We start from the raw sequence: 49,011 nt of genomic DNA, 5'->3' as shown, positions 1-49,011 counted from the left end.
CACCCACGCCTGGTTCAACCGTTTCCGTCGATTGCCCATCCGCTATGAGCGACGCGCAGACATCTACGAGGCCTTCACGAGCCTCGCCGCCAGCCTCATCACCCTCAACCAGATCAGACGGTTCTGTTAGGCGCTCTAAGTCCCTCGGGCGTCGAAGCTCCGGGTCGGGAATGGCCTCGGGGCGCCGTTCTGGGGCGGCGTCGGGCGACGCCCCGACCCCAGGTCGCGGGTTGCCGTCAGGCCGCGCCGGGCCGGACGATATTCAGCAGGCTGACGAGTTCCTCCGCCATCCTCTGTCGGCCGCCCGCATTGTAGTGCACGATGTCGGTGAAGACGCTGTCCGTGTGATCGAAGAACAAGTCGCTGAGATCATGGACGGTGAAGAATTTCCGCCGTCCGAATTTCCGCTCGTAATTTCCGACGACGGCCTTCAGCCTCGTGTATTGACGATCGAGATACTCGAGAAATTCGAGCGTGGCGAACGACCGTTCCTCTTCCGACAGCGCCGGTTTGCGCACCACCATCGGCTGCAGGACGAGGTGGATGGGAATGCCGATGCCCGTGGAGAGCCGGCCGATGCGGTCGACCGAGAGTTCGAAATTCCGCACCACCTCCCATTCCCAGGCGGCCTCCTTCCAGCACGTCACCAGCCGCAGGTTGCGCAGTCTCGAAAAGAGGATTTCCAACATCGCGCGTTGATCCACGATGCTCGCCGCGCGGGTGTCGGTGCCCTGCGAGAACAGGTCGTCGTGGATGGCTTCGATGGCGAACTGATTGTACGGCTGACCGGGGCGCGGGTCGAAGGTCCAGGGCTGGAAGATGTCCGTTCCGCCGGCGAGGATGACGATCGCGTCCGGCTCCAGATCGATGAGCTTCGTCGTGATCAGCATGATCGCCTGATTCAGGCAGTTGGAAATGGCGCCGAAATTGTAGACGTGCGCGCCCGCTCCGAGGCTCTGACGGAGCACGGTCTGGACGCGGCCGGGGACGGTATCGGCGGTGTCGAGGCCGTCGACCAGGGTGCTGTCGCCGACGATGAACACCCGGGCCGCCTCGGCCCTGCCCCGGGGGCCGACCGTCACGTCGTTGCGGTATCCCAGGCCGTCGTAGTGCCAGCCATTCTCGAAGATCTGGGACGACGGCTTCCCGGCGAAGGCGACGTAGGGCGCCGGATACCGGATCCGCGCGTCGAACGTCACGAGGTGCCTGAGCAGCTTCTGCTTCTCCGCGTCGATATCGGGCTCGGTCGTCATGAGGTTTCCATGGCTCTGCCGTCGAGAGCGCCGGCTGCGATGCGCTCACGCCTCCCGCGCGCCTTGCGTGGCACGCGCTTTGGAGCGTCAACCCATGGGCGGTAAAGGTCGCTCCCGCGCGGCCGTCGGGACGGCGATGCGCCGGAAGGGATCGGCGTGGGGGGATCGGGGCGGCGCGCGGGGCATCCGCGCCGATCGACGCCGCGTGCTGCAAGCCCCCGCGGGGAGACCGACGGCGACGGCCGCGCGCCGCGCGATCGGCGGGTCGCCGACGATGCGCCCGGATCGCCGGTCGATCCGGGGCGCGGGCCTCAGCCGTCGAGCCCGAGCATCAGCCCGAGATTCTGCACCGCCGCTCCGGAGGCGCCCTTGCCGAGATTGTCGAGGCGGGCCACCAGCACCGCCTGCCCGTGGTCGGAGGCGCCGAACACCCGCAGCTCCAGCCGGTCGGTGTCGTTGAGATCCTCCGGCTCGATCTTCTCGCGGTGCGCCCCCGTGCCGGCGCCCGGCACGACCTGCACCAGCGGCTGGCCGGCGTACCAGTCGCGCAGGGCGGCCTCCAGGTCATCGGCTGCGGGCCGGCCCGGCAGCGCGTCGAGGTGGAGCGGGATGCTCACCAGCATGCCCTGCCGGAAATTGCCCACGGACGGCACGAAGATCGGCCGCCGGGACAGCCCGCCGTAGCGCTGCAGCTCCGGCACGTGCTTGTGGGCGAAGCCGAGGCCGTAGAGCTGGAACGGCGGGGCCGTGCCCTGCTCGAAGGCCTCGATCATGCTCTTGCCGCCGCCGCTGTAGCCGCTGACCGCGTTGACGCTGATCGGGTGATCGGCCGGGATCAGCCCGCCCTCCACCAGGGGGCGCAGCAGCGCGATGCCGCCGGTCGGGTAGCAGCCCGGATTGGCCACCCGCCGGGCCCGGGCGATCGCGGCGCCCTGCGCCCGGGTCATCTCCGGGAAGCCGTAGGTCCAGCCTTCGGCCACGCGATGGGCGGTGCTGGCGTCGAGGACGCGCGGGCCGCCGCCGGGCAGGCTGTCGGCCAGCGCCACCGTCTCCTTGGCGGCCTCGTCGGGCAGACAGAGCACGACGAGATCGACCTCGGCGAGCAGCGCGCGCTTGGCCTGCGGATCCTTGCGGTGCTCGGGGGCGATGCTGCGCAGGGCGACCCGCCCGTCGCGCTCCAGGCGCTCGCGGATGCCGAGGCCGGTGGTGCCGGCCTCGCCGTCGATGAACACCGTGGGCTTCGTCGCGCCGTCGCCAGCCATCGTCCGTCTCGCTCTTCGATCCTCACGCGCCGCCCGACTCGGGCCCCACGGTCACCGATCAGGTGAGCGCGGTCCACCATCGTGTCAACGGCCGCGCCGCAGCCTGAAAATGCGAAAGGGCGGCCCCCGCAGGAACCGCCCTCTCCGTGACACCTCTGTGACCGGATCTCAGCGCTTCGAGAACTGGAAGCTGCGGCGGGCCTTCTTGCGGCCGTACTTCTTGCGCTCGACCACGCGGGCGTCGCGGGTAAGGAAGCCCTCGCGCTTGAGCGGCGCGCGCAGTTCCGGCTCGTAGTAGGTCAGGGCCTTCGAGAGGCCGTGGCGCACGGCGCCGGCCTGGCCCGAGAGACCGCCGCCGGCGACCGTGACGTTGATGTCGTACTGGTCGACGCGGCCGGCGATCTCCAGCGGCTGGCGCAGGATCATGCGCAGCACCGGACGGGCGAAATAGACCTCGACCGGACGCTTGTTGATCGTGACCGTGCCGTTGCCCGGCTTGATCCAGACGCGGGCGACCGCGTCCTTGCGCTTGCCGGTGGCGTAGGCCCGGCCCTGCGCGTCCAGCTTCTGGACGTGGATGGGGGCCTCGTTGGCGGGGTCGACCGCGCCGGTATTCGCCCGGTTGAGGTCGGCGAGGGACTGCAGGGTCGCCATGATCAAGCGCTCACGTTCTTGCGGTTGAGGGCGCCGACGTCGAGCGCCTGCGGCTGCTGGGCCTCGTGCGGGTGCGCGGCGCCCTTGTAGACGCGGAGGTTGCCGAGGATCTGACGGAAGAGCGGGCCACGGGGCAGCATGCGCTCGACGGCCTTCTCGACCACACGCTCGGGGAACCGGCCCTCGAGGATGAACTTGGCCGTGCGCTCCTTGATCCCGCCCGGATAGCCGGTGTGGTAGTAGTAGCGCTTCTGAACGTACTTGCGGCCGGTGAACTTCACCTTGTCCGCGTTGACGACGATGACGTGGTCGCCGCAATCGACGTGGGGCGTGTAGGCGGGCTTGTGCTTGCCGCGCAGGCGCATCGCCACGATCGACGCGAGCCGGCCCACCACGAGGCCCTCCGCGTCGATCACGATCCACTTCTTGTCGACCTCGGCGGGCTTCAGCGAGGTGGTCTTCATAGCCAAATCCCAGGGGTTCCGACGCGTCCGGCTCCGACAGGTCGGGGCCCTCCGGCATCGGGGTGCCGAAAAACGAGCCGCCGCGTGGGGTGCACGCGGCGGCGGTGCCGGGTGCATAGCCGGACCCGGATGGCGGGTCAACACGGAATCGCGAAATCGCGAAAAATCGCTCTTCTGCAATGACTTATGAGATGAGGTACTAGAGTACCGTCAACGGTCCCCGCGCCGGCCCCGCTCGGCGATGGTCAGCCGCTGGACGCCCCGGCCCGCCAGCACGGGCTTCCTGGCGCTGAGGATGCGGGAATTCACGCCGGTCCAGCCGATCTCCCCGGAGAGCCGCCCGTACTCGATCTTGGGGCAGCGGTTCATGATCACCGTGAGCCCGCGCGCCTCGGCCCGGGCGGCGGCCGCGTCGTCGCGCACGCCGAGCTGCATCCAGATGACCTTGGGCAGGGGCGAGAGGGCCAGCGCCTCGTCGACCAGGGGACCCGCGGCGGCCGAATTGCGAAAGATCTCGACCATGTCGATCGGCCGGTCGCCCAGCGTGGCCTGGACCTCGGCGAGCGAGGCCGCGGCCCGGCGCCCGAGGAGATCCTGGCCGGCGAGTCCGGGATTGACCGGGGTGACCGCGTAGCCCCGGTCGAGCAGATATTTCAGCACGATCCAGCTCGGGCGCGCCGGGTTCGCCGAGGCTCCGACCAGGGCGATCGTGCGCGTGGCGTTCAGGATCGCGCGGATCCGCGCGTCGGGGTAGCGTGCGTGCCGGTCATCGTCGCCCGTCTCGATCATGGCCTGTGTCTCATCCCGGGGTTCGTCGCAGGGCCGGACATCGCGGCGGTCACAGCCGCCAGACCTCGTAGCCGATCCCCTCGAAGTCGGCCCGGTCGTACAGCCCCTTCACGTCCACGATCAGGCCCCCGGGCTTCGCCCGCGCGGCGATCGCCGCCGGCCCGAGCCGGGCGTAGTCGCCGTGCGGGACGGCGATCACCACCGCGTCCGCGTCCCCCGGCAGGTCGGCCCAGTCGACGAGGTCGAGGCCATAGGCGGCCCGGGCCTCCGCTTTCCCGGCGCGGGGGTCGTGGACCGACACGGCGCAGCCGAATTCCCCGAGCTCCCGGATAAGATCGGCGACCTTGGAATTGCGCACATCCGAACAATTCTCCTTGAAGGTCAGGCCGAGCACGATGACCCGCGCGCTCCGGCCGCCGCCGCCCTGCCGGACGATGCGCTTGACCGTCCCGCGGGCGACGTGGGCGGCCATGCTGTCGTTGATGCGCCGCCCGGCCAGGATCACCTGCGGGTGGTGGCCGATCATCGCGGCCTTGTGGGTGAGGTAGTACGGGTCGACCCCGATGCAGTGGCCGCCGACGAGCCCCGGGCGGAACGGCAAAAAATTCCACTTGGTCCCGGCGGCTTCGAGCACCTCCAGCGTGTCGAGGCCGAGCTTGTCGAAGATCAGCGACAATTCGTTCATCAGGGCGATGTTCAGGTCGCGCTGGGTGTTCTCGATGACCTTGGCGGCCTCCGCCACCCGGATCGACGCGGTGGCGTGGATCCCCGCCTCGATGATCGATCCGTAGAGTGCGGTCAGCCGCGCCAGGGTCTCGGGGCCGTCGCCGGAGACGATCTTCACCACCCGGGCGAGGCTGTGCTCCCGGTCGCCCGGATTGATCCGCTCGGGTGAGTAGCCGACAAAGAAACCCGTCTTCCAGCGCAGGCCGGAGCACCGTTCCAGGACGGGGATGCAGATCTCCTCGGTGGCGCCGGGATAGACCGTCGATTCGAACACCACGGTCGCCCCGGGCCGCATGTGCTGCCCGACCAGCGCCGAGGCCCGGATCAGCAGATCGAAATCCGGGCGCTGGGCCGCGTCGACCGGGGTGGGGACCGTGACGATGATCACGTCGGCCGCCGCCAGCCGGGTCGGGTCGTCGGTGACCGCGAGGTGTTCGGCGGCCCGGAACGCCGCCGCGTCGATCTCGCCCGCGGGATCGCGCCCGGCGCGGTAGGCCGCCACCTTGTCGGCGGAGTGCTCGTAGCCGATCGTGGTCCGCGTCCGGCCGAAGGCCAGGGCGAGCGGGAGCCCGACATAGCCCAGGCCGACGATTGCAACGCTCTCCGCCACGCCGGATCCCTCAGCGGACGCGAAGGCGCCGATCACCGCGCCGCCCGCCGGGCGCGTATAGGGGCACCGCACCCCCGCGTCGATCCGAAACGCGCGGGGGACAGCGCGAGGCCCGACCTTCGCCGGACCGTCGATCCGGCCCGAAAGACCGGCGCTGATGCCTGCCGAGCCCGCTGGCGGCCCTTCCCCTCAGCCCTCCGCCTCGGTGGGATCGTCCCACTCGATTCGGCGGCGGCGGATGGCCGGGACGGAGGCGGCGATGCCGATCCGGACCGCCGTCCCCACGATGGCGATCACGGCGCAGACGAGGAGCACGGAATCGAGCACGGCATTTACAGCGGTTATCGGCCGGCGCGATGATGCCGGGCGGCGCGCTGACGGGCGCGCGTATTGTGGAGGCGCCGCATCTGCTCCTGGAGGACGAGGTCCTCGTGCAGCGAAGGGATCGCCGGTGCCGACGGAGGCGGGGCTTCCATACGGTCTTCGCCCTGGGGATAGACTGATTTCATCGCCGCCCTCCTCAGTAGTACATACGCATGAGCTTAGCCATTTAGCGATCGATTGCAACCCGGCCGGCGCGACGGGCCGATCGTGCGGCTCCGGCAGGCGGCGTATGGTTAACCGCCCGTCCCGGCCGCCGGCTCAAGATCCCGGGAGGATGCGACGGCCGGCCCCCGGTGCCTTCGCTGCAGTGCGGCGAGATCCGGCATGTCTCTCGCCGCGGTTTGCGAAATCTTAAGGGGTGTTGCGGGTCATCGATGGCCCGATAGCCCTGTCCTGTGCAGGAACGTCCGCGTTGCCGGGCCCGGCTCGACCGTCGACAATGCCCGGGCCGGCTGCCTCCGGGACGTATGGCGGCGCGATCCCGCTCGGGACCTGCGGATTGCGGTCACGTCGTTGGGATATGGGTTCGAAGCTTCGCCTGAACCCGAATTGCTAAGATCTATGCTGACCGTAGACCTTGTCGTTAATCGGTCGGTAACGAATTCATCCTATTGGCGGGACAGGGGCCGACCGATGGGGTCGGCTCCCTCTGTCGGGCGAGGCTCCGATGCTCTTCCTGGTCGTGGCAGCACTCGGCGGCGGCGTGGCGACGGCCGCCCTGCTGGGGCCCGTCAGTCCGCTCGCCGCCTTGATCACCGCACCGTTCGTGGCCAGCGCCGCGGCCGTGCTGGCCAGCTTCCTGATGGTGTGGCGCGGCAGCCGCGACGGTCAGGCCACGCCGACCCTGGACGCGCAGGCCGACGCGATGGTGGCGGCCCTTCGGACCTTGACCGATCAGGCCAATGCCGCCGCTCCGGCGCCGCAGGCCCCGGCGGACCGTCACAGGGTCGCCTGAGCCCCGTCTCGCCCGTGGGGCGATCCGTGGCGCTCAGGCCCCTCGCGGGGGTGCGGACGCCGTCCGTGTCCCGTGGCTCGGCATGCGCGCGCCCATGACCCTGACATAGGCCGCCCGCGCCATCAGCCGCTCGGCCAATGCGCTGCCCGGATGCCGGCACGCGAGCGTTCGGGCCGTATCCTCCATGGTCTCCGGCTCGATGCCCCACTGAAGCTGTTCTTCCGCGGAGACCAACAATCTCCAGAACGGGATGAATTCGTCCGACATTGGCACAGAATCCTGAGCGACTGACGTGTTGCCGGATTCATTGCAATTGGCGGGCATTATCATGGTGGCGCGTCTCGGACCGATGCAGAGCACCGCGCGTGCGACCAATCCCGGAAGAGGCCGGGAGCGGTGGATTGCCCTGAAGGCAGGTCTGGACGCGCGCGTGAAAGCCGTCGTCGCCGATGCCGAGCGGATGACGTCTCCGGTCTGACCCGCGGCGGGATCGATCAGTGCGCGACCGGCGCCGTCGCGCGCGCCGACACCCGCGGCGGCGTCGAAGGGCGGGGTGCGGGCGTTCCGCAGCCTCGGGGATTGGATCGACGCCTCCCGCACGCCCGAACCGCCGCGTTCCGTGCGAACACCCCGACGGTGGTCTCGGCGGCCGCAGCCCCCGAGAAGGCGGTCGGCCGTCGGCGATATCCCGGACGGGAGCCGTCGTCACGCCCGGTCATGGCATACCGCGGGGCGGATCAGGGTCACGTCCATTCAGCCCTCCAGGGCGACCGCGGTGCGGATCAGGTCGAGGTCGGTCCCGCGCCCCCCGATGATCGACAGCCCCAGCGGAGCGCCGTTGACCTGCGCGCCCGGCAGATTCACCTGCGGGACGCCGGTGAGGCCGCCGTGGCTCGTCAGGCACGCGATGCGCTCCCGCAGCGGGTGCAGCGCGCCGAGGGGCAGCCCGCGCCGGGGCGCCGGGAACGGGGTGGTCGGGAGGCACAGGATGGTGCCGGGGGGAAGCAGCCGCGCGAGGCGGGCCCGGGCCTCGATCCGCATCAGGCTGGCGGCGCTGCGCTCGGCATCGGTCATCGTCGCGCCCTGGATCAGGGACCGGGCGACCGAGAAGGCCAGGCGCGGGTTGCAGCTATCGAGCCAGGGCTCGAAGGTCTGCCAGGCCTCGCTGCTCTGCAGGACGCGCTGCGCCCGCTGCCACACGGACAGGCCCTGCAGCGCCAGCGTCACGTCGCGGCGATTGCCGATCAGCGCGGCCAGGCGGTCGATCTGCGGGGCCAGCGCCTCCTGGACCGCCGCGTCGGCGAAGCCGAGCGCGTCCGCGGCCACGAGCAGCGTGTGCGGCAGGTGGTCCGGCATCGCCTGGCCAAACAGGACCTCGCCGACCCGCGCGAAGGTGCGCGCGTCCCGGGCGAACCAGCCGCAGGTATCCGAACTCGGCGCCTGGACGCAGATCCCGGCGAAGTCGATCCGGCCGTGGGTCGGCCGGATCCCGTAGAGGCCGCAGAAGCTCGCCGGCACGCGCACGGAGCCGCCGGTATCCGTCCCCAACGCGAAGTCGCAGGCGCCCGCGGCCACCGCCGAGGCCGAGCCGCTCGACGAGCCGCCGGGCACCCGGTCCGGCGCCGCCGGGTTCAACGGCGTCCCGTCATGGGCGTTCTCGCCGAGGATCCCCAGGGAGACCTCGTCGGTCACCGTCTTGCCGACGACCGAGGCGCCGGCATCGAGCAGCACCTGCACCACGCCGGCGTGGCGGTCCGGCGTCGGGTAGACGCGCGGCCAGTCCGGATTGCCGCCCCCCGTGGGGAAGCCCGCGACGTCGATCAGGTCCTTGACGGCGAAGGCGAGGCCGGCGAGCGGTCCGGTCGCGGCGCCGGCGACGCGGGCCCGCGGCCCGGGCAGGAACGGGTCCGTGGAGAGGGGCTGCTCGGGCGTCATGCGGGGATCGGCTCCTGCCACTGGGCGCCGGGCACGGCGGCGAACAGCGCCCGGGTGTAGGGGTGCTTGGGCGCGAAGAAGATCTCGGCCGTGGGGGCGACCTCGACCACCTGGCCGGCCCGCATCACGGCGATCCGGTCGCAGACCTGCAGCGCGACCCGGAGATCGTGGGTCACGAACAGCATGCTGAGATGGAGCCGCGCCTTGATGTCGGCGAGCAGCGCCAGGACCTGCGCCTGCACGGAGACGTCCAGGGCCGAGACCGGCTCGTCGGCCACCAGGATCTCGGGCTTCATGGCGAGCGCCCGGGCGATGCCGATCCGCTGGCGCTGGCCGCCGCTGAACTCGTGCGGGTAGCGCTGCGCCGCCGCGGGGTCGAGGCCGACCAGCGCCAGCATCGCGCGCGCCTCGGCCCGCGCGGTCCCGGGCTCGGTGCCGTGGATGATCGGCCCCTCGGCGACGATGTCGATCACGCGCTGGCGCGGGTCGAGGGAGCCGTAGGGGTCCTGGAACACCATCTGCACGCGCCGCCGGTGCGGGCGCATCTGGCGGCGGCTCAGTTCGGCGACGCTGTGCCCGGCGAGGAGGATCTCCCCGCCGTCGACGGGCATCAGCCGGGTGATCGCCCGGGCGAGCGTGCTCTTGCCCGAGCCGCTCTCGCCGACGAGCCCCAGGGTCTCGCCCCGCCGCAGGGTGACGTCGACGCCGTCGAGGGCGCGGATGACGCGGCCCCCGAACAGGCCCCGGGCACCGTAGGTCTTCTCCACGTTCCGGGCCTCGACCACCAGGGGGGCGGTGCTGGCGGCCCGGCGCGGCGGCGGCGCCAGCTTCGGCACGGCGGCGATGAGGGCGCGCGTGTAGGGATGCTGCGGCGCCCCGAGCACCGCGGCCGCGGGCCCCTGCTCGACCAGGACGCCCTTCTGCAGCACCGCCACCGTGTCGGCGATGTCGGCCACGACGCCGAAATCGTGCGTGATGAACAGGACACTCGTGCCGTGCTCGCGCTGCAGGGCGCGGATCAGGTGGAGGATCTGCGCCTGCGTGGTGACGTCGAGCGCCGTGGTCGGCTCGTCGGCGATGAGCAGCCGCGGGTTTAGCGCCAGCGCCATGGCGATCATCGCCCGCTGGCGCTGGCCGCCCGAGAGCTGATGCGGGTAGGCGCGCAGCAGCCGGGCCGGGTCGGGCAAGTGGACGCTGTCGAGGAGCGCGAGGATGCGCGTCCGGCGGGCACCGCGCCCGAGCGGGGTGTGGATGCGCAGGACCTCGTCGATCTGGCGCCCGATCGTGTGGAGCGGGTTGAGCGCCGTCATGGGCTCCTGGAAGATCATCGCGATGCGCGCGCCCCGGACGCCGCGCATCCGCCGCGGCGTGATCGCCGCGAGATCATCGCCCTCGAACTGGATGCGGCCGCCGGCCACCCGGACGCGCGGCCCCGGCAGCAGCCCGAGGATCGCACGGGCCACCATCGACTTGCCCGATCCGCTCTCGCCGATCAGGCAGGTGACCGCGCCGGGGCGCAGGACCAGATCCAGATCGGTGACGGCGTGCGGCCGGTCCGCGCCGGGCGGCAGCGTGATCGTCAGCTTCTCGATCTCGAGGACGGCGTCGCTCATCGCTCTCGCAGCCTCGGGTTCAGGACCTCGTTCAGCCCGTCTCCGACGAGGTTGATGCCGAGGACGGTCAGCAGGATCGCGAGCCCGGGGAAGGTGCAGATCCACCACGCCGACCGGAGGACCGCGCGGCCCGAGCTGATGATCAGCCCCCAGCTCATCACGTTCGGATCGCCCAGGCCGAGGAAGGCGAGCCCCGCCTCGATCAGGATCGCCGTACCGATGAGCAGCGTCCCGACCGCGATGATCGCCGAGGTGCAGTTCGGCAGCATGTGGCGGAAGACGATGCGGGCGTCGCCCGCGCCCAGGCCGTCGCAGGCGAGGACGAATTCGCGGCCGCCGAGCGCCACGAACTCCCCGCGCACGAGACGGGCTATGCCGGGCCAGGAGACGGCCACGATGGCCACGACCTCGCTGCCGAGCGACGGCGAGAGGATCGCCACGATCAGGATCGCCAGCACGAAGGCGGGGATCGTCTGGAAGAACTCCGTCAGCCGCATCAGCGCGACCTCGACGCCGCCCCGGTAATAGCCGGCGAGCCCGCCGATCAGGGTCCCGAGCAGGATCGCAGCCCCGGTCGCGCTGAGGCCGATGATCAGGGAGGTGCGGGCGCCGTAGGCGATCTCGGCGGCCACGTCCCGCCCCAGCGTGTCGGTGCCGAACAGGAACGACCGGCCCGGCGGCTGGAGGGCCGGGCCGACGAGGCGGAACGGGTCGCCGGGATAGAGCAGCGGCGTGAGCGCCACGAGGACGACCAGTCCGACGAGAACCGCCGCCCCGGCGAGCGCCAGGCGGTTGCGCGCGAACCGCGCCAGGGCCGTGCGCATCGCTAGAGCTCCATCCGCGGATCGAGGCCGACATAGACGAGGTCGACGACGAGGTTGATCACCACCACGAGGCAGGCCGAGACGAAGAAGATGCCGAGGAGCAGGTTGAGGTCGCGCGACTGGAGGGCGTTGAACGCCAGGGTGCCGATCCCGGGCCAGCCGAAGACGGTCTCGACCACGATCGAGCCGCCGATCAGGTTGCCGGCCTGCACGCCCGCCATGGTGACCACCGGCAGCAGCGCGTTGCGCAGGACGTGCCCGGTCATCACCCGGGCCTCGGTCTGGCCCTTGGCGCGGGCGGTGGTGACGTAGTCCATGCCGATCTGCTCCAGCACGGAGGCGCGCATCACCCGGGCGTAGACGGCGAGGTAGAACAGCGCGAGGGCGACGGCCGGCATGACGAGGTGGCGGCCGACGTCCCAGACCTCGTCCCAGCCCTCGTTGTCGGCGCCGACCGTGTCGTAGCCGCTGGTGGGCAGCCAGCCGAGGCGGATGGCGAACACCACGATCATCATCAGCCCGAGCCAGAAGCCCGGGGTCGCGTAGGCCACGAGGCTGAGGAGGGAGATGATCCCGTCGCGCCAGGAATTGCGGCCCGTCGCGGCCACGAGGCCGAGGAGCGTCCCGATCAGCAACGCGGCCGCGAAGGCGGTCAGCATCAGCAGGCCGGTGGGCCAGAGCCGGTCGACGATCAGGCTCGCCACCGGGCTGTCGTTGCGGAACGAGTAGCCGAGATCGAGGTGGGCCATGTTCAGCAGGTAGACGCCGAACTGGGCCAGGAGCGGCCGGTCGAGGCCGAACTTGTGCCGCAGCTGCTCCATGTATTCGGGGCTCGCCGCCCCGCTCTCGCCGGCCAGTACGGAGGCCGCATCGCCGGGCGCGAGGTGGATCAGGAAGAAGTTGAGCACCACGATGCCCAGCACTACCGGGATCGCCAGCAGCAGCCGGTAGCCGAGGAAACGCGCGAGCCGCACGGGACTACGTGTCCATCCAGGCCCGCTCGAAGGCTTGCTGGGTTCCGAGGGGCCCGGTGGTGTGGTCCTTGAGGCGCCGGTTGAAGACGCTGACGTATTGCACGTCGATGAGCCAGATCATCGGGCTGTCCTCGGCCAGGATCTGCTGGACCGTCTTGTAGAGCGCGCCCCGCTTCTCCGGGTTCGGCTCGCGCGCGCCCTCGCCGAGCAGGCGGTCGACTTCGGGATTCGCGTAGAAGGTGTCGTTGACGAAGGTCACGCCCTTGCGGATCTGGCTGGTGAGGAACTGCTTGTTGAGCCCGTAGACCGGGTCGACGCCCTGGCTCAGGAACGGCTCGTTCAGGTCGTAATCGTAGTTCGTGTAGACCCGCCGCAGCCAAGTCGCGGTGTCCTCCGAGCGGAGCGTCACGTCGATGCCCACGATGGCCAGGGCCTGCTTCAGGTACTCGGCCTGCCGCAGCCACTGCTCGCCGAAGGAATTCACCTCCAGGTGCAGGGCAAAGCGGGTCCCGTCCGGGCCGCGCGGGGCGCCGGCCTCATCGAGCAGCCGGTTGGCGATGTCGAGCCGGTCCGGGACGTCGTACTGGCGCACGTCGTCGGTGTAGAGGCCGGCGGTCTTGAACTTGCGGCTGAGCGGTCCGGTGGCCGGCAGGCCGTAGCCGAACATCACGTCCCTGAGGATGACCTTGCGGTCGATGGCGTAGGCGATCGCCTGGCGCACCGCCTTTTTCTGGAGCTGCGGGTGCCGGCCGTTCAGCTCCAGGACGCTCTGGGCCGGCGTCATCTCGTAGCCCTTGGTGGTGAGGTCGAGGATCGGGTTGGTCTTCATCCGGGCGAGGTCCGCGTAGTTGACCGCGCTGTACCCGGCGAAATGCGCCTCACCCGCCTCCATCGCCGCCGAGCGGGTGGCCGCGTCCGGGATGAACCGGGCGACGATCCGGTTGAGATACGGCAGGCCCGGCTTCCAGTAGGCCGCGTTGCGGTCCAGGCGCACGGACTGGCCCCGCTCCCAGCTCACGAACTTGAACGGACCGGTCCCGATCGGCTTGTTGGCGCTGGGGTTCTGCAGGACGTCCGTACCCTCGAACACCGAGCGGCACAGGATCGGCAGGTCCCGCCCGGAGAGCGCCTTCATGATGTAGGGGGCCGGGTTGGCGAGCCGCAGGACCGCGGTCATCGGGTCCGGCGTGTCGACGGCGACCAGCTCCGCGAGCATGACCGGGGCGATCGGATTGTACTTCTTCAGGATCTCCATGAAGGAGTACTGCACGTCGGCGCTGGTGAACGGCTTGCCGTTGTGGAAGGTCACGCCCTCCTGAAGTGTGAAGGTGATGGTTCTGCCGTCGGGGGCGACGTCCCAGGCCTTGGCGAGGTTCGGCTGCGGATTCTGGTCCCAGTCGTAGGTGCACAGCCCCTCGTAGACCTGCGTGGCGATCGGCGGGATGTTGCCCGCCGACACCGCGTAATGGGCCAGGGTCGAGGGCTCGGGATGCACGATCATCACCATCGTGCCCCCACGCCTCGGCTCGGCGGCGCGCGCGCCGCTCGCGGCGGCCGCGAGCCCGAGGGGAAGCGCCAGCACCGTGCGGCGGGAGAGATCGGTCACGTTGAACGAAGGGGGCAAGCCGGAAGACTCCTCAGGCGTCCCACCGTTTTAGCAACACGCGTGCCACGCACGAGAAGACTTGACGGGTTCATTACGCCGACAGGTCAGAGTCTCTTCTTATCAGTTCCCGCCGGCCGCGCCGACAGAGCTGGCGAGATGTTCCAAAATTTCGCGCGCGATGTCCGATGACTTGGCGACGGCCTATCCTTAGGGGCGGCGCGTCGGCGGAGCGGACGCAGAGCCGCCTCGGAAGATCCTTCTTCCCGAGGCGGGTCCGCGGCGGGCGCGAAGCCGGAATCCCAGTCTTCGTCGGGGGCTCAGGGCGATCTTCGATGTGGAATTCGCGAAACAATGGCCTCGCTCATGCGCGAACGCTCACGGCCTGCTTCCCCGCAGGGGGCCGCATCCTCGATCGAGTCCCGCCGACGGTCCTCCGGCTCGGTCGGGCCGGGTGCGGACGGCCCGGGGCTCGGCAGGGCGTCCCTAGGCCCGGCCCATCGGTGCCGGCGGATCGTCCGAGCGGATGCGGCTAGCTCCGCTGTCCCAACCTCCGCGTGCCGAGGGCGAGGCCGAGCAGCGCGGCGGCACCGACGCCGGCCCAGACCAGCCCGGCGCTCATCGTCCCCGCCGACGGGACACCCTTGCGCGCCCGCCAGCCGCCATCGGCGCCCGTTCCCTGCGGGATCGGCTTCTCCAGCGCCCCGTGGGTCCGCGGCCCCGGGTCGGCACGGTCCAGGGCGAAGCGAAACCCGGCGCCCATCATGCGCTCGGTCAGCGCGGGCGCGAGCGCGTAGCCGGCCTGGGCGAGGCGGGCGGGCCAGCCGACCGCCGTCTCGTGGCGCGGGTGCCGGACCAGGCGCAGGTAGGTCGCGGCCACGTCCTCCGGCGCGTAGTAGAGGTGGCCCGGGTTCAGCGTCTTGCCCGTGACGTTGGCCCCGTGTTCGAGGCCGGGCGTGTCGACGATCGCCGGGAACACCCCGCACACGTGGATGTGCCGGTGGCGGGCGAGTTCCTGGCGCAGGCTCGCCGAGAAGCCGCGCAGGCCGAACTTGCTCGCGGTGTAGGCGGCCGCGAACGGCGTCGGCGCCCAGCCGCCCATCGAGATGGTGTTGATCAGCGTGCCGTGCCCCTGGCGCCGGAAGTGCGGCAGCACGGCGTAGGCACCGTGGATCGCGCCCATCAGGTTGATCTCGATCGTCTGCCGGTGCAGGGCGAGCGGCGCGTCCAGGAGCGGCCCGAACACGCCGGCCCCCGCGTTGTTGATCCAGACGTCGATGCCGCCGAAGGCCCGGCGCGCGCCCTCCGCCAGCGCGAAGACCGCGTCGGAATCGGTCACATCCGTCGGGATGGCGACGGCCGCGCCGCCCGCGTCTCGGATCTCCCGCACGATATCGTCGAGCACATCGGCACGGCGGGCCGCGAGGACGACGCGCGCGCCTCTGGCCGCGAAGGCGTAGGCGGCGGCCCGTCCGATGCCGCTCGACGCGCCGGTGATCACCACCGTCGATCCGCGTATCTGCGCCATGTCTCGCATCCCCGTCCATCGATCTCGGTCAGCGAACCGGGGCGGGACGGTCGTGTTCCTGCGGCAGAGTCACCGCCGGTCGTCGGGCGCGGCAGAGACGTCAGGGACCGCGCGGGCGGGGCGGCGCGTCGCCCTTGTGCATCGCCCCGACTTGACCGACCTTCGCGCCGCCGCCGTCGCGACGACGGAGGAGGGTCAGGGGCACCCGACATCCGCCGCCTCGACGGCACAGCCCGGCGTGGCGCGCGTGGGGCTCGGCCTCGGTCAGCGTGCGGGCCGGATCGGTCCTCGGATCCCTCCCCGACGGGAACCGGGCGCGCCCCGCCCGACTAGATCCCGGTCTGCCACGTTTCCCCGGAATCGCTGCCGATGCCGAACCCCGTCCAGTCGGCTGTCCGCGCCGCCCTCGAGGGCGGCGTCGCCCTGGTGGCGGCCTGCAACCGCCTGCGCCTGCCCGGAACGCAGAACCCCTTCGTGGTCGGCGTTCACGAACCGATGCGGGAAGAGCTGACGCTGCGGGACCTCGCCGTGACCGGGGCGATCCCGCCCGGGCTCGACGGCCTCTACCTCAAGATGGGGGCCAACCCCGTCCGCCCGGCGAGGCGGGGCCACGATTGGTTCCTCGGCGACGGCATGGTGCACGGTCTCGCGATCGAGGGCGGCAAAGCGCTGTGGTATCGCAACCGCTGGATCGGTTCGCGCACCGCGGCCGCCGCGCTGGGCCGTCCCGCCGCGTCCGGGCCGCGCCGGGGCGGCAACGACACCGTCAACACCAACGTGGTCGAGATCGGCGGCCGGATCTTCGCCGTGGTGGAGGCCGGCAGCTTTCCCGTCGAACTCGCGCAGGACCTGGAGGTGCAGCGCTACAACCCGTTCGATGGGACGCTCGCCGGGTCCTTCACCGGACACCCGCACCGCGACCCGCTGACCGGCGAGACCCACGCGATCGCCTATGACGGCCGCGTCTGGGACAGCGTCCGCCACGTCGTCGTCGCGCCGACCGGGCGGGTCGTGCGGGACGTGCCGGTGGCGGTCGCGCACGGCCCCTGCATCCACGACTGCGCGATCACGGCGCGCTTCGCGATCGGCCTGGATCTGCCCGTGACCTTCTCGCTGCGGGCCCTGCTCGCCGGTTACCGCTTCCCGTTCCGCTGGAACCCCGGCCACGGGGCCCGCGTGGGCCTCCTGCCCCGGCAGGGCGAAGGCGCCGACATCGTGTGGTGCGCCGTCGAACCGTGCTTCGTGTTCCACGCCGCCAACGCCTACGACGACGCGGATGGGCGGGTGATCCTCGACGTGGTCGCCTACGAGACGGTGTTCGCCTCGGCCGGGGGCGGGCTCGACAGGCCGGGCCGGCTCGAACGCTGGACGATCGACCCTGGCACGAAGCGGGTCGCGCGGCGGGTCCTCGACCCCGCGGCGCAGGAGTTCCCCCGCATCGACGAGCGGCGTCTCGGGCAGCGCCACCGGTACGTCTACACCGTCAGTGTCCCCGCCGACGGCAACACGCAGCTGGCCGGGGCGACAGAGCTCTACAAGCACGATCTGGAGACCGGTGGCCGCCGGGTGCACGCCTTCGGTGCCGACCGCGTCCCGGGGGAGTTCGTCTTCGTGCCGGCCCGCGCCGGGGCCGCAGAGGACGAAGGCTGGCTCGTCGGGTTCGTCATCGACACCGCGAACGACACGACCGACTTCGTCATCCTCGACGCCCGATCGTTCGAGGCCCCGCCCATCGCCCGCGTTCGCCTCGCGCACCGGATCCCGCCGGGCTTCCACGGCAACTGGTTCCCGACCCGCCCCCCGGCCTGACCGGCCATCCGTGGCGACCGGGGTCTTCGGCGAACGCGATCCCCCACGACCGCCCCGTCCGGACCGGCCGCCGGGCCCCTCAGGCCGCGGCGGTCCGGCCGATCACCGCCGTCATGGGGTCGCTGGCCCCTCCCTCCGGCTTCAGGACGCGCACGTCGAGATCGGCGAAGCCGGCGCGCTGGAGATACAGGCTGACGAGGCGCGCATGTCCCGCGCCGTCGAGGGCGTTCCAGATGGCCACCGCCTTGGTCGGGAAGCGGCGGTTCGAGAAGCTGATCACCACCGGGGCGCCCGGGCGCAGCACGCGGGCGATCTCGGACAGGACGGCGACCGGCTGCTGCAGGTACTGCACCGAGACGCAGACCAGGGCGGCATCCGCGCAGGCCGTGTCGAGGGGCAGGTGCGGGTCGGCGTTGAGGTCCTGCACGAAATGCCGGGTCAGGCGCGGGTTGGCGGCGAGTTCCGCGGCATTCAGGCCGTGACCGATGACGCCGGCGTAGGCGACCTCGTCCGGCAGGTGACTGACCCAACTCGACATCAGGTCGAGGACGACACCGCCCGCAGGGACGACCGTCCTGTAGATCTCGGTCACGGCCGCGATCGCGGCGGCGTCGATATGGGTGACGAAGCGCGGCTGGGCGTAGAACAGGGGATCGGGATCACGATCGTGCTTCGCGAAGGCCTCCCGCGGGAAGTCCGACAGATCCTGGGTCGTCATCGGTACCGCCTTCCTGTCCGATCCGGATATGCGCCGCCCGACGGCCTGGGATCCGCGCGGGGACCGCGTCGTCGAGGGCGCGCGGCGCGGCGATCCACAACGTCCTCCCGCCGGGCCGCGACAGGCGCCGCGCGGTCGCTCGTCGTCACCCGCGGCAACGCCCACAGGATATCCGGATCGTCCGGTTCACGGGGCGCCACGGCGTGCGACTTAATCGGCCGCCGACGAGAGCCCTCAGGACGGGGCGCCGGACTTGGAGCCCGGGGTATCACGCGAACGGTTGTTCCGTCAGCGAGCGCCGAAACCGGCCACGCCCCGCCAGGCGGGTCGAGGGCCTGTGCCGTCAGAGCCGATCCCGCTGACGCGGCGGCGGCCTGCGATCAAGGATTCGAGCGGAACAGCCCATCCGTAGCGAGGCCCAGATCGAGCGTCGCGCGCCCACCGGGCCCGATCCGACGTCAGTTGCTCAATTCGCCGCGGACCAGCTTGAGAAAGCCCAGCGCGGTGGACGAGAGCGGGTGCCCCGGGCTGCCCAGGACGGTGACCGTGTAGGTCACCGTCGGCCGCAGGCTGCGCGCGATGACCTGTCCCTTCAGGGCGCGCACGGTGACGGCCTCCGCGATGGTGAAGCCGAGGCCCGCGGCGACCATGGCGCAGGCGGCCGCCGCGTTCTGGGTCTCCGCGACGAGCCGGGGCGTGACGCCGTTGTTGGTGAAGAGTTCGTCGACCTGATCGCGCAGGCGATACTGGCGACCGAGCGAGATGTAGGGCTCATCGTGGAGCTCGGAGAGCGGAACGACCTTGTTGCGCGCCAGGCGATGACGGGGCGGCAGGACGACCAGCCCGGGCAGTTCGATCGGTGGGGCTGCCACGAGCGCGCTGCGGCCGACCGGCAGGGCAAAGCCGAGATCGGCATTGCCGGCCTGCACCAGATCATAGACCTCGCGCGAACTCGCCACCACGAGCGAGATCCGCACGGGCTGCACGTCGGTGGCGAATTGGGCCAGCAGCCGGGGGATGAGCGACAGCCCCATGAGCGGCATGGCCGCGACGCGCAATTCGCCGCTCCCGATTCCGCGCATGTCGTCGATGGTGCGATCCAGGCGGTCGGCGGCCGCGAACAGCGTCGCGACGGCGCCCTCCAGCTTCACGGCCTCCGGCGTCGGCTGGAGGTGGCGGCGCGAGCGGTCGAAGAGCGGCAGCCCGGTCTCGTCCTCCAGGCCGCGCAGCAGCTTCGTGACGGCCGGTTGCGAGAGATACATCCGCTGCGCCGCGCGGCTGACCGAGCCGCTCTGCATGACCGCGCGGAACGCTTCCAACTGGCGGAGCCGGCTCGGCGTCATCGAAAATCCCGCCTCTCGCTACCGTGAGGAATGAAACGGCAAAAATTATGAATTTGCCTCCCTCGTCAAGAGATCGCACGTTGATCAGCATTCGGGACTGATACGTGGCGGAAATGCTCAGAACAGGAGCGCCCTGCCCGCTTCTTGCTCACGAACAGCTTTCCGATTGCTCACGGGGGCAAAGCAATGCTGCGGCCGATACTGGGTCTTCTTACCGCGATGGCGGCCGCGCTCGCCGGGGCGGCATCCCCGGCCTCGGCCGAGCCGCGCCTCACCGTCGCCGGGTACGGCGGCAGCTACGAGCAGATCATGCGCACGAGCGTGATCCCGGCCTTCGAGCGCGAGAACGATGTCCGGATCGACTACCTGACCGGCAACTCCTCCGACAACCTCGCCCGGATGCAGGCGCAGCGCGGCAACCAGACGGTCGGTGTGGCGGTGCTCGACGACGGCCCGATGGTGCAGGCCGTGTCCCTCGGCCTGTGCCGGAAGCTCCCGGACGCGGTGCGCGACGCGGTCTACCCGATCGCCGTCCTGGGCGACGACCACGCCGTCGGCACCGGCTTCGGCTTCACGGGCATCGCCTACAACACGAAGCTGTTCAAGGAGCGCGGCTTCCAGGTGCCGACCTCCTGGATGGACCTCGCCCGGCCGGACTACCGGCAGCGGATCGCGATCCCCGGCATCGACAACACCTACGGCGTCCACACCCTGGCGATGATGGCCCGCATCCATGGCGGCAGCGACAGCGACATCGCCCCGGGGCTGAAGGTGATGCGCCAGCAGATCAACCCGAACGTGCTCGCCTACGAGAGCAGCCCCGGCAAGATGAGCGAGATGTTCCAGTCGGGGGAGATCTGGCTGGCCGTCTGGGGCTCGTCCCGGGTCGCGGCCATGCAGCAGGCCGGCTTTCCCCTGGCCATCGCCCGGCCGAAGGAGGGCGCCGTCGTCCTGATGACGGCGGGCTGCGCCATCACCGGCAGCCCGGAGCCGGCGCTCGCCGACAAGTTCCTGGCCTATCTCGTCTCGCCGAAGGTCCAGGAGACCTTCGCCACGCAGTACGGGGCGGGCCCGACCAACCGCGCCACCAAGCTGCCGCCGGAGGTCGCCGACCGCGTGATCTACGGCGAGGATCAGGTGCGATCGCTGATCGGCCTCGACTGGGACGTGGTCAACCGCAACCGCGCCGACTGGACCCGGCAATGGCAGCGGCAGGTCGAGCGCTGATGACCGCGCCCGCCTTCCTGACGCTCGACAGTCTCGGCAAGGATTACGGCACCGTCACCGCGGTCCGCGACGTCAGCCTCTCGGTCGCGCCCGGCGAGTTCCTCGGCCTGCTCGGGCCCTCCGGCTGCGGCAAGACCACGACGCTGCAGATGATCGCCGGCTTCGAGGCCCCGAGCCGCGGCCGCATCCTGATGGAGGGGCGCGACCTGACCGGCACGCCGCCGGCCCAGCGCGGCATCGGCCTCGTGTTCCAGTCCTACGCGCTGTTCCCGCACATGACGGCTGCGGAGAACGTCGCCTTCGGTCTGGAGATGCGCCGGGTGCCGAGGCCCGAGCGGGGCCGGCGGGTCGCCGAGGCGCTGGCGCAGGTCCGCCTCGGGCACCTCGCCGAGCGCTTCCCGCGCAACATGTCGGGCGGGCAGCAGCAGCGCGTCGCCCTGGCGCGGGCGCTGGTGGTCGAGCCGCGCCTGCTGCTCCTCGACGAGCCGCTCTCGAACCTCGACGCCAAGCTGCGTGAGGAGATGCAGGTCGAGCTGCGCGAATTGCAGCGCCGGATCGGCGTCACCACGGTGCTGGTCACCCACGATCAGGCCGAGGCCATGGCCCTGTGCGACCGGGTCGCGATCATGCAGGGCGGCCGGGTCGTCCAGATCGACGCCCCCTGGCAGGCCTACGACATCCCGGCCGACGCGTTCGTGGCCGACTTCCTCGGCCGCAGCAACCGGCTGCCGGCGCGGGCCGCCTCCGGCCACGCGGAGGCCGCGGGGCACCGCTTCTGCCTACCGCCGGAACTCGCCGACCGCCAGGGCGACATCCTCCTGACGATCCGGCCCGAGCGCCTGCGGATCCGCTGCGAGCGGGCGCCCGAGAGTCCGCCCGGCCTCGAGGGGCGCGTGCAGGCGCGGCTCTTCCTCGGCGGGTTCTGGCTCTACACGGTGGAGACGGCGCTGGGCGCCTTTGCGGTCATGGCGCAGAACACCGGCGCGACGCCCCTCGACGAGGGCGCCGCGGTGACGCTCGACTGGGACGCCCACAGCCTGCGGCGGCTGGAGCCGGCATGACCCGCCTCGACCGCCTCACCCCCGCGCTGCTGACGGCGCCCTCCGCCCTCGTCTATGCCGGGGCGCTGCTCGTGCCGCTGGCCGGCGTGCTGGCCCTGAGCCTGCACGGCTTCGACTTCGAGAAGGGCGTGCTGCCCGGCTGGGGGCTCGCCAATTACCAGGATCTCTTCACCGATCCGCTGTTCGGCGAGGCCCTGGCGCGGACCTTCCGCATCGCCGGGCTGACGACGCTGATCTGCCTCCTCGTCGGGGTGCCGGAGGCCTGGATCATCCACCGCATGGACCCGCGCTGGCGCGGGCCGATGCTCCTCGTCGTGGTCGGGCCGCTGCTGGTCTCGGTGGTGGTGCGCAACTTCGGCTGGATGGTGCTCCTCGGCACGAACGGCCTCGTGAACCAGGCGCTCACCGCCCTCCACGTGCCCGGGGCGCCCTTCCGGCTGATGTTCACGGAGGGCGCCGTGGTGGTCGGCCTCGTCCACGTGATGGTGCCGCTCGTGGTCCTGTCCGTCTGGGCGAGCCTCGGCCGGCTCGATCCGGTGCTGGAGCGCGCCGCCACCAGCCTCGGGGCCGGGCGGTTCACGGTGTTCACCCGGGTCGTGCTGCCCAACGTCATGCCGGGCGTCATGGCCGGCGCGCTGATGGTGTTCTGCCTCTCGGCCTCGGCCTTCGCGACCCCCGCCATGCTGGGGGGCAAGCGCCTGAAGGTCGTCTCCAGCATGACCTACAACGAGTTCCTCAACACCCTGAACTGGCCGCTCGGCGCCGCGCTCGCCACGGTGCTGATGGCGGCGATCCTCCTCGCCACGCTCCTCTGGACGCGGCTCGTCGAGAAGCGGGCGCTGCGGCGCCTCGGCGAGGTCGCGCAGGGAGGCCCGGCATGAGCCGCAACGGCCCCCTGGCGCTGGCCTTCCACGCCCTGTTCCTGGCCTTCATCCTGGCGCCGCTGCTGGTGGTGATCGCCGTGTCCTTCACCGGCCAGGGCTACCTCGCCCTGCCGTTCGACGGCCTGTCGCTGCGCTGGTGGCGGGCGATCGGCGACAACCCGCGCTTCCTGGAGAGCTTCTGGTACAGCACCCGCCTCGGCGTGACGGCCGCGACCCTCTCGGCCCTGATCGCGGTCCCGGCCGCCCTGGCGATCGCCCGCTGGCGCTTCCCCGGCCGGGGCACCCTGGTGGCGGTCCTCGCCTCGCCGCTGATGATCCCGCACGTGGTGCTCGGCGTCGCGCTGCTGCGCTTCTTCTCGGGGTTCGGCCTGTCGGGCAGCTTCGCCGGCCTCGTGGCGGCCCATGTCATCGTGATCACGCCCTACATGCTGCGCCTCGTCGGCGCCGGCCTGTCAGGTCTCGATCCGCGCATCGAGCGCGCCGCCGAGAGCCTCGGCGCCGACCGGCTCACGGTGTTCCGGCGCGTGACCCTGCCGCTGATCGCCCCCGGCCTCGCGGGCGGCTGGATCCTGGCCTTCGTCACCAGCTTCGACGAGCTGACGGTGAGCCTGTTCCTGGCCTCGCCCGCCGCCAACCCGCTGCCGGTGCAACTGTTCAACTACATCGACCAGATGACCGACCCGCTGGTCGCGTCGGTCTCGGCGGCGCTGATCGTCGTCACCGCCCTGGTCCTCTTAGGCCTCGATCGCTTCTACCCGATCGACCGCCTGCTCACCGGGGAGCGCCGCGCATGACCGCACAACAGATGCAGGACGCGATCGTGATCGGCGGCGGCCTCGTCGGCGCGGCCATCGCCTACGGGTTGCAGCGCCAGGGCCTGTCGACGGTGATGCTCGACGAGGGCGATGTCGCCCACCGGGCGAGCCGGGGCAATTTCGGGTTGGTCTGGGTCCAGTCGAAGGGCCTCGGCGCGCCGCACTATCAGCACTGGACCCACGCCTCGGCCCGGGCCTGGCCGGAACTGGCCGCCGATCTCCTCAAGACGACCGGCATCGGCGTCGGGCTGCATCAGCCGGGGGGGCTGCATTTCTGCTTCTCGGACGACGAGATGGCCCAGCGCGACGCGCTGATGGGCCAGCTGCGCCGGGAGGCCGGCAATGCCGGCTACGAATACCGCATGATCCCGGCCGCCGAGCTGCGCGACCTGGTGCCGGGTCTCGGGCCGCAGGTCGTGGGCGCCTCGTGGACGCCCTATGACGGCCACGCGAGCCCCCTGCATCTCCTGCGCGCGCTGCACGCGGCGTTCCAGGATCTGGGCGGCCTCTACCGGCCGAACGCCAAGGTCACGGCCGTCACGGCGGCCCCGCGCGACTTCACGGTCGAGATCGGGGCGGAGACCGTCCGTGCCCCGCGCCTCGTCCTGGCCTCCGGCCTCGGCAATGCCGAGCTCGCGCCCCTCGTCGGCCTGTCCGCCCCCCTGCGGCCGGAGCGCGGGCAGATCCTGGTCACGGAGCGCACCCGGCAGGTGCTCGCCCTGCCGACCCATGTCGTCCGCCAGACCGAGGAGGGTTCGCTGCTGCTGGGCGACAGCAAGGAGGACATGGGCTTCGACACCCTGACCCAGACCCCCGCGATCATGCGGGCCATCGCCCAACGCGCGGTCCAGACCTTCCCGTGGATCGCCGAGCTCAACATCGTCCGGGCCTGGGCGGCGCTGCGCGTCATGTCGCCGGACGGCAAGCCGATCTACGACGAATCCGAGCGCTACCCCGGCGCGACCATCGCCAACTGCCATTCGGGGGTGACGCTCGCCGGCGCGCATGCCGGCCTGCTCGCCCCGATGATCGCGGCCGGCGCGCTCACGCCGGACCTGTCCCCCTTCAGCGCGAGACGCTTCGATGTTCAGAAGGCGGCCTGAGGCCCGTCCGGCCCCCGGGGACCGGCTGGTGGAGGTCTTCGTCGCGGGCCGGCCGGTCCGCGTGCCGGAGGGCGCCTCCGCGGCCGCCGCGGTCCTGCTCGCCGGCCTGCCCGCGATCCGCACCACCCCGGTCGGTCGCGCGCCGCGCCTGCCCTACTGCATGATCGGCGCCTGCTTCGACTGCCTCGCCGAGATCGACGGCGTGGCCAACCGCCAGTCCTGCCTCGTGCCGGTCGCCCCGGGCATGCGGATCGAGCCGCAGCGCGGCGCCCGCGCGGCGCGGATCGAGGACGCCGCATGAGCCATGATCTCGCCATCGTGGGCGCCGGCCCGGCCGGCATGGCGGCCGCCATCGAGGCCGCCGCCCTCGGCCTCTCGGTCGCCGTGCTGGACGAGCAGCCCGCCCCCGGCGGCCAGGTCTTCCGGGCGGTGGAGGCCGCCTCCGGGGACCCGGCGCTCGCCGGCGAGTTCCTCGATTCCGGCGGTGCCCTGGCGGCGCGATTCCGCGCGGCCCGGGGGATCGACTACCGCCCGCGAACCACCCTCTGGCACCTCGACCCGGATGCCGGCCTGCTGTCCGTGGCCTCGGCCGGCGCCACCGCGGAGATCGAGGCACGGCGCGTCCTCCTCGCCACCGGCGCCCAGGAGCGGCCGGTGCCGATCCCCGGCTGGACGCTGCCGGGCGTCATGAGCGCGGGCGCCGCCCAGATCCTGCTCAAGACCGCCGGCGCGGTGCCCGAGGGATCCGTGGTGATCGCCGGGCAGGGGCCGCTCTGCTGGCTGCTGGCCGTGCAACTCCTGCGCGCCGGGGTCGAACGGCTGACATTGCTCGAGACCGGCGCCGGCGGCGCCCTCCGGGACGCCCTGCGGGCGGGCGGCCTCTGGACCGGCCGCAGGCTCCTGACGAAGGGCATCGCCCTGATGCGCGAGACCCGGGCGCGGGGCCTCACCGTGGTCCGCAACGTCCGCGACCTGCGGGCCGAGGGCGACGGCCGGGTCTCGACGGTGCGGTGGCGCCAGGGGGGCCGCGAGCAGGTGCTTCCCTGCGACACGCTCCTCCTGCACGAGGGGGTGATCCCGTCGACCCACATCACCCGGGCGCTGGGCCTCGACCACGATTGGGACGACCTGCAGCTCTGCTGGCGGCCGCGCCTCGATGCCTGGGGCGCCACCAGCCATCCGAACCTGGCCGTGGCGGGCGACGGCGGCGGCATCGGCGGCTGGGAGGCCGCCGCGGCGGGCGGACGGCTCGCCGCCCTCGACGCGGCCCTCCGCCTCGGCCGGCTGGACGCCGCCGCCCGCGACGCCCGTGCCGCGGAGCCCCGGCGCGCGCAGCGCGCGGCCCTGGCGCTCAGGCCCTTCCTCGACCGTCTCTACCGCCCCGCCGCGGGCATTCTCGCCCCCGCCGACGACACGGTCGTCTGCCGCTGCGAGGAGATCACGGCCGGGCAAATCCGCGGGGCCGCGCGCCTGGGCGCCGCCGGCCCGAACCAGGTCAAGGCGTATCTGCGCGCCGGCATGGGCCCCTGCCAGGGCCGCATGTGCGGCACCGTCGTCGCCGGGCTGATTGCCGAGACCCGCGGCGCCTCCATGGAGACGGTCGGCGCCCTGCGCCCGCGGGCGCCGTTCAAGCCGATGACGGTGGGTGAATTGGCCAACGGGCGGCCGGACGCGATGCCGGAGCTGACCGCGTGAGCGCCGCGGACACCCCCCGCGCGGTGATCGTGGGCGGCGGCCCGGCCGGTCGCGCCGCCCTGGCCGAACTGCCCGGCGCCGTCCTGATCGCCCGGCCCGACGCCACGGCCTGGCACGCCGAGCCCGGCCGTGTCTGGGTCGAGGGCGACGGGCGGGTCTGGGCGGAGCCGTTCGACGTCCTGCTCGTCTGCGCCGACGAGCCGCTGCTGCTCGCGGCGCTCGGCTGCGCAATCTCGGACGGCCGGGTGCGCACCGACGCGGACGGTCGGACCAGCGTGCCCGGCATTGGGGCGGCCGGCCGCGTCGCGGGCGCGGCGACGGCACGGGCCGCGGAGCGGCAGGCGGTCGCCGCGGCCCGCGCCCTGCGCGCCGGGCCCCCGATCCAGCCGTCGCCGCCGTCGGCCGCGGACCCCGCCGTGACGCGGCTCGATCCGGTCGCCCTCGCGGCGCTGCTCGAACGGCCCGCCGGACCCGGGCGGACCGGGGCCGCGCTCGCGCAGGGTGCGATCCTCGGCGCGGTGGTGCCGGCCCGGCCCGTCGGTCTCGCGGCCCTGGCCGGCCTCGCCGCGACCCTGCCGGAGCCGGTCCCGCCGCAGGGGGACGAAGGCGCGCTCGCATGACCGATCCCGACATCCTCGTCGTCGGCGGCGGCCTGCACGGCCTGTCCGCCGCCCTGTTCCTCGCCCGAGCCGGTCGACGCGTCCGCGTGCTGGAGGCCCGACGGGTCGCGGCCCAGGCCTCGGGATACTCGGCGGGCGGCGTGCGCACGCTGGGCCGCCACATCGCCGAGGTGCCGCTCGCCCTGGAGGCGGTCGCGCGCTGGCACCGGATCGCGGACCTCGTCGGCGACGGCTGCGGCTTCCATGCCGCCGGGCAGGTCCGGGTGGCCGAGAACCGGGCGGAACTCGCGCTCCTCTCCGAACGGGTCGCGCGCCTGCAGGCCGGGGGCTGGACGCACGAGGAACTGGCCGACGCCGCGACCGTGCGCCGGCTGCTCCCCGCGGTCGCCGAGCACGTCGTCGGCGGCATCGTCGCGCATCGCGACGGCTTCGCGGCCCCCCTGCGCACGACGCTCGCCTTCGGCCGCGCCGCGCGGGCCGCCGGAGCCGAGATCGTCGAGGAGGCGCGCGTCACCGCCGTGGAGCGCCGTGCCGGGCGCTGGCACCTGCGGACCCGCGGCGGCGCGGCGCACGCCGCGCCCCTCCTGGTCAACGCCGCGGGCGCCTGGGGCGGCCGCCTCGCCCGCGCGGCCGGGGAGCCGATCCCCCTCGGCTTCAACGCCTTCCAGATGCTGCTCACCGACGCGCGGCCGGCGTTCCTGGCACCGGTGGTCGGGGCGACCGGCCGGCCCCTGTCCTTCAAGCAGTCCGAGAGCGGCCACGTGATGATCGGCGGCGGCCACAAGGGGCACGCGGATCTCGACACGGGCGCGGTGCAACTCGACGTCCCGCGCCTCGCCTACTCGGCGCGCACGGCCCTCGACCTGTTCCCGATCCTGCGCGGCGCGCGGATCGTGCATGCCTGGGCCGGCATCGAGGGCGTCACGCCGGACGAACTGCCGGTCATCGGCCGATCCGCCGTGGCGGACGGCCTGGTGCACGCCTTCGGTTTCTCCGGGCACGGCTTCGCCCTGGCGCCCCTCGTCGGCGAGATCGTCGCCGGCCTGCTGCTCGACGGCGCCGCGCACCACCCCATCGCGGCGTTCGCACCGGCCCGCTTCGGCCAGCCGGGCGCCGTGCCCGAGACCCAGTCGGCGCTGCTCCAGCCCGCCGGTTAGAACCCCCGCAAACGGAAGGACACGTTTCGATGATCCAGCGCCATATCCGCACGCCGATCATGCACCGCGTGGTGGAGCACGGCGGCGTTCTCTACTTCGGCGGTATCGTGGCCGAGGATCGATCGGCCGCGATGAAGGGCCAGACCGAACAGATCCTGGCGCGGATCGACGCGCTGCTCGCCGAGATGGGCAGCGACAGGACCAAGATCCTGACGGCCACGCTCTACATCACCGACATGGCGCTCAAGAACGAGATGAACGCGGCCTGGACCGCGTGGTTCGCGCCCGAGATCCTGCCGAGCCGCTCCACCATCGGCGTCGCCGAACTCGGCCCGCAGGTCCTGATCGAGGCGGTCATCACCGCGGCCCGCTGAGCCGTTTGGACGGGTTCATCGGACCTGCGATGGCCGGTCCCGGCCGCCCGGCCGCCGGGCCGGCGCCCCGGATCAGCGGCGGGAACGGCCCCGTCGCCGATCCGCCAGCCCGCCAAACCCAAGCGGGCGACGGGAAGACCTCCCCCGTCGCCCGATCGAAACGTCTTCAGCCGTCGCCGAGATGTAAGCCTTTGATTTCCGTGTGCTTCGCGGCGGATCAGCCACGGGGCGAAAGGCTGGCGGAGGGAGCGTCTGCCAAATCCGATCATCCGATCAGATCCGAGAGGGACCAAAATCGGCCGATTCGCTATTGCCGACCAAGAGGATAGCAGGGCTTCGACGCAGACGCGCTAGTCCGATACGATCCCGTAAGATCTACTTGCAGCTGATGCGCAATGTGGTACAAAATGTGGGGTGAGCGAGTTAGGCGGACCCGGCAATGGGTGGCAAGGGGCGGCATCCCGAAAAGGCACTGACGACCGTCCAGGTGCGGGCGCTGAAGAGCCCCGGCCGCTACGCCGACGGCCACGGCCTCTACCTCGTCGTCGACCCTTCGGGCGCCAAACGCTGGCTCCTGCGCATCGTCGTGCAGGGGCACCGACGCGACATCGGCCTGGGCGGCGCCGGCCTCGTCAGCCTCGCCGAGGCCCGGGAGAAGGCCCTCACCTATCGTAAGACCGCCCGCGACGGCGGTGACCCCCTGGCTGAGCGGGCGAAGGCGCGAGCGACCATCCCGACCTTCGCTGAGGCGGCCGAACTCGTCCATGCCGAGCACAAGGCGACGTGGAAGAACCCGAAGCACGCCGCGCAGTGGATCACCACCCTACGCACCTACGCCAACCCGCACCTCGGCGCGAAGCGCGTCGACCTGATCGAGACCCCCGACGTGCTGCGGGCACTCTCGCCGATCTGGCTGACGAAGGGGGAGACGGCCCGGCGGGTGCGCCAGCGGATCGGGACGGTGCTGGACTGGGCGAAGGCGGCCGGTCACCGCAGCGGCGATAATCCGGTCGATGGTGTCGTGAAAGGCTTGCCGAAGCAGAGCGAGCATCAGGGGCACCATGCGGCCCAGCCTTATGCCGAGGTTCCAGCCTTTGTTGCCCGGTTGCGGGCCATGTCCGGACAGGGCGAAGTCGGTCGCATAGCCTTCGAATTCCTGATCCTCACGGCTGCTCGAACCAGCGAGGTCTTGGGCGCCAACTGGTCTGAGATCAATAAGGCAGAGGCGCTATGGACTGTCCCGGCGGCGCGGATGAAGGCCGGGCGGGAGCACCGGGTGCCGCTGAGCGAACGGGCGCGCGAGGTCTTAGCCCGAGCACGGGAGTTGGGAGGCGGCAGCGCGTTGGTGTTCCCTGGGCGCGCGGGCGACCGGCCGCTGTCAAACATGGTATTTTTGATGGCGTTGCGACGGATGGGGGCATCGATCACCGCCCACGGCTTCCGGTCGTCGTTCCGGGATTGGGCAGCCGAGGCAACCAACCTCCCGCGGGAGGTGGCCGAGATGGCGCTGGCCCACACGATCGAAAACCGCGTTGAAGCCGCCTACCGGCGCGGTGACCTGCTTGAGAAGCGACGCGAGCTGATGGAACTATGGGGGTCTTTCTGCGACGCGGAATACTTGAATGCCTCTTGAACCGCCCAGGTCCGTTTACGCGTACATCGGCAGCAATCCAGGCCCAGGAATCTTTGACGACGAAAGAGTAAGGCAATGTACTAAACTCGCATATCGTTCGATCTGCAAATTTTTGCGCTCGCCGCCACCCGGTCAGGTTGGCACGGATTGGCGAAATGTAAAGACGACGCTACGCCCAGCATTGCTAGAGATAGTCCGGCATTATTGGGCGGACTGGGATTATGACCATCGTCTCGATCGTGCAAAGATCCGAGCCGACGTCAAGGCGTTCAGGAAAGCAGCTGCATCGATGCTTTGTGCGCTACGAGCGTTCGAGCTAGATGCGCGACAGACGATCAATCATCAAGCCGTCCCACATCTGCGTCGGAGAGGAGACAATGAAGAAGATGCCCTCTTGCAACTGCGAGATATGACCCTGCTTGTGGGTCGGGCATCACTTCCAATCGCCCGGGAGCCAAACGTAAGAGTTGGTAGAACTAGTCTCAGGAATGCCTGCCACCGATCGAGCGATTTGTGGAAAGAGTTATTCGATGGAAAGTTCTCAAGGAACTTTGTTATTCTACCGAAAAAGAGCGATAAATCAAGTAATATTCATCTGCAAGACTTCGTAAAGCGGGAACATCAGTTTGTACATTTAATTGCATATTGTCTAGACAGTCAAACGACAGCTAACCAGGTGAGGAGCGCCTTGAGCGCCGTCGCTGAGCGGCGCCCAAAAAAATAGGATTTCCTCTGACAAGTTTGTTCTATGACAAATTTGCTTGCGAGACCGTGCTTCTGATTATTTATGGACACTCCACGGATAACCGAGGAGATCCAATGAATTACAATACTGATTTGCCGCAGTCAGGTTTTGTCACGCCAAAGTGGGTGCAGCGTCGATATTCGATTTCCAATTCGACGATGTACCTCTGGTTGGACCTCAAGTGGCTGCCCCCGCTTCACCCGATAGGGAGGCGCGCCAAGCGATTCCGCGTCGAAGAGTTGCGTGAGTTCGAGCAGCGCCGCACGCAGGGAGGCGCTCAATGAGCGTCCCTCACTCGCACCAAAACGTCCGCGTCCTTCACTCGCCGGACGATGTAAAGTCCGAAAAAATCGGACTTCAGCTTCTGCATGTAAACGATCAAACGGCAAAGGTGTGCACACCGCTTGAATTCTACGCTCAAGTTGGGGCGCAGCGCGGTGGAAATGTCGTCGATTGTCTCACAGCGAGCAGTGCGGCCCACCTGAATATGGAGGCGTCGCATCACGAGCTTGGTCGCGCGCTGCTTTTCATCGGCTGGGAACTCACCAAGCGGGTCGTCGAAAATGACAGTGAATGGAAGAATATCTCTGAATTGTCGAGGTGGAAACACCGGCACATCAAGCCCACACTGAACGATGACGAAGGATCTCGGAGTCACTTTATTGCGAATTTTATGTTTTCGAATGGGAGCAGGCGTGGCGATGATCTTGCGGCTAAAAAGGGACGGGCCGTCGAATACCTAATTCGAAAGAATCGCACGGAACAAGAAGTGTTGGCTCAGCTAGTTCAGCCCGGTGGCATCGATCGCATCTACAAGATGGCCGTGACGGAATATCCTCGATCAGCTCGGCGGCGGAGAAGTGACGGAAAGACAGCGAGACCGATGCGGATAGTCGCCGTGTGCAGAAAATCTAGCAACGCAAGACGTAGTTTGTCTGACGATCAGAACATAGCGCAGCCGATCCAACTGAATGCACTGGACAGCGATCCCTTCGATTTGATCGATCCTATCGTATTTGCTCCCGGCGTGAATGAGCGTGCTGCATTTCTTGAGATGAATAGGGGCGACAAGCTTCTTGTGATGATCGAATGCACTGAACGCGACGGGGATCGTGTGGAGCTAGGCGCGAGCATCATTCGTCCCGTCTGCGAAGCAGAGTGATGCTGTGATCACCTCTAACGCGAGGGGGGGGCGACCTCCCTCGCGCGCTAATACCCCACCCGATTGAAGTCCCTACGACTAAAGAGGCAGAAACTATCATGACTAAGTACAGCACGTCTAGACAGCAGCCTAATCGTCATGGCTACCGCACTGCTTCCTCCAAGAGAAAATCTGCGAGTCGGCCGCGGTCGAGCAAGGTCGCGCGGGTAACTTCGGCCTCCGCCTTCGCCGAGTCCTCTTCTGAGGGATCATTTGATAGCCTCGCGCGCGCGGCGATGACCTACGCGAAGCGCGGCTTTCCCGTTCTTCCGCTCCACGCGATCCGTAACAAGGTCTGCACCTGTTCGGAGGGCGCCGCCTGCAAGCGACCGGGGAAGCACCCAATACTCGCGGGTGGCTACAAAGTAGCAACGATCAACGAGAATGAGGTCAGGCAGATCTGGTGCGATAATCCTGACGCCAACATAGGTATCGCCATGGGTCAGGCTTCTGGGCTCGTCGCGATCGATGTCGATCCTCGCAACGGCGGGGGAGCCACCTTCCGGCAGCTCAGTGCCGAGCTAGGCCGACTTCCGCGTACGGTTCGCATGCGAACCGGAGGTGGCGGGAGCCATCGTGTCTACCGTTGCCCGGATACCCCTACGAAAACGAAACACGGGGCTGCCGGCATCGACTTCCAGGCGGACGGGTCGTTCATTGTGGTCCCGCCAAGCCTGCACGCCTCGGGCCGCCGTTACCGCTACCGAGAGGGACGCGATCCGCTCTCGATAGACGTAGCACCCCTCCCGAGGGCGTGGCTCGACCGCCTACAGGGCGGCACATCATCCGAACCGGAGCCAGAGACTAGCGCATCAGAACGCTTGATTCCCGAGGGCGAGCGCAACACCCGCCTCACCAAGCAGGCCGGCGCAATCCGCCGCGCAGGGGCGTCTGAGGCAGGGCTGCTGGCCGCCCTCAAGGCCGAGAACGCCGCATGCTGCCGGCCGCCGCTCGACGACCAAGAGATCGCTGGGATCGTAGCCAGCGTGCTGCGGTACCCGGTCGGGCCGATGGACGGCGACCAGGCTGAGGCTGTCATGCAAGCAGTCCTCGACCAGCACTTTGCCGGCGGCGCTCACCTGCTCCGGGCCTTCGACGGGCGCTTCTGGTGGTACGATGGCCGATGTTGGGCACCCCTGAGTGAGAAAGTGCTCGAGGGCCGCATTCTCACGACGATCCAAGGACTCCCCCTTCGTCCGAAGGGGCAAACCGCGCCGCTGATTGGCCAGGTTGTCAGGCTGATTGGGGCGAAGGTCGCGGCGGATGGTGACGTGCTGCGGTTCATGGCCCCCCCTCTGCCGGTCATCAATTGCCGCAACGGCGAGCTCTGGATCAAGGACAATGGGCGGCCCGAGCTTCGCCCTCATCGAGCCGACTCTTTCCTGAGGCACTGTCTCGATGTTGACTATGACCCGCTGGCGGTCAGCGCCGACTACGACGACGCGATCAAGGGGATCTTCGCCAAGGCGAGTGACCCGGCCGCGATGGTGCGGCTATGGCACGAACTCATGGGCTATATGCTGCAACCCGGGCGGCCGATCCCCCTCATTACGCTGGGCTGGGGTGGCGGTAATAACGGCAAGACTAAGCTTGTCGAGACGTTCGTGCGGTTAGTCGGACGCGAGTTGATTGTGGCCATGCCGATCGGGGACATCGACAAGAGCCGGTTCACCGGTGGCAACCTTCTTGGCAAGCTCGCGATCATCGACGACGACGTGAAGGCTGGCACCCGTTTACCCGACGGGCAACTGAAGCGCCTGAGCGAGGAGAAGACGATCACGGGCGAGAACAAATTCGGGCCGCCGTTCACCTTCACGGTGCGGACTGCCATTCTGATGCTCTTCAACCCCCCGCCCACGCTCGCCGACCTCTCGCACGGCATGCAACGGCGCCTGATCGTGGTGCCTTTCGCTCGGAAGTTCTCTGATCAAGAGGCCAACTCGAAGCTATTCCCGCAGATCTGGGCCGAGGAGATGCCGGGCGTGCTCAACCGCTACCTCGACGGGCTGCGGCAGGTGATACGTCGGGGCTGGCGTTTCGAACCGCCCGCGGACTCCCTGGATGCCAAGGCGGAGCTGCTGAAGGCCGCCAATCCCGTCCCGGCCTTCCTGGCCGAGCGATGCGAGGAGGCCGGGAGCGCCTACGTCCAGGCGCTGTACAAAGCCTACCGGGACTGGGCCCATGCGGCCGGGATCACGATCGCTCAGCAGCGCCTCGGGTTCCAGCGCAACCTTGAGAGCCTCGGCTACAAGGTCGGGCGCGGCAATCAGGGGCCGAAGATCCAGGGGCTGCGTCTGCGTTCCTGACCCCCTCGTTCCGCCGGCCAAGCCATGTTGTTTGTGTTTTTGGTCGGCGGTGACGAAAGTGAAGCTTCAGCCATCAACCCATGACATGACTAGCTATTACACCAAATTATCAAACAAAAAATTTACTCGGCTGTTAAAAATTACTATCACTTTCATCACTACGGACTGAGATCATCGAGAATGGGGTTGGCCGCCTATTTTGGGATTGTGACCAAGAAAAATAACCCCTGTTACGGAGGCGGTTTCAAAGATCGCGGCCTCAAGCGAGCTGACGTAGGATCTCCGCCAATCGGCGCATTGGCAACATGGCTGATAACGAGGAACTCGCCGTCGCCTATGATTAGCCCACGCTTGTCAGCGAATGAGCGCCGCCCCAAGCCCCGATCGACGCAGATGCGGGGCTTCCGTCATGCTTATGGCGCAACCCGAGTTCTCGTAGGAGTTCGACCCCGATTGTGACCGACCGGCTTGCCCCTAATCTGATGCCGGGGTCGACAACAGCGGCATTTCCGAGCCCCGCATCCGCGTCGATCGGGGCTTGGGGCGGCAGATCGAATTTTGCTGCACCACCCTGACCTGAGGCATGACATTAGGTTTCGAGCACTTTCCTAGTCGAGGTGCTTGGCCTCCAGGGACTTCTCAATCTGGTACCCGATGCGCTTGCTCAGCATCTCTGCCGTCCCTCACCCTGAGGCCGGGACCGAGGAGGTCGTGACGATTAGGTCCTTTGTCGACTTGACGGCCGTGCGAGCGCGGGAGGACGGTCCGGGTAAGGTTCGAAATGAACCGCGTCCGGGAGGACCCAAGATGCCAACCACACGTCGCGAAGTGTTGGGCGCGGGCGCATCCCTCGCGTTGGGTGCCCTACCAACAATCTCCACCGCCCAGATCGTCGGTCGCGGGGCGAGCGCGCAGCCGGACTGGGACGCAGGTGAGGTCGACCACCTCCTACCGACGAGCAGCCACGACCGCATCCTGATCAAGGCATCCTTCCGCCAGTCCCTCGATGGCACCCCGGCAATGCTGGTCGGCGATCGGCGCATCCCCGGTCAGCGCACTGACACCCGCGGCGCCTTCTGGCAGTTCCAGGCCGACGACCTAAGGCCAGGCACCGAGCACCAGCTCGCGCTGATCGGCGGGGATGGCCGGGCCTTGTGCCAGCCTTGGACCCTCACCACGATGCCAGCACCTGACGACCGGCCCGAAAAGCTGCGGCTGCTGGTCTATTCCTGCGCCGGCGGCCATGACCTGTTCGCGAAGGCCGGCACCGGCTTCGAGTTCCTATCGGCTGCGGTCCGTCAGCGCCTCCTGCGTCGCGGCTTGTCGTTCGCCCCCGACGCGCTGATCGCCAACGGCGACCACGTCTACTGGGACCTGCTCGCCCCCCGCGCCGCGCCCAAGCTCGGCGCCAACCCGGCCGCGCTCGCCTATGCCCGGTTCGACCGGTCGGCCCCACTCCTCGGCGGCGGCAACGAGGCCGCGTTGCTCAAGGCCGCCGGCGAGCAGATCACGCCGCTCTACGGCACGCTGTGCCGCTCGACGCCTGTGTTTTTCCTGCAGGATGATCACGACCACTTCGACAACGACGAGGCGACCGACGCCGCCGTCACTTTCCCACCCGACACCTTTATGCTGGAGGCCGCCCGGGCCACGCAGCGGCTGTGGTATCCCGAGTTCCTACCCGATCCGAACCGACCCGCCGGGTTGCCCGGTGCCGACCGACCCGACCGACCGTCCTCGCGACCATCGGGTTTATCCGAGAGCTTCGGGACACTACGCTATGGGCGATTGGCCGAGGTCCTACTCTACGACGTGCGTCGCACCTTGACGCTGGCCGGTCCGACGGCGGTGTTCGTGGCGCCCGAGGTCGAGGGTTGGCTGAAGGCCCGCGCGGCGGCCCGAGAAGTCTCGCACGTGGTCAGCGTGCCCTCGAACCCGCCGGGCTGGAGCGCGGGGAAGTGGGGTGAGTGGTATCCCGATCTTTTGGGGCCGGACGGGAAGCTGTCGGTGGCCAAGCCCAAGCCCTACTGGCAATCCGGCTGGCTAGCCCAACACGACCGGCTGATGCAGTCGCTGGCCGCGATGCCCGAGCGGATCCCGCTGGTGGTGAGCGGCGACCTGCACGCGATCGGCGAGGGCAACATGCGGCGCAGCGGCCAGCTTGATTTCTCGGCCAAGCCGGTCGTCGCGGTCCTGCCTGGCCCGCTCGGCACGAGCACGGGCGGCTGGCCTTCGGAGTTCCGCGGGGTCGGGGCGCTACCTCCGAACCACCTCGACATGGAGGAAACCCTAAAACCGATCGAAGAGAACGGCTTCATGATCATGGACTTCACGCCCGAGACGGTCACCTTGCGCTACTTCAAATGGAATCCGAAAACGGATCCGATCGAGGCGATCGATACGCTGCAGCCGTTTAAGACGACCGAACTGCGCCGCGCGTGATTGCTGTTCCTCTCGGAATATGAGCGGGCTGGGGGCTTCACCTGGCGGCTGACCACCGACCAGCATCCTACTGCGCTTCGATAATATGGAGCGGCTTGATCGAACTTCTGAGAAGAGTGGAAATCGGAGGTTAGCCCAACACTTAGAAGCGGACCTTCGGCTTTGCGCCCATTGCTGCCGTACAACTGGCCCGACTTGCAGCCCGATAGCTGCCATAGTGATGATGTAGACACTCATCGATTGGGATTGGCAGCGCGTGGTACGTCTCAACGAAATTCGAGCCGGTGAAATTGCCGTCGCGGAGCCCCAGCAATTCGATGCCGGGCTGATCTACATCGGTCGTGTTCATACGCCTTGGACAGACCGCCTCGCTTGCCCGCGACAGGGACGCTCGGATGGCCCCCTCTGCCGAATAGAGCTTTTCGAGCCGTGGGTTGCTGCCCTGGACGGGCTTGAGGCCTACGCTCGAATCGAAGTGCTGTATTGGCTCGACGCCTCCCGTCGCGACCTCGTGCGCCAGAGCCCAGCCGACGATGGGACGACACGTGGCACTTTCGCTCTGCGCTCGCCTGTTCGGCCGAACCCCATCGGGACATCGGTCGCCACGCTCATCGGCATCGCGGGTAACATCCTGACCGTCAGGGGCCTCGATTGCCTGGACGGGACACCGCTCCTTGACCTTAAGCCAGATCGGTCCCTCTTCACACCGATCGCCCCGCCGCAGCATGGCGATTTCCAAACCGACGACTGACGTCTTGGCCGCAGGCACGAAATGCGTTTGCCAGGGATGATCCGAACAGCTGATCGGTTATATCCATATGGATATAGCGCCGTTTAAGCCGTCCGGAGCCCTCCTTGACCGACTTCCTTCTCCCTTCGCCGATGCGTTTCCTCCGACACGCGGCACTCCTCGGATGCCTAACCCTAGGCATGACGAGCGGCGCCTGGGCGGAACCCGTGCGGGTCTACGCGGCCGGCAGCCTTGTCGCCGCGCTCAAGGACGTGATCGCCGCCTCGGGCCTGCCCGCGGAGGCGGTAGCCGCGCCGACCTTCGGGCCGGCCGGCCTGCTACGCCAGCGAATCGAGGCTGGCGAGAAGGTGGACCTCTACTTGTCGGCCGATTTCGCCGGCCCACGCCGCCTCGCCGCTGCGGGCAAAGCCCAAAACGTCGTGCCGTTCGCCCGCAACAGGTTGTGTGTGTACGCCCGCGCTGACCTCGGCCTGACGTCCGACAACCTCCTCGACCGCCTTCTCAATCCCGACCTACGGCTCGCGACTTCGACACCCGGCGCCGATCCCGGCGGCGACTACGCCTTCGCTGTGTTCGACCGGGCTGATGCCGAACATCCCGGCGCCAAAGCCGTGCTGGAGAAGAAGGCGTTGAAACTGCTCGGCTCGCCCAACACGATGGTGCCTGTCGCGGGCCGTAGCCCCGCCGCTACGGTCTTCCTCGGAAACAACGCCGATGCGCTGCTTTACTACTGCAGTGGCCAAAGCGGTACGATGAAGGAGGCGCCTGGCCTCAGCCTCGTGCAACTCCCACCCAGCCTGTCGGTGCCGGCGACCTACGCCATGGCGCTGATCTCCGACAACCCGGACGCGGCGCGTCTCGCCCTGTTCCTCGTCTCCGAGAAGGGGCAGGCGATCCTCGCCCGCCACGAACTCAGGCCGATCAGCGGGCCGTGAGGCAGTCGGGACAGGCAGCCGACGCGGCTACTCCGCCGGGTGCAGATCGAGCTTGATCTGCGGGCTCGGCGCGCGGCCGATCTCGATCGTCACCGAGCCGGCGTCGAGTGCGAAACGCAAGCTCTTGCGGACCTCCGGGCAGCCGGCCTTACCGCTGATGCGCTCGGGCTTGAGCGTCGTGCGCCCATCCTGACTGACGTCGATCCAGGCATCCTCCGACAGCGTCAGTTGATAGGTGCCGGCGGATGGCACCGTGGCCGTGATGAAGCCAGCGAACGTCCCCGGCTTCGCGGTCCTTTCGGATTGAACCGGCAGTGTTACTTCTGCCGCCGGCTTCAATGACACCTGCGCGGCCCCCTTCCCGCCCGGCAGAGCCGATCCAGATGCGAGCTCGGCCAAGTCGGGTGACGTGAACGCAGCACGATCCCGCGCCACCGACCATGCGAAGCTCGCGCAGGCCGGTGGATCCTCAGCCGCCGCCGGACCGATGCAGCAGACCGCTAATGCGACGGTGAGAAGGACGCGGGATCCAGGCTTCATCAGTCGACGGCAACCATGACGTCGGACGCCTTGATCACGGCGTAGGCAGAACCGCCGACCGTGAGATTGAGACTGTCGACGGCCTCGTTGGTCACGGCGGCGGTGACGACCTGGCCCGGCATGATCTCGATCTTGACGTGCGCCGTGGTGGCGCCCTTCTCGATCGCGGTCACGGTGCCCTTGATGATGTTGCGTGCGCTGATCTTCACGGTGTCCGCCTTCCTGGCCCTTTTCGGGCTACTGGTTCTTGCCACCATCGATGACGCTGAAGCCCTGAGCCTCGAAGAACGGCTTGGCCGCAGCGCTACGGAGATAGTCCAGGAAGCGCTTCGCCCCGTCGCCCTTCGCGTCCGCGGTGACGGCGAACGGGTACACCACCGGGGGGTGGCTGTCCGCCGGAAACACCCCCACGACCTTCACGCCGGGATCCGATTTCGCATCGCTCTCGTAGACGACGCCGAGCGGCGCCTCGCCGCGCGAGACCAGAGCCAAGGCCGCTCGAACGTTGTCGCTCAGAGCCAAACGGGGTTGGATGCTCCCCCACAGGCCGAGCTTCTCGAAAGCGGTTTTCGCGTACTTGCCGATCGGCACCGAGTTGACCTCGCCGGTGGCCAGCCGTCCATCGTGGCCGAGCGCCTTGGCGAAGCCCTCCGGCGTGAAAGCGACCGTGCTTTCCTTGGCGTCGCGCGGCGCGATCAGGACGAGCCGGTTGCCGAGCAGGCTCACCCGCGTGTCCGGACGGATGAGGTTCTTCTTAGCGAGATAGTCCATCCATTCGAGGTCGGCTGAGGCGAACAGGTCGGCCGGCGCTCCAGCTTCGATCTGCCGGGCGAGCGCGGACGACGCCGCGTAGCTCGATCGGACATCAATCCCCGACTGCGCCCTGAACGCCTTGCCGGCATCATCGAGGGCATTCTTAAGGCTGGCTGCCGCAAACACCGTCGTGGTCTCGGCCGCTTGTGCCGCGCCTGCGGCGAGGAGCAGGGCGGCGATCAGGCTGGATCGGATCAGGCGGTGCATGCGGAGGCGGTTCCTGTTCAGGTGCGGGGATGGTGCGTCGACGATATGGTTCAAGCCGCCTTCGGCAGCGAGGCCATGTCGATGACGAAGCGGTACTTCACGTCGCTCTTCAACATGCGCGTGTAGGCCGTCTCGATCTGATCGATCGGGATCATCTCGATATCGGCGGTGATGCCGTGCTCGCCGCAGAAATCGAGCATCTCCTGGGTCTCCGCGATGCCACCGATCAGCGAGCCCGCGAAGTTGCGCCGGCGCCAGATCACGCTGAATACCTCCACCGGCAGCGGCTTCTCGGGGGCGCCGACTTGCACGAGCGTGCAGTCTCGCTTGAGCAGGGCGAGGTAGGCGTTGATGTCGTGCTCGGCCGCCACCGTGTCAACGATCAGGTCGAAGCTCTCGGCCTGCGCCGCCATGGCGTCGGGGTCCTTCGAGATCACGACCTCGTCCGCCCCGAGCCGCTTGGCGTCGGCCTCCTTGCCCGGCGAGGTGGTGAACAGGACGACACGGGCACCCATCGCGTGCGCGAGCTTCACGCCCATGTGGCCGAGGCCGCCTAGGCCGACGATGCCGACCTTCTTGCCGGGCCCGGCACCCCAGCGCTTGAGCGGCGAGTAGGTGGTAATGCCCGCGCACAGCAGCGGTGCGACGCCAGCGAGGTCGAGACCCTGCGGCACGCGCAGAACGAAGTGTCGCTCGACCATGATGTGGCTGGAGTAGCCGCCGAACGTGTTGGCACCGGTGCCCTGCTCGGGGCCATTGTAGGTCGCGGTGAAGCCGGGCTGGCAATACTGCTCCAGACCCTCCCGGCAGCTCTCGCATTCCCGGCAGGAGTCGACCATGCAGCCGACCGCGGCGAGGTCGCCCGCTTTCAGGTCCGATACCTCATCTCCGACACGGGTGACTCGCCCGACGATCTCGTGGCCGGGCACGCAGGGATAGAGGGTGTTTTGCCACTCGTTGCGGACCTGATGCAGATCCGAGTGGCAGACGCCGCAGTACAGGATCTCGATCTCGACGTCGGTGGGACCCGGCTCACGGCGCTCGAAGCGGAAGGGGGCGAGCGGTGTCTCGGCAGTCTGAGCGGCGTAGCCGGTGCACTGGAACATGCTCTCTCCTGATCGCGCGGGATCGACGGGCCTGGCGTTGAAGGCTCCCGAGGCCTCGTCCATCGAAGCGCTATATACGATCATACATAACCGCGGGTAGTGCTGGCCGGGACCCCGACATGCGTTCCGGAGGATGAAGACGTGCAGGCGACGAGCCCATTGAAGGGCGGTGGCGCCGCCCTGGTCGAGATCGGGACGGCGCTGGACCGGATGGCGGCTGTGTTACGTCCGGGGGGTACTGCGAGCGTCCTCCTCGACGACGCGCTCGGCCGTGTGGCGGCCGCCGACCTGCCCGCACGGCTCGACGCGCCGCCGTTCGCAGTCGCGGCGATGGACGGTTACGCCCTGCGCTGGATGGATACAGCGGCACCCTTGCAGTGTGTCGAGACCATCAAGGCCGGTGATCGCGCCCAGCTTCCGATCCTGCCCGGCACCTGCCACCGGATCTTCACCGGAGCGCCTGTACCACCGGGGGCCGATACCATCGTCGTCCAGGAACTCATCGCGGAGGTCGACGGGCGCGTCGTCGTCCTGCCGGGCGCCGAGCCGCATCGCCATATCCGGGCTGCAGGGAGCAACTTCAAGGCGGGACAGCCGGTCGTCTCGTCAGGACATCGGCTGAACGCGCGCGACATCGGGCTGCTGGCTGCGTCTGGATACTTGCACGCCCCCGTTCGTCAGCGGCCCCGTGTCGCCGTCCTTTCCACGGGCGACGAGCTGTCCGAGGCTCTGACGCCCGGCGGCGGTGCCCAGATCATCGACGCCAACCGGCCGGCCCTGCGAGTCCTGATCCGCGCTTGGGGCGGCGTCCCGCACGATCTTGGGATCGTTCGCGATGACCCGGATGCCCTCGCCCGCGTTCTCACGAGCCTGGATGCCGACCTTCTCGTTACGACGGGCGGCGCGTCCGTCGGCGCCTTCGACTTCGTAGGCCCGACGCTTGGACGGCTGCCTTTCGAGGCCGCCTTCCAAAAGGTCCGGATGCGACCGGGCAAGGCGACGTTGTTCGGAACCCTTGGATCACTCCCGATCCTCGGCCTGCCCGGCAATGCCTGCGCTGCGATGACCGCCGCGCTCGTGTTTCTCAGGCCTGCTCTGTCGTTGCTCAGCGGCGCTGGCCGCCGGAATACGGAGCATGAGCGGGCGATCCTCGCCGCCCCTATCGCGGCCGTTGGGCCACGTACGACCTTCCTGCGCGGTCGTCTCGACCGAGAGGCCTGCGGCAGCCTCCTCTTCACCGTCCTGCCCTCGCAGGACAACGCGATGCTGTCGGGCTTGGCGGCCGCCGACGCCGTGGCCGTAAGGCCGCCGGACGCGCCCGCGGCACAGACCGGCGACAGCGTCGAGATCATCCGGTTCGACACCGCCGCCGGCTTCTGATGATGCTGCCACCGACCCCTTGCGGATGCGGGGTCGGCAGACACCTTAGAGCGCGCCGAGGCGCGTCGTGATCGCCTTCGTCTCCAGGTAGTTCGACAGCACCGCCTGACCCATCTCACGGCCCCAGCCGGACTGCTTGTAGCCGCCGAACGGCAGCGCCGCGTCGAAGACGTGGTAGCAGTTTACCCATACCGTGCCCGCCCGAAGCCGGTGGGCGATCTGCTGGGCGCGGCCGGTATCCTTGCCCCAGACGCCGGCGGCGAGCCCGTAGACCGTGTTGTTGGCCTCGGCGATCAATGCGTCGTCGACCTCGTCGAAGGGCGTGGCGACCAGCACCGGCCCGAAGATCTCCTCGCGCACCACCTTCATGCCGGGGTTGGTGTCGGTCAGGATCGTCGGCGGGACGAAGTAGCCTTTGCCGGAGGGCACAGCATTGCCGCACGAGATCGCCGTCGCACCCTCGGTACGGCCGGCTTCGAGGAAGCCGTTCACCCGCTCGTACTGCACGGAGGAGACGAGCGGTCCCATCTCGGTGCCGTCGTCGAGCCCGTGGCCGAGCTTGATTTTGCCGGCCTCGGCCGCGATGCCCTCCACCACCTTGTCGAAGATCGAGCGATGCACGAACAGGCGCGAGCCGGCGTTGCAGCACTGGCCATGATTGAAGAAGATCGCCGCGTTGGCGCCCGGGATCGCCAGCGACAGGTCGGCATCGGGCAGGATGATGTTCGGCGACTTGCCGCCGAGCTCTAGCGACATGCGCTTCAGGTCACCAGCAGCCGCCTTGACGATCAGCTTGCCGACCTCGGTAGAGCCGGTGAACGCGACCTTGTTCACGTCCGGATGGCCGGCGAGCGCCGCGCCCGCGGTCTCACCGAAGCCTGCGATGATGTTGACGACGCCGTCCGGTAGTCCGGCCTCCTGCATGAGCTCGCCGAGGCGCAGCGCCGAGAGGGGCGTCTCCTCTGCGATTTTCAGGACGACCGTGCAGCCAGTGGTAAGCGCAGGCGCCAGCTTCCAAGCCGCCATCAGCAGGGGGAAGTTCCACGGGATGATCTGGCCGACGACGCCAATCGGCTCCGGCCGCGTCACCGAGAAGAAATCCAAGCCTGGCGCTGCGAGCGCCGAGATCGGGATCGACTTGCCCTCGATCTTGGTGGCCCAGCCGGACATGTAGTGGAACATGTCGGCCGAGAGAGTGACGTCCGCAGCCTTAGCGTCCGCCTTGGGCTTGCCGTTGTCGATGGCCTCCAGCGCGGCCAACTCGTCGGCATGCTCCAGGATTAGGTCGCCGATCCGGTGCAGCAGGCGGCCGCGGGCGGAGGGCGTCATCCTCGACCAGGGGCCGCTCTCGAAGGCCCGGCGGGCCGCCTTCACGGCGGCATCGACATCGGCCTTGTCACCCTCGGCGACCTTGGCGATGACCTCGCCGGTCGCGGGATCGGTGACGTCGAAGGTCTTGCCGGACTGGGCGGGTACCCACTTGCCGTCGATGAGAAGCGTACGGTCCTTAGATAACCAGTCGCGGATCGCGGGCGGGATGGTCGGCGAGAGGGCCGGAATGTCGGCACGGACGTTCATGGCTCGTTATCTCCCTGTTACCATCGCATATCGGGGCAGAGGCCAGCCATGAGTCTCGGACGGCATGCATCCACGCGATGTATCCAACAGGATATAGCGAATGAACGCACGAGCAACCGTGCTCGCGCATAGGAGCGGCGCGCGCAGATGGCCGTGACGCGGTGGAACCGAGGGATGCGGTAATGGCCCGGTTGAGCATTCGGATCGACTTGGCGCCCGACATCCGTATCGGACCGGGCAAGGTGCAGCTCCTAGAGATGGTGGCGGAGCACGGCTCGATTTCGGCGGCCGGACGAGCCCTTGGCATGTCATATCGACGGGCGTGGATGCTGATCGAGGAGATGAACTCCGGCTTCGGCCAGCCCGTGGTAGAGTCGCAGATCGGCGGGAAAGCTGGCGGGGGCGCGCGGCTGTCTGCCCTCGGGACAGATCTCGTCGCCCACTACCGTGCCATTGAGCAGGCAGCCGAGCGGGTGGCGTCACCCTTCCTGGCGCGGATCGCCCCGGCCGTGCGCAGGGAGACCTGACAGGCGGATCCGGACCGGAACTGTCTCTTTCCCGTCGAGCCGCCCCAAGGCTGGCCAAGCCCCCGAGTTGATCGGTATATTTCTCCGACTATAACGTGCACGCAGTCTGGATAGCCCGGTGTGCGCTCGGATGGTCGTCGATCGCACCGGGCAGCCCCCGCCGGAAGGAGGGCCATATGCCGCTCGTGACGCGGGTATCGGGCGAGGCGAGCTCGGACGGCAGACGTGTGCGCCTGCAGATCGTCGTCGACGATGACGAGGTGAACGAGATCGTCCTCGCCCGCGACGACGTGCAGCCCATCGTCGCGCTGCTGATTACCCTGGGCCGCCAAGCTCTGAGCCTGAGTGGATCGGATCAGGAGCCTTGCGTCACGACGACCCGGCCGTTTCCTGTTGATCTGATAACACTGGGCGGGGACGGGCGCGGTGATCCGGTCCTCGTCTTTAACGTCGGGGCCACGGCGTTAGCCTTCAACTTCGCGCACGATCAGCTCGCAGAAATTGGACGTACGCTTCTGACCGCCAGTGCCCGGCCGACCGAGCCTTGCAACTAACCCCGGACGGACTCGCCCGCATATCGTGACGCGGGTCCCCCTTTGCAGACCTGACAAGTTTAGGCAGAGTGCTATATACGAATGAATATAGCGCTCTGGGAGACGCTGGTGCCTCCATTCGCTCACCTCGACGGTCCTGCACTGCGGACCCTCTCGTCGGCCGGGCACCCGCCGTTCGTGCCGCCTCAAGTCGCCGATCCCGCGGACAAGCCGCGTGACCGCATCTGGGAACTGGCTGAGACCCTGCACTGCTCGATCGTCGGTACCTGCCTGACCAATGCCGAGGCCCGCGCGATCCTTGCCAAGCTCGGTCGGCCGGACGCACGAACCATCACCGAGCACCGATTGCACGGCGAGATCGTCCAGATCGCTGGGAGGAAGGACGGTGGTGGTCGGCTGCTACAAAAGGCACTGGACCGGCGTCACGCGCGGGATATCGACCGCTTTGCCGAGGCCCGTACGGCCGAGGCCGTGCGAGCGCTTTGGAAAGCCTCTGTCGAGCGTGGCGAGATCCCGGGCGCCTACTGGGCAGCGATTACGCATCCGGCGACCGATTGGGCTCTGGTGCAGGACGTCTTTGGCGAGGTGCACATGCTCTCGCATCTCGTTGGGCAGTCGAACCGAGCCGACATCTGCCGCCTGCGCCAGCTGGAAGCCGATCTGGCCGAGCGAGACGAGCGAATTGCCGCCCTGGAACGCCGTGCTCTCGATCTGATGGAGCAGCGCGACGGCTTGAACATGCGCCAACGTACCATTGAGGCAGAGCAGGCGCTTTCCCGAGTTGCTGCCGCGCGGCCATTGGAAGCTGATGTCACGGCTATAAAGGCGCTGACCGCGCAACTGCAGCGCGAGCGCGCCCACGCGGACGCCCTCGAAGAGAGGGTTGCCGTGCTGATGCACGCAGCGGGCAAGCTAAGTGCCGACTTGCAGGCGGAGGCTGAGCGTCGTCGGGCGGTCGAGTCGGAGCTGGGCGCGGTCGAGGCCATCTTGGCTGCAGCTGACGAACCTACCGGCACCGGGACATCGTCCAGCTTCGCGGATATGGACGCCCCCCTGGCGGGCCGGATTCTACTCTACGTCGGAGGGCGTCCGCGCCAGGTGGCACGGCTGCGCCAATTCGCTGAGGCGCGCGGCGGGCGGCTCCTGAGCCACGACGGCGGCATCGAAGACAGCATGGCGTTGCTGCCTGGCCTCGTCAGCCGCAGCGAGCTGGTGCTGTTCCCGGTCGAATGCGTCAGCCACGAGGCGACGGGGGTGTTGAAGCGAGTCTGCGAAACGAGTGGCAGGCCGTTCAGGCCAGTGCGCAGCGCCAGCCTTGCGAGCTTCGTCCACGCGGTCGGGAACGCCGAGCCTCACGCCGACCGCTTCTAAGGCTTGGGCTCGCTTGCGGCTTACCTAGCCGCGGATGCAAGCGGTCGCGCGTCAGCACCCGCGAGCGATGCTTGTGAGCAGGCGCCGCCGCCATCTGATTGCAGCACCGTCCCGACGTCAGGCCGCCTCCATCGTCGTCGCGTCGGCTTCGGCCCGCATCCACACGGCCGTGTCGTGGAAGACCGCGCCCCCCGACGGGAGAGCAGCCTCGTCCGAGGTCAGCACGTTTATGCCGTGCTCCGGCACCTCGAAGGCGTCGGCGGGCCAGATGCTCTCCACCACCACGGTGCCCGGCCGCTGTCCCGGCATATGACGGGCGTGCAGGACCACCTCGCCACGATCGTTACCGAGGCGGGTGAGCGCCCCGTCAGCAATTCCGAAGCGCAGGCCATCCTCCGGGGCGATCAGCACCTGCGGGCGCCCCTCGCGCTTGCGGGCGTTCGGCGTCTCCGTGAAGGTCGAGTTCAGGAACTGCCGGGCCGGGGCGGTGACGAGGCGCAGGGGGCGATCGCCGGTCGCCCCGTCGATCAGCGGCAGCCAATCCGGCAGCGGGGACAGCCGGCCCTCCGTATCCCCCAGCGCCCGCCAATCGGCCCGAAAGCGGAACCGGCAGTCTGGATGGGCGAACCCATCGAGGAAGTGGGCGGATCGGAACGGCAACTGGACGTCCAGCCAACGCCGCTCCGCCAGCTCGGCGGCGGACGGATAGCCGGAGGCGCGCAGCGTGGCATCCGCCAGCTCCAGGGCAGTCATCGCGAAGGTCGGGTGGTCGAGGCCGAAACGCCGCGCCAATGTGCACACGAGGTCGTGGTTGGAGATCGCCTCGCCGGGCGGGTCGATCGCCGCCAGTCCGATCTGGATGTGGCTATGGCCCATCGCTTGGTAGATGTCGTCGTGCTCTAGGAACATCGTCGCCGGTAGCACGATGTCCGCGTAGCGGGCCGTCTCGGTCATGAACTGCTCGTGCACGACGGTGAACAGGTCCTCGCGCATCAGCCCCCCGCGGACCCGGTTGCTGTCTGGACAGACTGAGGCGGGATTGCCGCTCTGCACAAGCAGAGCATAGATGCCGGGGCCGCCGTGCAGCGCATCCGCATCGCCGGCCAGGACGCTGGCGATGCGGCTCATGTCGAGTTCCCGGATCGCGGGGTCCCGGAGCGACGTGCCCTCGATCAGCGACTTGTCCCAGGCGAAGATGCCCTTGTTGGTGAACAGCGCGCCGCCGCCCTCGTACCGCCACTTGCCGGTGACGGTGGGCAGACATGTCACCGCGTGCATCGCCGCGGCGCCCCCCCGCCCGCGGGTGAAGCCGTAGCCGCAGCGGATATAGGCCCGGGGCGTACCGTTGTAGAGCGCCGCGAACGCCTCGATCTCCGCGACGGTCAACCCGGTGATCTCGGCCGCCCAGGCGGGCCCACGCGTCGTCAGATGCGCTTCGAGCGCCTCAGGATCGTCGGCGTAGTCCGCCATGTAGGCTCGGTCGGCATGGCCGTCCCGGAAGGCGCAGTGCATCACCGCGCAGGCGAGCGCCGCGTCTGTCCCGGGCCGGACGGCGAGATGAAGGTCAGCCGCCGCCGCGGTGCCGGTGCGGTACGGGTCGATCACGACGAGCTTCGCGCCGCGCTCCTTTCGGGCGCGGGTGACGTGGGTCATGACGTTCACCTGCGTGGACACCGGGTTGGTACCCCAGAGCACGTTCAGATCAGCGACCGCCATCTCCCGGCTGTCCGAGCCCGAGATTCGGCCGCAGCCCGCGGTCCAGCCGGCACCGGCGATCATGGAGCAGATCGTCCCCTTGCGGCCGGACCAGCGCAGGGCGTGACGCAGCCGGAAGATGCCGTCGCGCTGTACGAGGCCCATCGTACCCCCGGAGCTGTAGGCCCAGGCGGCCTCGCTGCCGTAGCGTTCGGTCGCCGCGCCGAAGCCAGCCACGACGCGGTCGAGCGCCTCGTCCCAGCCAATCCGGCGGAACGTCCCGCTGCCTTTCCCGCCGCTGCGCAGGAGCGGGTAGAGCACGCGGTCCGGATGGTGGATCCGCTCGGCGTAGCGGGCAACCTTGTTGCAGATCACCCCGCCCGTGTACGGGTTGTCGGCCCCGCGCACCGCTCCGATCCGCGCCTCATCCAGAATCTCGACGTCCAGCGCGCAAGTGCTGGGGCAGTCATGCGGGCAGACAGAGGAGCGGATCTCGGACATCAGCGCGACTCTTGCTCAGGCAGCGCGGACGACCGTAGCCGTGCTGCGCGGGGATGGCGAGTGGGAGCAGTTCCCGTGCCTGCCGGGCGCCATGCGTACAGCGACGGAGCCCATGTCTGCTGTTGCTGCTGATCCTCTCCGAAGCAGGCCAGCTGCTTTCGGCCAGTTTCGGTCGCGTTGGCCAGCGCCTCTGAACGGCTGGGTTGGGTGGGAAACGGCCCGTCCGCTTTCGGGCGGCACATGGGCCGAAGCCGACATGCCGTCCCAACCCTTTCTCACATCACAGGCTTGCCGAGTGGATCGAAGAACTGCCTGGGCTTGCCACCATCATGGCCAAACCGGTGAG

General features: G+C 69.0%; 46 protein-coding genes and 2 pseudogenes. 26 read left to right on the top strand and 22 right to left on the bottom strand.

The genetic code is table 11. The annotated features are described in order from the left end of the window. Positions 1 to 130 (top strand): annotated as a pseudogene (locus tag MKK69_RS26060) (IS5/IS1182 family transposase); the annotation flags it as partial. A 106-nt stretch (positions 131 to 236) separates the two neighbouring features. Here MKK69_RS26060 and MKK69_RS26055 read toward each other — a convergent pair. The 7 genes from MKK69_RS26055 to MKK69_RS26025 form a co-directional block, all read right to left on the bottom strand. Beyond that, on the bottom strand, positions 237 to 1,253 hold the full coding sequence (locus MKK69_RS26055; protein WP_243972773.1) for an SGNH/GDSL hydrolase family protein: 1,017 nt from the start codon (positions 1,251 to 1,253) through the stop codon (positions 237 to 239). Between the two features lie 311 nt (positions 1,254 to 1,564). After that, positions 1,565 to 2,515, bottom strand: a complete 951-nt coding sequence (gene argC / locus MKK69_RS26050; protein WP_243972772.1) for an N-acetyl-gamma-glutamyl-phosphate reductase — start codon at positions 2,513 to 2,515, stop codon at positions 1,565 to 1,567. 168 nt (positions 2,516 to 2,683) lie between these two features. Next, positions 2,684 to 3,169, bottom strand: coding sequence for a 30S ribosomal protein S9 (gene rpsI / locus MKK69_RS26045; protein WP_243972771.1), 486 nt, complete (start codon positions 3,167 to 3,169; stop codon positions 2,684 to 2,686). A 2-nt stretch (positions 3,170 to 3,171) separates the two neighbouring features. Next, positions 3,172 to 3,633, bottom strand: coding sequence for a 50S ribosomal protein L13 (rplM, locus tag MKK69_RS26040; protein WP_243972770.1), 462 nt, complete (start codon positions 3,631 to 3,633; stop codon positions 3,172 to 3,174). Positions 3,634 to 3,843: 210 nt separating this feature from the next. After that, positions 3,844 to 4,422, bottom strand: coding sequence for a CoA-binding protein (locus tag MKK69_RS26035; RefSeq protein WP_243972769.1), 579 nt, complete (start codon positions 4,420 to 4,422; stop codon positions 3,844 to 3,846). Positions 4,423 to 4,471: 49 nt separating this feature from the next. Then, positions 4,472 to 5,758 carry a nucleotide sugar dehydrogenase gene (locus MKK69_RS26030; protein WP_243972767.1) on the bottom strand — a complete coding sequence of 429 codons (1,287 nt, stop codon included), beginning with the start codon at positions 5,756 to 5,758 and terminating at the stop codon, positions 4,472 to 4,474. 189 nt (positions 5,759 to 5,947) lie between these two features. Beyond that, complete coding sequence (locus MKK69_RS26025) at positions 5,948 to 6,085, bottom strand: hypothetical protein (RefSeq protein ID WP_243972764.1); 138 nt, start codon at positions 6,083 to 6,085, stop codon at positions 5,948 to 5,950. Between the two features lie 724 nt (positions 6,086 to 6,809). On the opposite strand from MKK69_RS26025, the gene MKK69_RS26020 reads away from it, so the two are divergent. Beyond that, a complete protein-coding gene (locus tag MKK69_RS26020) occupies positions 6,810 to 7,097 on the top strand; it encodes a hypothetical protein (RefSeq protein WP_243972762.1) in 288 nt (95 codons plus the stop codon). A gap of 33 nt (positions 7,098 to 7,130) precedes the next feature. On the opposite strand, the gene MKK69_RS26015 is transcribed toward MKK69_RS26020, so the two are convergent. Beyond that, entirely contained in the window at positions 7,131 to 7,364 is a 234-nt protein-coding gene (locus MKK69_RS26015; RefSeq protein WP_243972761.1) for a hypothetical protein, read from the bottom strand. Positions 7,365 to 7,389: 25 nt separating this feature from the next. On the opposite strand from MKK69_RS26015, the gene MKK69_RS26010 reads away from it, so the two are divergent. Then, positions 7,390 to 7,575 carry a hypothetical protein gene (locus MKK69_RS26010; RefSeq protein WP_243972759.1) on the top strand — a complete coding sequence of 62 codons (186 nt, stop codon included), beginning with the start codon at positions 7,390 to 7,392 and terminating at the stop codon, positions 7,573 to 7,575. Positions 7,576 to 7,850: 275 nt separating this feature from the next. On the opposite strand, the gene MKK69_RS26005 is transcribed toward MKK69_RS26010, so the two are convergent. The 6 genes from MKK69_RS26005 to MKK69_RS25980 all read right to left on the bottom strand — a co-directional run bounded on the left by MKK69_RS26005 (position 7,851) and on the right by MKK69_RS25980 (position 15,574). Then, positions 7,851 to 9,032 carry an amidase gene (locus MKK69_RS26005; RefSeq protein ID WP_243972757.1) on the bottom strand — a complete coding sequence of 394 codons (1,182 nt, stop codon included), beginning with the start codon at positions 9,030 to 9,032 and terminating at the stop codon, positions 7,851 to 7,853. Next, entirely contained in the window at positions 9,029 to 10,645 is a 1,617-nt protein-coding gene (locus MKK69_RS26000; RefSeq protein WP_243972755.1) for an ABC transporter ATP-binding protein, read from the bottom strand. Before MKK69_RS26000 ends, MKK69_RS26005 begins: the two co-directional genes overlap by 4 nt. Continuing rightward, positions 10,642 to 11,469 (bottom strand): ABC transporter permease, encoded by an 828-nt coding sequence (locus tag MKK69_RS25995; RefSeq protein WP_243972752.1) that lies wholly within the window; start codon positions 11,467 to 11,469, stop codon positions 10,642 to 10,644. The genes MKK69_RS26000 and MKK69_RS25995 overlap by 4 nt, the downstream gene beginning before the upstream one ends. Before the next feature lie 2 nt (positions 11,470 to 11,471). Beyond that, positions 11,472 to 12,443: an ABC transporter permease gene (locus tag MKK69_RS25990; RefSeq protein ID WP_243972750.1), complete on the bottom strand. Its 972-nt coding sequence runs from the start codon at positions 12,441 to 12,443 to the stop codon at positions 11,472 to 11,474. Between the two features lie 4 nt (positions 12,444 to 12,447). After that, positions 12,448 to 14,067, bottom strand: a complete 1,620-nt coding sequence (locus tag MKK69_RS25985) for an ABC transporter substrate-binding protein (RefSeq protein WP_243972748.1) — start codon at positions 14,065 to 14,067, stop codon at positions 12,448 to 12,450. Positions 14,068 to 14,578: 511 nt separating this feature from the next. Beyond that, positions 14,579 to 15,574 (bottom strand): SDR family oxidoreductase, encoded by a 996-nt coding sequence (locus MKK69_RS25980; protein WP_243972746.1) that lies wholly within the window; start codon positions 15,572 to 15,574, stop codon positions 14,579 to 14,581. A gap of 369 nt (positions 15,575 to 15,943) precedes the next feature. Here MKK69_RS25980 and MKK69_RS25975 point away from each other — a divergent pair, with 369 nt between their 5' ends. After that, on the top strand, positions 15,944 to 17,383 hold the full coding sequence (locus MKK69_RS25975) for a carotenoid oxygenase family protein (protein ID WP_243972744.1): 1,440 nt from the start codon (positions 15,944 to 15,946) through the stop codon (positions 17,381 to 17,383). A 79-nt stretch (positions 17,384 to 17,462) separates the two neighbouring features. Here the strand turns inward: MKK69_RS25975 and MKK69_RS25970 are convergent, their stop codons facing one another. Both MKK69_RS25970 and MKK69_RS25965 read right to left on the bottom strand, forming a co-directional pair. Next, complete coding sequence (locus tag MKK69_RS25970) at positions 17,463 to 18,101, bottom strand: class I SAM-dependent methyltransferase (protein ID WP_243972737.1); 639 nt, start codon at positions 18,099 to 18,101, stop codon at positions 17,463 to 17,465. A 458-nt stretch (positions 18,102 to 18,559) separates the two neighbouring features. After that, a complete protein-coding gene (locus tag MKK69_RS25965) occupies positions 18,560 to 19,444 on the bottom strand; it encodes a LysR family transcriptional regulator (protein WP_243972735.1) in 885 nt (294 codons plus the stop codon). Between the two features lie 219 nt (positions 19,445 to 19,663). On the opposite strand from MKK69_RS25965, the gene MKK69_RS25960 reads away from it, so the two are divergent. From MKK69_RS25960 to MKK69_RS25880, 18 genes and pseudogenes are all read left to right on the top strand, one after another. Further along, positions 19,664 to 20,671 carry an ABC transporter substrate-binding protein gene (locus tag MKK69_RS25960; protein ID WP_243972734.1) on the top strand — a complete coding sequence of 336 codons (1,008 nt, stop codon included), beginning with the start codon at positions 19,664 to 19,666 and terminating at the stop codon, positions 20,669 to 20,671. Next, the gene (locus tag MKK69_RS25955) at positions 20,671 to 21,732 is read left to right on the top strand and encodes an ABC transporter ATP-binding protein (protein ID WP_243972732.1); all 1,062 of its coding nucleotides are present in this window, start codon (positions 20,671 to 20,673) and stop codon (positions 21,730 to 21,732) included. The genes MKK69_RS25960 and MKK69_RS25955 overlap by 1 nt, the downstream gene beginning before the upstream one ends. Then, positions 21,729 to 22,613, top strand: a complete 885-nt coding sequence (locus MKK69_RS25950; RefSeq protein ID WP_243972730.1) for an ABC transporter permease — start codon at positions 21,729 to 21,731, stop codon at positions 22,611 to 22,613. The genes MKK69_RS25955 and MKK69_RS25950 overlap by 4 nt, the downstream gene beginning before the upstream one ends. Beyond that, complete coding sequence (locus MKK69_RS25945) at positions 22,610 to 23,410, top strand: ABC transporter permease (protein WP_243972728.1); 801 nt, start codon at positions 22,610 to 22,612, stop codon at positions 23,408 to 23,410. The genes MKK69_RS25950 and MKK69_RS25945 overlap by 4 nt, the downstream gene beginning before the upstream one ends. After that, positions 23,407 to 24,534 (top strand): NAD(P)/FAD-dependent oxidoreductase, encoded by a 1,128-nt coding sequence (locus MKK69_RS25940; RefSeq protein WP_243972727.1) that lies wholly within the window; start codon positions 23,407 to 23,409, stop codon positions 24,532 to 24,534. Before MKK69_RS25945 ends, MKK69_RS25940 begins: the two co-directional genes overlap by 4 nt. Continuing rightward, entirely contained in the window at positions 24,515 to 24,835 is a 321-nt protein-coding gene (locus tag MKK69_RS25935) for a (2Fe-2S)-binding protein (protein WP_243972726.1), read from the top strand. Before MKK69_RS25940 ends, MKK69_RS25935 begins: the two co-directional genes overlap by 20 nt. Continuing rightward, positions 24,832 to 26,229, top strand: a complete 1,398-nt coding sequence (locus MKK69_RS25930) for an NAD(P)/FAD-dependent oxidoreductase (protein ID WP_243972725.1) — start codon at positions 24,832 to 24,834, stop codon at positions 26,227 to 26,229. Before MKK69_RS25935 ends, MKK69_RS25930 begins: the two co-directional genes overlap by 4 nt. Next, on the top strand, positions 26,226 to 26,849 hold the full coding sequence (locus MKK69_RS25925) for a hypothetical protein (RefSeq protein ID WP_243972724.1): 624 nt from the start codon (positions 26,226 to 26,228) through the stop codon (positions 26,847 to 26,849). The genes MKK69_RS25930 and MKK69_RS25925 overlap by 4 nt, the downstream gene beginning before the upstream one ends. After that, positions 26,846 to 28,006 carry an NAD(P)/FAD-dependent oxidoreductase gene (locus MKK69_RS25920; protein WP_243972723.1) on the top strand — a complete coding sequence of 387 codons (1,161 nt, stop codon included), beginning with the start codon at positions 26,846 to 26,848 and terminating at the stop codon, positions 28,004 to 28,006. The genes MKK69_RS25925 and MKK69_RS25920 overlap by 4 nt, the downstream gene beginning before the upstream one ends. Positions 28,007 to 28,035: 29 nt before the next feature. Beyond that, positions 28,036 to 28,380 carry a RidA family protein gene (locus MKK69_RS25915; protein WP_243972722.1) on the top strand — a complete coding sequence of 115 codons (345 nt, stop codon included), beginning with the start codon at positions 28,036 to 28,038 and terminating at the stop codon, positions 28,378 to 28,380. Between the two features lie 439 nt (positions 28,381 to 28,819). Next, entirely contained in the window at positions 28,820 to 30,013 is a 1,194-nt protein-coding gene (locus MKK69_RS25910; protein ID WP_243972720.1) for a tyrosine-type recombinase/integrase, read from the top strand. Positions 30,014 to 30,832: 819 nt separating this feature from the next. Beyond that, entirely contained in the window at positions 30,833 to 31,042 is a 210-nt protein-coding gene (locus tag MKK69_RS25905; RefSeq protein ID WP_243972718.1) for a helix-turn-helix transcriptional regulator, read from the top strand. Then, positions 31,039 to 31,920 (top strand): hypothetical protein, encoded by an 882-nt coding sequence (locus tag MKK69_RS25900; RefSeq protein WP_243972716.1) that lies wholly within the window; start codon positions 31,039 to 31,041, stop codon positions 31,918 to 31,920. The genes MKK69_RS25905 and MKK69_RS25900 overlap by 4 nt, the downstream gene beginning before the upstream one ends. Positions 31,921 to 32,018: 98 nt before the next feature. Next, positions 32,019 to 32,699 (top strand): annotated as a pseudogene (locus tag MKK69_RS31435) (bifunctional DNA primase/polymerase); the annotation flags it as partial. Positions 32,700 to 32,780: 81 nt separating this feature from the next. Next, positions 32,781 to 34,265: a phage/plasmid primase, P4 family gene (locus MKK69_RS25895; RefSeq protein WP_243972714.1), complete on the top strand. Its 1,485-nt coding sequence runs from the start codon at positions 32,781 to 32,783 to the stop codon at positions 34,263 to 34,265. An 807-nt stretch (positions 34,266 to 35,072) separates the two neighbouring features. Then, entirely contained in the window at positions 35,073 to 36,707 is a 1,635-nt protein-coding gene (locus MKK69_RS25890; RefSeq protein WP_243972712.1) for a hypothetical protein, read from the top strand. 256 nt (positions 36,708 to 36,963) lie between these two features. Beyond that, complete coding sequence (tsaA, locus tag MKK69_RS25885; protein WP_243972710.1) at positions 36,964 to 37,458, top strand: tRNA (N6-threonylcarbamoyladenosine(37)-N6)-methyltransferase TrmO; 495 nt, start codon at positions 36,964 to 36,966, stop codon at positions 37,456 to 37,458. A gap of 179 nt (positions 37,459 to 37,637) precedes the next feature. Beyond that, a complete protein-coding gene (locus tag MKK69_RS25880; RefSeq protein WP_243972708.1) occupies positions 37,638 to 38,393 on the top strand; it encodes a substrate-binding domain-containing protein in 756 nt (251 codons plus the stop codon). 27 nt (positions 38,394 to 38,420) lie between these two features. Here MKK69_RS25880 and MKK69_RS25875 read toward each other — a convergent pair whose 3' ends face one another. The 4 genes from MKK69_RS25875 to MKK69_RS25860 all read right to left on the bottom strand — a co-directional run bounded on the left by MKK69_RS25875 (position 38,421) and on the right by MKK69_RS25860 (position 41,059). Then, positions 38,421 to 38,792: a hypothetical protein gene (locus tag MKK69_RS25875; RefSeq protein WP_243972707.1), complete on the bottom strand. Its 372-nt coding sequence runs from the start codon at positions 38,790 to 38,792 to the stop codon at positions 38,421 to 38,423. A gap of 140 nt (positions 38,793 to 38,932) precedes the next feature. After that, a complete protein-coding gene (locus tag MKK69_RS25870) occupies positions 38,933 to 39,142 on the bottom strand; it encodes a molybdopterin-binding protein (RefSeq protein WP_243972705.1) in 210 nt (69 codons plus the stop codon). Positions 39,143 to 39,170: 28 nt separating this feature from the next. Continuing rightward, positions 39,171 to 39,953: a molybdate ABC transporter substrate-binding protein gene (gene modA / locus MKK69_RS25865; protein ID WP_243972703.1), complete on the bottom strand. Its 783-nt coding sequence runs from the start codon at positions 39,951 to 39,953 to the stop codon at positions 39,171 to 39,173. Positions 39,954 to 40,003: 50 nt separating this feature from the next. Next, on the bottom strand, positions 40,004 to 41,059 hold the full coding sequence (locus MKK69_RS25860; RefSeq protein ID WP_243972701.1) for an NAD(P)-dependent alcohol dehydrogenase: 1,056 nt from the start codon (positions 41,057 to 41,059) through the stop codon (positions 40,004 to 40,006). A 141-nt stretch (positions 41,060 to 41,200) separates the two neighbouring features. Between MKK69_RS25860 and glp the strand changes: the two genes are divergently transcribed. After that, positions 41,201 to 42,439 (top strand): gephyrin-like molybdotransferase Glp, encoded by a 1,239-nt coding sequence (glp, locus tag MKK69_RS25855; protein ID WP_243972699.1) that lies wholly within the window; start codon positions 41,201 to 41,203, stop codon positions 42,437 to 42,439. A 45-nt stretch (positions 42,440 to 42,484) separates the two neighbouring features. Here the strand turns inward: glp and MKK69_RS25850 are convergent, their stop codons facing one another. After that, a complete protein-coding gene (locus tag MKK69_RS25850) occupies positions 42,485 to 44,017 on the bottom strand; it encodes an aldehyde dehydrogenase family protein (RefSeq protein WP_243972697.1) in 1,533 nt (510 codons plus the stop codon). A 182-nt stretch (positions 44,018 to 44,199) separates the two neighbouring features. Between MKK69_RS25850 and MKK69_RS25845 the strand changes: the two genes are divergently transcribed. The 3 genes from MKK69_RS25845 to MKK69_RS25835 all read left to right on the top strand — a co-directional run bounded on the left by MKK69_RS25845 (position 44,200) and on the right by MKK69_RS25835 (position 46,469). Further along, the gene (locus tag MKK69_RS25845; protein ID WP_243972695.1) at positions 44,200 to 44,544 is read left to right on the top strand and encodes a winged helix-turn-helix domain-containing protein; all 345 of its coding nucleotides are present in this window, start codon (positions 44,200 to 44,202) and stop codon (positions 44,542 to 44,544) included. Positions 44,545 to 44,720: 176 nt separating this feature from the next. Next, the gene (locus MKK69_RS25840) at positions 44,721 to 45,098 is read left to right on the top strand and encodes a hypothetical protein (protein ID WP_243972694.1); all 378 of its coding nucleotides are present in this window, start codon (positions 44,721 to 44,723) and stop codon (positions 45,096 to 45,098) included. 108 nt (positions 45,099 to 45,206) lie between these two features. Continuing rightward, a complete protein-coding gene (locus tag MKK69_RS25835) occupies positions 45,207 to 46,469 on the top strand; it encodes a DUF2325 domain-containing protein (RefSeq protein WP_243972693.1) in 1,263 nt (420 codons plus the stop codon). A 117-nt stretch (positions 46,470 to 46,586) separates the two neighbouring features. Here MKK69_RS25835 and MKK69_RS25830 read toward each other — a convergent pair whose 3' ends face one another. Next, a complete protein-coding gene (locus MKK69_RS25830; RefSeq protein ID WP_243972692.1) occupies positions 46,587 to 48,665 on the bottom strand; it encodes a molybdopterin-dependent oxidoreductase in 2,079 nt (692 codons plus the stop codon). Positions 48,666 to 49,011: the final 346 nt, after the last annotated feature.

The sequence above is a fragment of the Methylobacterium sp. J-026 genome, assembly GCF_022829585.1.
Classification (GTDB): Bacteria; Pseudomonadota; Alphaproteobacteria; order Rhizobiales; family Beijerinckiaceae; genus Methylobacterium.
Note: the sequence above shows the minus strand (reverse complement) of the source record. Positions and strands in the feature narration are given on the sequence as shown.

Excerpts from the sequence above, each read along its gene's own strand:
- MKK69_RS25955 (WP_243972732.1), top strand. The coding sequence starts at position 20,671 with ATGACCGCGCCCGCCTTCCTGACGCTCGACAGTCTCGGCAAGGATTAC.
- MKK69_RS25900 (WP_243972716.1), top strand. The coding sequence starts at position 31,039 with ATGAGCGTCCCTCACTCGCACCAAAACGTCCGCGTCCTTCACTCGCCG.
- MKK69_RS25830 (WP_243972692.1), bottom strand. The coding sequence starts at position 48,665 with ATGTCCGAGATCCGCTCCTCTGTCTGCCCGCATGACTGCCCCAGCACT.
- MKK69_RS25960 (WP_243972734.1), top strand. The coding sequence starts at position 19,664 with ATGGCGGCCGCGCTCGCCGGGGCGGCATCCCCGGCCTCGGCCGAGCCG.
- MKK69_RS26055 (WP_243972773.1), bottom strand. The coding sequence starts at position 1,253 with ATGACGACCGAGCCCGATATCGACGCGGAGAAGCAGAAGCTGCTCAGG.
- MKK69_RS25970 (WP_243972737.1), bottom strand. The coding sequence starts at position 18,101 with ATGACGACCCAGGATCTGTCGGACTTCCCGCGGGAGGCCTTCGCGAAG.
- MKK69_RS26020 (WP_243972762.1), top strand. The coding sequence starts at position 6,810 with ATGCTCTTCCTGGTCGTGGCAGCACTCGGCGGCGGCGTGGCGACGGCC.
- MKK69_RS25920 (WP_243972723.1), top strand. The coding sequence starts at position 26,846 with ATGACCGATCCCGACATCCTCGTCGTCGGCGGCGGCCTGCACGGCCTG.
- MKK69_RS25945 (WP_243972728.1), top strand. The coding sequence starts at position 22,610 with ATGAGCCGCAACGGCCCCCTGGCGCTGGCCTTCCACGCCCTGTTCCTG.
- MKK69_RS25850 (WP_243972697.1), bottom strand. The coding sequence starts at position 44,017 with ATGAACGTCCGTGCCGACATTCCGGCCCTCTCGCCGACCATCCCGCCC.
- MKK69_RS25845 (WP_243972695.1), top strand. The coding sequence starts at position 44,200 with ATGGCCCGGTTGAGCATTCGGATCGACTTGGCGCCCGACATCCGTATC.
- MKK69_RS25935 (WP_243972726.1), top strand. The coding sequence starts at position 24,515 with ATGTTCAGAAGGCGGCCTGAGGCCCGTCCGGCCCCCGGGGACCGGCTG.
- argC (WP_243972772.1), bottom strand. The coding sequence starts at position 2,515 with ATGGCTGGCGACGGCGCGACGAAGCCCACGGTGTTCATCGACGGCGAG.
- rpsI (WP_243972771.1), bottom strand. The coding sequence starts at position 3,169 with ATGGCGACCCTGCAGTCCCTCGCCGACCTCAACCGGGCGAATACCGGC.
- MKK69_RS26035 (WP_243972769.1), bottom strand. The coding sequence starts at position 4,422 with ATGATCGAGACGGGCGACGATGACCGGCACGCACGCTACCCCGACGCG.
- MKK69_RS25860 (WP_243972701.1), bottom strand. The coding sequence starts at position 41,059 with ATGTTCCAGTGCACCGGCTACGCCGCTCAGACTGCCGAGACACCGCTC.
- MKK69_RS25915 (WP_243972722.1), top strand. The coding sequence starts at position 28,036 with ATGATCCAGCGCCATATCCGCACGCCGATCATGCACCGCGTGGTGGAG.
- MKK69_RS25950 (WP_243972730.1), top strand. The coding sequence starts at position 21,729 with ATGACCCGCCTCGACCGCCTCACCCCCGCGCTGCTGACGGCGCCCTCC.
- MKK69_RS26005 (WP_243972757.1), bottom strand. The coding sequence starts at position 9,032 with ATGACGCCCGAGCAGCCCCTCTCCACGGACCCGTTCCTGCCCGGGCCG.
- MKK69_RS25995 (WP_243972752.1), bottom strand. The coding sequence starts at position 11,469 with ATGCGCACGGCCCTGGCGCGGTTCGCGCGCAACCGCCTGGCGCTCGCC.
- MKK69_RS25910 (WP_243972720.1), top strand. The coding sequence starts at position 28,820 with ATGGGTGGCAAGGGGCGGCATCCCGAAAAGGCACTGACGACCGTCCAG.
- MKK69_RS25930 (WP_243972725.1), top strand. The coding sequence starts at position 24,832 with ATGAGCCATGATCTCGCCATCGTGGGCGCCGGCCCGGCCGGCATGGCG.
- rplM (WP_243972770.1), bottom strand. The coding sequence starts at position 3,633 with ATGAAGACCACCTCGCTGAAGCCCGCCGAGGTCGACAAGAAGTGGATC.
- MKK69_RS25965 (WP_243972735.1), bottom strand. The coding sequence starts at position 19,444 with ATGACGCCGAGCCGGCTCCGCCAGTTGGAAGCGTTCCGCGCGGTCATG.
- MKK69_RS25890 (WP_243972712.1), top strand. The coding sequence starts at position 35,073 with ATGCCAACCACACGTCGCGAAGTGTTGGGCGCGGGCGCATCCCTCGCG.
- MKK69_RS26015 (WP_243972761.1), bottom strand. The coding sequence starts at position 7,364 with ATGTCGGACGAATTCATCCCGTTCTGGAGATTGTTGGTCTCCGCGGAA.
- MKK69_RS26000 (WP_243972755.1), bottom strand. The coding sequence starts at position 10,645 with ATGAGCGACGCCGTCCTCGAGATCGAGAAGCTGACGATCACGCTGCCG.
- MKK69_RS25880 (WP_243972708.1), top strand. The coding sequence starts at position 37,638 with ATGACGAGCGGCGCCTGGGCGGAACCCGTGCGGGTCTACGCGGCCGGC.
- MKK69_RS25905 (WP_243972718.1), top strand. The coding sequence starts at position 30,833 with ATGAATTACAATACTGATTTGCCGCAGTCAGGTTTTGTCACGCCAAAG.
- MKK69_RS25975 (WP_243972744.1), top strand. The coding sequence starts at position 15,944 with ATGCCGAACCCCGTCCAGTCGGCTGTCCGCGCCGCCCTCGAGGGCGGC.
- modA (WP_243972703.1), bottom strand. The coding sequence starts at position 39,953 with ATGCACCGCCTGATCCGATCCAGCCTGATCGCCGCCCTGCTCCTCGCC.
- MKK69_RS25840 (WP_243972694.1), top strand. The coding sequence starts at position 44,721 with ATGCCGCTCGTGACGCGGGTATCGGGCGAGGCGAGCTCGGACGGCAGA.
- MKK69_RS25980 (WP_243972746.1), bottom strand. The coding sequence starts at position 15,574 with ATGGCGCAGATACGCGGATCGACGGTGGTGATCACCGGCGCGTCGAGC.
- MKK69_RS25940 (WP_243972727.1), top strand. The coding sequence starts at position 23,407 with ATGACCGCACAACAGATGCAGGACGCGATCGTGATCGGCGGCGGCCTC.